The organism is Bacillus cereus group sp. BfR-BA-01382 (assembly GCF_022663475.1).
GTDB lineage: Bacteria > Bacillota > Bacilli > Bacillales > Bacillaceae_G > Bacillus_A > Bacillus_A thuringiensis_S.
The window spans coordinates 1-54,447 of record NZ_JAKUFQ010000031.1 but is presented as its reverse complement, the minus strand read 5'-3'; the positions used below and the strand labels follow the sequence as shown (position 1 = coordinate 54,447).

Sequence of the window (54,447 nt, the reverse complement as noted above, 5' to 3'; positions counted from 1 at the left end):
TCCTGCAAATCGTAATAAGCGAAAAAATGATGCGATGAGCCAATGAATATTATAGTCATCTGGGGTTTGAAAAAATCCAATCAAATTCATAGGAACAACCATTGCACCAGGTGATCTATCCATTAACACTGCTACTTTCCCATCAAGTATATGATTTGAAATGGCGTCTGGGCGTTCGCTTAAATAAGCCTGTGGAAAAGGAGTCCAATTTTGATCTTTTGTATAATTAGATAGCTCTCCAATACTTAATACCGCATCTGTTTTGATTTTACAGATTCTAGTTTCTATTTCTTGGACTACATCTGCGTTTGCTACATCACCTAAGTAAATTAAATAGACTATAGAAGTGGCTCGTTCTCCAATCGTCAGCTTTTTGATTTTTAACTCTGTAGAAGGAATATATCGACGAATAAGACCTATATTTTTTGTGGCATTTTCAATAAATCCATCATGGGATCCTTTAATAGTAACTTCTGAAATTGGCTCTTGAATCGCCCTTTCTGCCCAGCCTTTTGTGTTTATTAGAAGTGACCGCTTTTCTCCCTCCATAAACAGTACACATTGCCCCTCAAGTAACCCTTCTTTAATTTCATTCCATGTATATACTATTTTGGTATGAGTAGCAATAATATTAGAATTAAATATTTGACTGTCTTCATTTACTTCTTGTAATAATGGTGTAACAACATTGGTTTTTAATGCAACACCATCTGTAAGGCCTTCAAAATAATATAGTAAAATATTCGTGTTTGTTTTTAATTGCAAAGGATGTTCAATTAAATCTGCACTAATATCAAAGATATTATCTAGTGTATTTTTAAGTTGTTTTAAGTTACTTGTTTGAATCTTTTCAATGGTTTTATCTGTCTTAGTTTCTAAGGTCTCTTCATTTAAGGACAAAATTGACACCTCTTTAATATATAACGATTAGTTGTATTTATTATTTTTATATGATTGAATTTTATTCACTAATTTAAACTAATTGGAGATAAGAATTAATAAATTTGATGTGCTATATTATTAATTCAATAATTGAGAGCAAAAAGCAGATGTAATTTGTGTGGAAATTTAAGTATTAAGATAGAATTGAAATTTGAATGATTATAATAAAAAGAACCCTTGATAGGTTCTTTTTTAGTTGGTAAATATGTTGTCAACAATAGATGGCGATAAAGGTAGTAATTTAGATGTCTTTATGTTAATCAGCTAAATTTTGTAGGAAGAATTCATTTTTCATTTATTTGGGTGTTCTAGTGTATTTGAATTTTGCGCACTAACAAATTTTGTTTAGGGACAAAATGCATTTTCTTAATTATCAGAAAAAATAGCGCAACAAAATTCCTATTAATTATTTTGGTAGGTATCAAATATTTCTTTGGCCTTATTTTCTTGATATTACCGTACGTTTATATGTTTCTAAGGGAAAGAAATACTTTCATGTTACCATCTATTGTTTGATTAAGATGGTAACATGAAAGTGAAACGTTTACAACCAGAAAATAAAGAAAAAATATTAAAATGCGACTTTTTTCGACAATTATTCTATGTTTATATTTAATTTTATTATAGGAAAAGGCGGAGGGAAGCGGACCTTTTCCTATAAACTGTTTTGTTGGAATTAGAAATAACTAAAAAAGTAATAATAGCTTAAAATTAAAATGAAATTCAATGATAAAGTTATTATTGAATTTTTGAACCTCAGGTGTCTTGAAAGTATGGTCAAATTTTAATCCACTTTGCATTTCTTCCTTTTGTAACTAGCTTAATATGGCCAAACAGTTGCAAGGAATTTAAAGCCTTACTGATTGTACTCTCTGCAATGTCTGGATAAGTGTTACGAATACTTTCTTTAGTAAAGGGTTGTTTTTGTTTAAGTATAAAATCCTGAATTCTCTCAACTTTAGTATGTTTACATATAGAATCTAGAACTGTGTTATGAAGATCTTTGTAAGCCTCTAATATAATGGTTAAAAACGTTTTTAACCAAAAGCTATTATTATGTTCCTCGCAGTACCAATTCACCGAAGATTTATAAATCGAATTGTAATAATCAGATTCATGTTTCTTAATATATTTATCCAAACATACATATTTTACAAATGTATGTCCACTCTTAATTAACAGCAATTGCATTAACATAAATGCCAACCTGTTATTACCTTGATTGAAAGGGACTATGCAATAAAAATTTAATATAAAACGAGCTATTAATAAAAGTGAATGAAGCCCCTTACTAGTATTTAATGAGTTGTATTGATCACATAATTGCTCCATAAACTGTGGAATAAGTTCATGTGGAAGAATGCGGTAACTATTCAAGTGCATTCCATGTTCTGGAATTCCTGGAATAATAAAAGGTTTTTCACGCCATTTGGCACTGTCAGAGGTAATGTAATGTATTAGTTGAAAATGTAATTCCTGTATAGTTGCTGGATTGATTAATAAAGTACAGGAGTTTTTATGTACAAAAGAAAGTGTTTGATAATAGCAAAAAATAGCATCTTCCGAAATATTTTGAGGTACGATATCATCTAAAATAAGTTCTTTTAATCTTTTATTAGGAACTTTTATATCCTCGTAAATAGTTGTGAAATTTTTTATGTAATGTAGTGGTATAGTTTTTTCTAAGCTATTAAATATGTCCTTGTTTTGTTCCTGATAAGCAGCTAATTTTCCTTTGAATTCGCTAATTTCACTTATTAAATTTATTAACCTCCTTTTCAATTCAATATTTTTATACTTATCATCAAAAAAGTCTCTCATTTTTGTTCCCCCTGTAACCCCTTAACACGTTGTTGCATATATCTTTCCATTCTAAAGGTATTCCACGACATCATTGTAAAATAACGACATTTTCGTTCTGATTTTAAATATATATCAGAATCTATATTTTTATTTAACAATTAAAACATGGAGATTATAAAGAAGAATCGTTAGGATTCAATTTTAATAGGCATAATCCTAACATCAAATGTACAAATGTACAATAAAAAAATAAAAAATATAAAACTATCGACTCTTTTGAAAGATTATTTAAAAGGGTTTTAAGAAATTGTAGGTATAGAGTGCTTTAGTTTAGCAGTAAATATTGAAGTGGTAATAAAGTTTTCATAGGTAATCATAAAGTAGATAAACTATTAATTTGTGACAATTATGTGTCTAATCTATTATATACTTTTATGAGAATTCTAAAATTAAATCCTAAAGAGCTGAATTTTCTATATTTATCATAAAGATCAGAAGAGGTGTGTTGATGAAATGTATCATTTTATATAAAAATATGTAACGTTTAATACTCGTATTGTAAAATATTTTGACATACGTTAATTTAAATATTAGGTACAGGAACATTTAATAAAAACTCAGTACTAAAATACCCTTTAAACGTTTCACCCTAAAATCGTTCTCAAGCACACTGAAGTTCATCCTTTGTTTCTGTGCCTTATTAGCTAAAAATAACATAATAAATTGTTAAAATGTGATAATTAAAAATGGGATTTTAAATCTTTTCTCTTTTCTTAAACGTTAACAATCTCTTGATAATTTGTTTAAAGTAAGGAAATACAGGATAGAAAATAGCTATTAATAAAGAAAATACAGTTAAGCTAGATACCTTAAGCTATTTTATGAGTAATTAAGCGTTAGTTTGAATTAGTAGGGGTATTATATGTGTTTTAACCTCAAGTGTATATGTTTAAGGTTAAAGGATTTGTGAGTGGTATAAAAGCAAAAAAGTCTGGAAGAAACGGATATAATCGGTTTCTTCCAGACTTTTTTGCTTTTTGTAATATAAAAAATTTATTTTTCCTATATGAGGAATTTTTTTGTTTTAATATTTGAATTTTTTGTGAAATTAAACGGAGTTTTTATTCTTCTTTTAATACATAATGTTACAAAATTGCGTAATTGTATTTACTTTATTTTTATAGGAGATTAAAAATAATAATAAATGCACCAATTTATGAGAGATATTAATATATTAATTGATGATTTGTTCGTTTATCCTTATATTGCTATTATATTAGCGAAAGCAATATATTGGGGGGACAAAAATGAAATTGAAATTAACATCTAAATTGGAAAGATTAAGAACAAGTAAAAAGGGGATTGGTGCTTGTGTTTTGGCTGCAGGCATGACGGCAATCACAATGGCTCCTCAAAGTGCGTATGCACATGGGTTTGTTGAAAAGCCGAGTAGTCGTGCTGCTTTATGTAGTCAGAATTATGGGGTATTAAATTTAAATTGTGGAAATGTAATGTACGAACCTCAAAGTCTAGAAGCACCTAAAGGATTTCCAGATAGTGGACCGATTGATGGGAAAATCGCTTCGGCAGGAGGGTTGTTTGGAGGTATTCTTGACCAACAAACATCAAATCGTTGGTTCAAAAACACAATTAAAGGTGGAGTAAATACATTTACATGGAAATATACAGCAGCACATTCTACAAGTAAATGGCATTATTACATTACAAAAAAGGGATGGGATCCTAACAAACCATTAACACGTGCTGAATTAGAACCAATCGGAACTGTGAAACATGACGGTTCGGCTGCATCAAATAATTTAACACATACAATTAATGTACCAACTGATCGTAATGGTTATCATGTTATTTTAGCTGTATGGGATGTAGCAGATACGTCAAATGCTTTTTATAATGTAGTTGATGTAAATTTAGTAAATAATGAAACTCCTGATACAGTAGCTCCAAGTCAACCAACTGAATTAAATGCCTCTAAAGTTTCTGCCAATAGTGTTGAAATAACATGGAAGGCTTCCACTGATAATATAGGTGTAAAAGAATATCAAGTGTTACGTAATGGAGAAGTAATTGATACGGTACCAGGTACAACTTTTATTGATAAAAAATTAAAAGCAGATACGGAATATACTTATACAATAAAGGCATTAGACTCTGCTGGAAACATATCAAAAGAAAGTGAAAAACTGAAGGTTAAGACAACACATACAATCCCCGATATAGAGGCTCCAACTCAACCAAAAGGATTACATAGTATGGGTACAACATCGACAACTGTTGATTTAATGTGGAGTCCGTCAGAAGATAATGTAGGTGTTGACCATTATATTGTATATAGAGAAAGCGCTGGGGTTATGAATAAAATTGGAACAGCGGCTAATACATCCTTTATGGATAAAGATTTGAAGGCTAATACATCGTATAATTATGTAGTGACGGCGGTTGATTTAGCTGGAAATGAATCTAGTAGAAGTGATGTTTTGAATGTAACAACAAAGTCAGAGAATTCCGCATATGAAAAATGGGATGCAAGAAAAGCATATACTAAAGGTGATAGAGTAGTACATGAGGGGAAAGTGTACGAAGCGGTTCAAAATCATCAAGGAAATGGCGACTCAAATTGGATTTTTGCTTTATCGCTTTGGAAGCCAGTTTTGAATAAATGATAAGCTGAAAAAGATAGTTTACAATTTTGGATTGCTCTTTAAAAATTAAGGGCTGTTCCAAATATAATTATCTAATGGATTAAATGATATGTTAATAAAGTGAAACTGTAATCAGTGGAGGTTTTGTTCATCCCCGACTGATTATCAGCCCTCACCAATCGGGCTTTTACGGGCGCCCGTTAACGCGGGATAAAATTTAATCGCTATCCTAATGTTTACGAAATGAAATTAAAAAAAGAATCCCAATGGAATTCCATTGGGATTCTTTTTTTCTAATTTGTAATAGCGTAAATTTTCACTGTGAATTTGCTAGTGGCACCAATTGGACTTGCAATATAATATTTAGTATTTGTGTAAGCTTCAGTCTTAGATTCATGTGAAATATTCTTCCAACGAGTGGAATCTATTCCCAGGGAAACATCAATCATTACATTGAAAGAAATAGTAGAAGGATAATCTTTTTCTGAAGGCTCAATAACCCATTTTAATTCTTTTGTACCTACAGGTAAACTATCAATTTTAAAGTTTTGGCTGGATCGATTTTGTTGCCCTGATAAAGGACTAGATTCAGATGCTATTTGCGAAATTAATATTTCTTTTTCATTTGAATGTATACCATTTAATTTAATGATACTATCAATTAAACCTGGACCAGGAAAATCAGCTGCGATGATACCAGAATGTTTAATTGCGCCTTGTTGTAAGAGTTCGGTCCCAAGTATATTCATCCCCCCATAGTATACTTGTCCGTTTCTATCGCGAGGGAAATCACTCCACGCATTAGTGGAATTCGTTTGAATCAATTTAGGACTACTGTCAGTATTTCTGCCTTCTTTTCCGCTTGCAACAAACCAAGGATATACATTATTTAAAAATGCGGCTGCGCCCCCCGTACCACTAAAATGGTTGAGGTGAATTTTTCCATTATTAAAGTTAGTATTTGTATTTTGTAGATGGTTTTTTATCGCAATCCATTTTGTGTATATTTCGTTTGGTCCGCTTCCAATTTCAAATTTATCTTGTATATTCAAACCTTCGTAATCAATCCCGTACAATTGAGTGGATGTAAAGTTTTGTAAGATTACAATTTTCCCGCGGGTATCTCCTAAAGTAGGATTATTTCTATCTGAAGTTTGTACGGAATTAGGATCCCAAAAATATGAAGCATTAACGTTTTTGTATTTTAAAAATATCTCCTCAAATGATAGAGATCCATTTTCAGGAGTAGTTTCTTCTTTTAAGCGCATTAATATTGTTTCTGTTGGATGAGCTTTTAAAAATTGAATGGTCTCTTTCAATACATCTTCAAACACAGCTTTTTGATTTACAACACCATGATACATTGCAAAAGAATCTTTTACACGTTTAACACGCATATCTACATATCGAATTCCGGAATTTAATTGTTGGGATAAACTCATAGTTTGATTTCTTGTCAAATTTTCATCAATAAAACTTGCTCCATGTAAAGCCATTGTACCGTGAGTCCCTGGAATAGATATTTCACTTATTTTTGTTGAATCTTCTATTTTCGCCATCCACGATGGATTTTGATACCCTATATTGGATTCATAGGAGTAACCTGGATGACTATTAGCTAAAATAGTAGATGGTGTACTTAAACTTGCTAGTGTAATACAAGTAAGGATACTAATTTTAAAGAAATTTCTCATTTTTATTTTGTTCATTTTTTCTCTCCTGACCTTTAAACAATTGTTAGATGATTTTTTACTATATTTATTGTTTTTCATTCTTAAGATAATAAATTTTTGTATTTGAAAATAATTAACAATAGGGGGAGTAAGTTATTTGAGACTTTAATAATTTGTTATTATAAATTGTCTCTAATAGCCAAATGGATTATTGAAAAATCGAAGTATAGCCTCCCAAAAAAACAACTGTTTATTGCATTGAATACAAACAAAACAGAAGTCCTAAAAAAGACTTCTATTTTGTGACATATAATGAATAATAAGGTGGTAAACAAATCAAGATAATGTGATTGAGTGGTAAAAATTTATTAATAGCTGTTTTAGAATCTCTTATAACAAGGCTGATTACAAAAAGCGGATCTCTACACTGCTAATAAAAATTGAAAAATTCTACTCATTAAAACTTAGACTAACTACAGTTGCAATTGATTGGGCTGCATGTTCCCAGCTTCCATCTATAACTTTACCAATTTGCTGACCAAGTGTATTTAAATCATTTGGATTAACTGGAATTCCATTATACGCAGCAAGAATTGATAAAAGTGGAGCGGCAAATGGTGTCCAACCACCTCTATCAATATTAAATACAGGTTTATCTAGTACCTTTCCATCTTGTACTGTAAACTCATAATAAAATTGATCATCTGGACGAAAACTTAAATGATGAGAAATTTGCCCCTTAACATATTTTTTTCCTGCACCTAGGTTTACTACTTCTATTTCTTTTACATTAAATTCATGTTCAAATACTTTAATTTTTTTGACTTCTGGACCATTTAAGGCAGCTTGAACGGCTGTTTCCAAATTATTTTGTGCCAAAGGTTGAATACTCGATTGTGCCTCTTTGTGTTGAATAGGAGCCTCTTTTTCTGCAGCAAACACCGAGGTAGTAGGTAGTGCACCTGTAGCTAACGTAGCGGCAAGTGCTGTTGTCATAATGATTTTTCTTTTCATCTTCATAGTTTTTCTTCCTCTCTTAAAGTTATGATATATAATCTTTTAAAGACTGACACGGTGCAATTTTTTTCATAATGCACGTAAAAAATTAGTTTAAGAATTATGTGAAATCTTGTCAGAAAATTAAAGTTAATTATATATGTATTTAAGATGATATCTATCTACACATATTTTTTCAATTTTTAGATAAATGAAATAGTAATGATTTCTTAAGAATTAATTTAGCACCTTGTTTATCTAGAAAAGTCCTATAAACACATTTAATTCATAGTAAAAGTAATATATTTGATATTAAATGTCTTGCATAATGCGATAAAAGTTCACAATTTTTTTATCATTATATACAGAAAAAGGTAACGAAACTTAAGCGATATGTAATACTTGTCATAGTTGTGAATTATGTAAATCTATTTAGTGTAACAGCTAAGATGTTAGATCTTGTTTTTCTTAAAAACATTACTTATTCGGATTCATGAAAAGGATTTTAATGGATTAGTTTGATTTGATATAAAAAGAGGACGCATTTTTATTTGCGTCCTCTTTTTATGATAATTTATTTTACAAGTTAAGAAGAATCTTTGATCATCTAAATAAATTCTATCACCCTATTAGGAGATGCTAGTAGAACAATATGGACTTTTATTTAGTTCATTTTCTAACAGTTCGTTTAATTCAATACTATAGGCAAGCATAGTACTTAGTTCAGAACCTTCTTCTATTGTTTTATTGATAATACTCTTTCTTGGTACTATTCTAAGTATTTTTCAGCTAGGTAAGAGGGGTATGTTGAAATAGGAGGGCCCATCTTAAAGTAGGATAAATTGGTCTTTGAAATCGGTATACAGTTCTTTAATAAATATAGTTTTTGCAATATATCTTTATCTATGGGATGAAGCATATAATCTGTCATGATGAAATAATTGTGATGGTAGATAAATACTTTTCCTTCTGGTAAAACCGCGTGACGAGATAAATTTGGATAAATAGGTGGTCCATCTGAAAATTGATTTAAACTACGTTGTGAAACTTTAATAATTTCTTGAACTGAAAATTTAAATTTGCGAAATGCAATGGTGTCAATAAATGGACGTTTTTGATTATTTTCTATATAAAATAACTCTCCTTTTTCACTTTGCACAACCCGTAGATTTGGAATTGACTCTGTAAGGGTTATGGGGGGCCCTTCTGTATATTTGTAGATAAATGGATCGGGAATTAAGACAATTTCATTTTGATTATATTTGAAGTAAGAAAGCATATCTTTCGAAATAAGCCTGCGTTTAAAGTTATCAATTAAAAATACTTTACCTTGTGAATTACTAAATAAAATACCATTTAAATCTTTTGAAGGGAGGTTAGCATATAGGTTTTGGAAAGAGAATGGTGTTTTAAAAGTAATATCGAGCACTTTGTTAATGGGATAAAAAGGTTGAAATGTATTTAGGCGTTTCCAAAACATTGCATCTCCAGCAAACCAATATAAAGGATTTGTATCCCAATATCCACAGTACTTTTCATAGACTTTTAATAATATTCTTCTAGTATGCATAATTGAACAATGATCTACAACATTAGCAGCTGTATATAAAATTTCCGAAGCTTCTCTCACAAATTCATTTGTAGGTTGTAGGTTATAATCAACATATTTTACGTATTGGGAAGAGTAGACTACATCAATTTCAGGATGTTTTTCTAAGAAAGACAACATTTCAGCTAATCTGTTTGGAAGGTATATAGTATCATCTGTTAAATAGCAAATATAATCCCCACAAGTTAATGGTAGTGCCTCATTGATAAGTGTTGCATATCTTGTAGTTTTATATCGTTCATCATCTTGTATAAAACTATTCGTATAAGTAATTCGAGGATCCTCTAGATAATTTTTTATGACATTTATAGTTTCTGGACAGGAGTTATCATCCATAATAAAAAGTTCCCATTCTTTATAAGTTTGCATTAGAACACTTTCAATAACTTGATTAATTAATGATGGCTTATTATAACTAGTAAGGATAATTGATATTTGGGGTTGCAAAGTCTTCACCTCTATTGAGAATATTGAATGTGTTTTTCTAGTGAAATCTAATAATTAAAGCTTTATCGACACTTTCTTTTTTATACTTAAATAATTTATGACTTTTTCATAGATATGGTATGGACTATAGTGGAGAAAAAAGAGACATGGGTGAATATAAATACTGCTATTAATTTTTTATAGATAAAGAAACCTTTTTTAAAATTATCGGAACGGTTTGTCCTTTCTATTTATATAATAACGTAACTGTTTTTGTATTTATTGATAAGGAGGAGAGAGAGATTTGCCTAAAATTTCAGTTATAATGACAAGTTACAATAAGCCTGCGTTTGTTGAAAAATCTATATTAAGTGTATTAAACCAAACCTTTCAAGATTTCGAGCTTTTTATAATGGATGATGATTCAGATGAAATGACCCAGAAGGTGATTCAACCATTCATAAATAATGAAAATGTACATTTTTATAAAAGTAATGTAGCTCATATTTCTGAAAGGACAAAAAAAGTAAGATATGCCGCTTTAATTAATGAGGCACTTAAGCATGCTAAAGGAGAATATATAACTTATATTACAGATGATAATCAATATGAAGAAGAACGTCTTAAAAAGATGTCTAGTTATCTTGATGAGAATAAAGATGTTCAAATTATTTATTCTGCATCAAAAACGATTCATATAGATGAAACAGAGATGCCTATTAAAACGGTTGAGAGACCTGCAAAAAAAATTACGAATAATGCTCCATGTACAATTGATCATTGTTCTATTATGCATAGAGCATCTGTTTTACCAATTCTTGAAAAAAGGTGGAATTCTTATTGGGATGAAGATCCTCAGTTTTACCGGATAGGAGATGCACGCTTCTTTTGGAGATTAAATCACTATTGGGATTTTTATCCCTTAGATGAAATTTTAGATATCAATTATATTACTCCCCATTCAATACATGCGCAGTTATTTGCAGAAGAAAAAAATGAATTTGTGCAATTATTACCACCACAAAGAACATGCAAAGAATTAAGGGAAGACTTAAGAAGAAAAAGAGGGTGAAAAATTGAGTGACATTTATTTGAAAAATTACTGGCTATTAAATTTAGAGTATATAAATATTTTTTCAAGGTTAAAGCATTATAATATTCCTTTACCATTACTGAGTAATTTTTATCAATATTTAGATGAAGATATAAAAAATAAAATGAAAGATAATAATTTTTACAAGCAATTGTCAATTGAGCCAATAGCAGAAACACAGTTACAGTTAGAGTTTGAAAAAATAATGTCTGTATTTCAATCAAAAATAAAAAGAAAAAACCAAAATGGAGCAATCCTCCTAAATTCAGATTATCTCCGTTTTTCAGTAAGTAACTTTACTCACTTTAATCCAAATCAAACAAAGATATTAACTAGATCAAAAAAGACCGAACTCTATGGTCTTCCTACAGTTTGTGCACCAGATTATATAAAAACATCTGCTAATACCGCACATGTTTTTATAGAAAAAGCTAAAGAAATCTTTTTAAAGTTTAATAAGCACCCACTATTTTCAAACCTCTTTTTTCAAAAAAAATTACTAAGCGACCTTCCTATCATGATTGAGAAACTTAATATGGCTCATTTTATTTTTAAAGAACAAGATATTTCTGGTGTGATTGTCGGTACTACGGAAGATATAACAAGTAGAGCTCTTACTTTTCTTTCTAGTAGTGAGGGTATACCGAGTTATTGTCTGCAGCATGGTGCAGTAATGGGGGAAGAAGCATACTTTCCGGTTTTCGCAACAAAACAGGTCGTATATGGGAAATATGAAGAAGATTGGTACCTTCAAAAAGGGGTCAGTGAATCTCAAATCGAAATACTAGGGCACCCCAGATATGATGAGATCTTTGATAGAGTATATATGGATAAAAAGAATCTTTTTAATAAATTAAAAATAGACCCCTCTACAAAAGTGGTTTTTATTGCAACCCAGCCATTTAAAACTTCATTTTATACTGAATTGACAGAAAAGTTAGTGGAAGACAAAAATATTACGGTTATTATAAAACCACATCCTTGGGAAAAAGGGCGTAATTTAGTGGGAGAATATATTAAGTTAAGTAACTTATATCCTAATGTTAAATATATAACAAATGAAATAAACATATATGATGTTATTTTACATGCAAATCTTGTGGTTATCTCAAATTCAACAGTGGGATTAGAGGCAATGTTATTAGATATACCTGTAGTTGTTTATAAATCTTTATTAGAGGAAAGGGATTATAAATATTACGATACATTAGATTGGCTTGTAAATCATTCTATGGAGGATATGACTAGCACGATTAAAAAGGTTCTAAATAATCCTTTACAATCAAATTTAGCAAAAGAATTAAGAAGAAAATTTATTAATGAAAACTATCCGCAAGAAGCATGCACAAAAAGATTAATAAATTTAATTCAAATTGAAAAAGATTAAAATCGTCACCATTTATAAATATTTGAAGTAAAAGATTATATCCTCAGTTTTCAATGATTAATATGTATTTTAAACTTGCAATAGAAACGTATGTTTCTATATCCGGCAAACTAGTTTATCTCTCAACAAATGGATTGCCTATGGAATTACAAACAAGTTGAAGAGAGTTTTTTTGCTAAAATTATTTTTTAATATGAGGAGGTATATATTTTCATGTTTTTTAAAGATAAAAATGTTTTAATTATTGGTGGAACAGGAACAATTGGAAAAAGCATTCTTTCTAATGTTCTACAGGAAAAGCCAAAAGTGGTAAGAGTTTTTAGTAGAAGTGAATACAATCAATTTTTATTACAAGAAGAATTTAGGGATAAAAATCGAAATATTCGTTATTTAATTGGGGATATTCGTAATTATGATCGAGTATTTAGTGCGATGGAAAATATTGATTATGTATTTCATGTGGCCGCGATGAAGCATGTTTCGTTTTGTGAATATAATCCGTTTGAAGCAGTTTTGACCAATATTTTTGGAACACAAAATGTAATAAAAGCGGCAATTGCTCAGAAAGTAAAAAAGGTAGTTTTTACAAGTTCTGATAAAGCGATTTCACCAACAAATAATTACGGTGCAACAAAATTGACTGCTGAAAGATTGATTACGTCAGCGGAATATTCAAAAGGTTCAAGTGAAACGACATTTACAAGTGTTCGCTTCGGAAATGTGATGGGATCAAGAGGCTCTGTCATTCCTTTATTTGAAAATCAAATTAAAGAAAACCAAAAAATAACTGTAACGGATCTTAGTATGAGTAGATTTATGATGACACTGAACCAAGCAACTATGTTAACAATTGAAGCAATGAAAATAGCAAAGGGTGGTGAAACTTTTATATTAAAAATGCCAGTTATTTTATTAAAAGATTTAAGTGAAGTGATGATAGAAGAAGTTACAAAGTTATATGGGTTGCCCAAGGAGAATATAAAAATTGAAGAAATTGGGTTAAAACCTGGTGAAAAAATGTATGAAGAACTTATGACGCATGATGAATCTTTACAGGCTTTTGAATTACCAGATATGTTTATCATTCCTAGCCCCTTAAAAAAGGGAACTCAATATGAAAATGCAAAAAGGGCGAAGGTTGGGTTTTACCGTTCTGATCATCAAAATGCGATTTCAAAAGAAGAGCTTAGAAATTTAATATTAAACCAGCAACTATTAACAGGAGGGGAGAAACTATGAAAATATTAGTAACTGGTGGTGCAGGTTTTATTGGTAGGTGGGTTGTAAAGAGATTATTGCAGGATAAGCATGAAGTATGGATATTAGACAACTTAGCAAATTCAACTACTGCAAATATCACCGAGTTTGCACACGATCTAAATTTAAAGCAATGCATTCAAGGAGATATTAAAGATAAAAAATTAGTTGCTGAATTATTTAAAAATAATTCATTTGATCTTTGTTATCATTTAGCAGCGAGTATCAATGTTCAAGATAGTATAGATGATGCTAGATCAACTTTTGAAAATGATACAATAGGTACTTTTAATTTGTTAGAACAATGTCTTAAGTATGACGTCAAAATGGTCTTTATGAGTACTTGTATGGTATATGATAAAGCTACTAATATACAAGGAATATCAGAATTAGACCCGATTAAACCAGCTTCTCCATATGCTGGATCAAAAATTGCTGCTGAAAACATGGTTTTATCTTACTATTATGCTTATAAGCTACCTGTAGTGGTTATTCGTCCATTTAATACGTATGGTCCATTCCAGAAAACAGGTGGGGAAGGTGGGGTTGTTGCCATTTTTATAAATAATAAATTAGATAATGTACCATTGAATATATATGGGGATGGAAAACAAACGAGAGACCTTTTATACGTTGAAGATTGTGCAGATTTTGTTGTGGCAGCAGGATACTCTGTAAAAGCAAATGGTCATATTATCAACGCTGGAACAGGACAAGATATATCCATTAATAAATTAGCAGAATTGATTTCGGGAAATAAAGTAAGTATTCAACATGTAACTCATATCCATCCGCAAAGTGAAATCCAAAAATTATTATGTAACTATGAAAAAGCAAAAACAATATTAAACTGGGAACCGAAAGTTTCTTTAGAAGATGGAGTTATTAAAACAGAAGAGTGGATTAAATCTTTAAAAATTAACCCTAAGGAGAAAGAGTAATGGTAAGGGGGATTCTCGGTATTCATGGAGGAAAGCCTGTTAGAAAAACTTATTTACCATATGGTCAGCAACAAATTGATGAATATGACATTCAGGCTGTTGTAGACGTATTAAAAGGGGATTTTTTAACAACAGGACCTATGGTTCAACAATTTGAGGAGGCTATAGCGAAATATGTGGGAGCAAAATACGCTGTTTCCTTTTCAAATGGTACAGCTGCATTGCATGCTGCCTGCTATGCAGCTGGCATAACTGAGGGAGATGAAGTAATTACAACTCCAATGACATTTGTAGCAAGTGCAAATTGTATCTTATACCAGGGTGCAAAGCCGGTATTCGCCGATATTGACAATGAAACATATAACATTAGTCCTAAATCTATAGAGGAAAAGATTACAAACAAAACAAAAGCCATTATTCCCGTACACTTTACTGGACAGCCTGTAGAGTTAGAAGCAATACAAAAAATAGCAAAAAAAAATAATTTGATTATCATTGAAGATGCAGCCCACGCATTAGGAGCCACTTATAAAAATAAAAAGATTGGTTCAATTGGTGATATGACAATGTTTAGCTTTCATCCGGTGAAACATATTACTACCGGAGAGGGCGGAGTAATTACCACAAATAATCCTCTTTTTTATGAAAAACTTGTTCAATTCCGTACACATGGAATTGAAAGGAACCCCAAAAAACTTCTTGAAAATCATGGACCTTGGTATTATGAAATGCAATTCTTAGGTTACAACTATAGAATTACGGATATACAAGCTGCTCTTGGTTTATCACAGTTAAGTAAATTAGACTCTTTTATTAAGATTCGAAAGAAATATGTAGACATCTATAGTAAAGAATTTAGTTGTTTATCTGAAATCATCATACCAAAGCAATTGCCTCAAACCAGTTCGAGCTGGCACCTTTATATTATTCGTTTAAATACTAAGTTATTAAAATGTAATCGAAAAGAATTTTACGAAGCGTTACAAAGAGAAAATATCGGTGTGAATGTGCACTATATACCCGTACATTTGCAACCGTTTTATCAAAAATTAGGTTATGAAAAAGGTATTTGTCCGCAAGCAGAAAACGTATATGAGGAAATTATTACGCTGCCTCTATTTCCTAAAATGACAGAAGCTGATGTGTGGGATGTAATACAAGCTGTGAGAAAAGTTCTTTTGTTTTATAGTGTTGCTAAAAATTAAATGAAAGGGGGGTTAATAAAATTGCAAAATCAGAAATTGTTAAGAGCAGTTACAAAAGTTGACATTAAAAAAGGAGAGATTATTACAGCTAATAAAGTAACAATGGAGTTAAATGTTGTAGAAAATGCGCTGAACAAGCTTGAAGCAGAGGAATTATTACCTCAGGTAGCTGTATATAATTTGTCTGCAGGTACCCCATTAACAAAAGAGGTTATTGAACCTCCTAAGGTAGTAATAATTGTACTTTGCCGCTTAAAATCTACTAGGTTACCTTTAAAAGCCATATTGCCAATACACGGAGTTTCTTCCATTGAACGATGTCTTATAAATACATTAGCTATTCCAGGAAAACATCAGGTCATACTTGCTACTTCAGATATTGCACAAGATGACCCTTTGGAAAAATTTAATTTAGATGGAAAGGTTAAGATTTTTAGAGGTGATCCAGAAAATACCGCTGATCGCATGTTCCAAGCTGCAAAACAAGAAAATGCAAACATTGTCATGCGGATTACAGGAGATTGCCCAGCTGTGTCACCAGAAATTAATAATTTTTTACTAGATGAACATTTGAAAAGTGGTGCAGATTATACACAGGCAGAGTTAAGTACGTTACCTGTCGGAACAGCAGGCGATATTTTTACATTAGAGGCAATTGAACGACTACTACAAACCCCAAAACCTTTAACCTATGCAGAATACCTTCCATTTTATTTTATTAATAATCCACATTTATTTCGTATCAATATAGTGAAACTTCCTCAACCATTTTGTTACCCTACTTGGAGGTTAACATTAGATGAACAACCGGATTTAGATATGTTCAATGAACTTTATAAAGGTCTGAATGTAAAATCTAAACCTTTATTTTTTCATCAAATAAAAGATTACATCCTTCGAAACCCTGAACTTATTGAAATTAATAGTCATGTAAAATTGAAATGGGCAAATCAACAATCATTAGTAGATGAGTTAAATAGAGAAACGATATTATAAATTAATAAATTGTAGTGCTTTTAGTGAGGAGGGAGTATCTTGCTTGAGAAAAAAATTGCCTTTCGCGCCGACGCATCTATTGAAATAGGTACCGGTCATATTATGCGTTGTTTAACACTGGCCCACGAGTTACGGAATAAAGGTGCTCAAGTATATTTCATTTGTCGTAAGCTAGAAGGTGATTTACATCAATATATTTTAAATAAGGGATTTTGTGTGTTTGTATTAGATGGAGATGGTGAAAATACAAATTTCTTAAGTTCAGAACACGGGAGTTATTTAAATTGGCTCAAATATCATTGGTTTGTTGATGCACAGCAGACCAATGATATTTTGTCGCAACTTCCCAAGTGTGATTGGTTAATCGTTGATCATTATGGATTAGATAATAGGTGGGAGTCTGCTTTAAGAAAAACTGTAAGGAAAATCATGGTAATCGATGATCTTGCAAATCGAATGCACGACTGTGATTTGTTACTAGACCAAAATTTATACGATAACCCTAATGATCGCTATAAAGATTTAATACCAGAGCACTCATTAGTAAAATTGGGGCCTAAATATGCTATATTACGGCCAGAGTTTCATGCTGCTAAGAAATTTTCACGAAAAAGAACAGGAGAAATTGAGAGGATTTTTATTTTTTTTGGTGGGCATGATGTAACAAATGAAACATTAAAAACATTAAGAGCCTTACAAAATATAAATCAAGATAACTTAAAAATAGATGTTGTGGTAGGAAGCCAAAATCCGCATAAAGAGGAGATTCAAACTTATTGTAAGAGTGTTTCTAACGCTTCATATTATTGTCAAATAGAAAATATGGAAGAGCTTCTCGTACGAGCGGATTTAGGGATAGGAGCTGGAGGAACAACCACATGGGAACGCTGCTTTCTTGGATTACCTTCTATTACAATTACAACTGCACAAAATCAAATTGAAGTAACCAAGGCTGTAGCAAAGGTTGGAGCTACATGGAATATTGGTACAGCTGAAAGTGTTTCGGATAAAGCAATTATGGAATGTCTAAACAAACTTTTATCAAATTCTAAAATAGTGAAAGAAATGTCTAATAAAGCTCTTTCTATACAGTGTGCCAGTAATTCAAATGAAATAGCAAAAAATATTTTAGGAGGATAGTATGTTAGATATTGAGGATTTTCAATTGGAAAGGTTAGAAAAGAAAGATTTAGAACTTATTTTAAATTGGCGGAATGCAAAAGAAATACGTTCAGTTATGTATGAAGATCATCAAATAACAATAGACGAACATTTAAAGTGGTATGAACAACTCATAATGGATGAAACAAAGGTTGCAAGAATATTAATATATAAAGAAAAACCAATTGGATTTGTTAATTTTACAAAAATAGATGAAATGAATCGAACTTGTTATTGGGGATTTTATATAGGTGAAAAACAAAGTGTAAGACGTGCCGGAACTGTATTAGGTTTATTAGCATTAAATTTTATTTTTGAAATTAAAGACATACACAAAGTATATGCAGAAATAATAGAATCAAACTGTATTAGTTTAAATTTTCATCAGAAACTTGGTTTCCAAGAAGATGGAAGATATGAAGATTATATTTATAGGGACAATGATTATATAGATGTCATTACAATGACCTTGTCCCGTGAACAATGGGAGGAAAGAAAAGAAGCTATAAAAATAGAACTTGAAGGTGAAAAAAATGAGTAATGTATATATCGGAGGTAGAGAGATTGGCAATAGTTTGCCACCATTTATTATTGCAGAAATGTCAGGAAATCATAATCAATCATTAGATAGAGCGTTGAAAATTGTAGAGGCAGCTGCGGAGGCCGGGGCACAAGGATTTAAAATTCAAACATATACACCAGATACAATGACTTTAAATATAGAAAATGGTGATTTTTCAATTCACGATACGAAAAGTTTATGGAAAGGCAAATCACTTTATCATTTATACAAAGAAGCATATACACCATGGGAGTGGCATAAACCAATTTTTGATCGCTGTATAGAGTTAGGGATGATACCATTTAGTACGCCTTTTGATGAAACAGCTGTAGACTTTCTAGAGACATTAAATGTTTCATGTTATAAAATTGCATCTTTTGAAAATACTGATATCCCCCTCATACGTAAAGTAGCCGCAACAGGAAAACCAATAATTATTTCGACAGGTATGGCTTCAATTGCCGAACTAGATGAAACAGTAAGGGCTGCGAGAGAAGAAGGGTGTAAAGAACTAATTCTATTAAAATGTACGAGTACGTATCCTGCGTCTCCAAAATCTACAAATATAGTTACCATACCTCATATGAAAGAGTTATTTAAATGTCAGGTGGGTTTATCTGATCATACACTGGGTGTAGGAGTATCTGTAGCGAGTGTTGCCTTTGGGGCCACAGTAATTGAGAAACATTTAACGCTCTCGAGGTTGGATGGAGGAGTTGACGCTAAATTTTCAATGGAACCAGCTGAATTTAAATTATTAGTAAGCGAAACTGAAAAAGCATGGGAATCTTTGGGGAATGTATATTATGGACCGACTGATATAGAAAAAGATTCTTTAAAATTTAGAAGATCATTATATGTAGTAGAAAACATAAAAGCGGGAGAATTCTTTACAAATAAAAATGTTAAAGCTATTAGACCAGGGAATGGCTTATTACCAAAACACATATCCAAAATTATTGGGAAAAAAGCGAATAAGGATATCGAAAAAGGGACGCCTGTTTCATGGGATTTAATTTGATATCGAGGAAATGAGAGTGTTTATAGAAAGATTTATAACAAAAATACTATTTAAGTAGAGAATAAATTTTAAAGGCCCTGTTTAAAAACAGGGCCTTTAAAAAGGGCATAATATTTAACAACTGAAGGTACCTTCATATTACCATTATTGGAATATCGATACCATATGTTAGGTGTTGAGAAATAAAAAGTTCATTCGGTACAACAAAGTGGCCAGCGAAGCTAGCTAAACACTTGTTGCACAAAAGAAAATTAGGCCCTGAAAGTAATAGATATGTAACCTAAAGTTACATTTATAGTGTTAACAAGCTTGCATATATTATACGAAAAGGTATCTAGTAAAAAATTTATTTTGTAGAAATAAAAAAGAAATTGTCACCGGATCACCTTTTGATAAAACAGCGTACTTTCAAACATAATATATTCAAATCCTTATGATATATGTAAATAAAAGAGCAGCTAGTGAAAGCTAGCTGCTTAATAAAGAAAAGAGAAGAACTACAGGGACGTTTAAATGAGTTCTGGCTTTCGCCTATCTTTAGTATTGACGGAATGTTTAGTTTTATGCTGAAAAACTTAAGAAGAGCATCTATAAAAAGACCTCTTTAAGGAAGAAATGAGATATTGAAAAGTGAATTAGGTTTTTAAAATTCAAGAAAATATATGACTATTTCATTATAATGTGACGATGAAACATAAAATAGTAGTTAACAAACTGGCCAGTATGGAAGCACAAACTTTGCATTTCAGCAAGGTAGGACCTATTTAATTGGTTTTGTACTGTTAATATTAGTTGCAAGTATTGAGTGGGATCAATGGCAAAATTTATCTTGTCCAATGTATATTATTGGATTTGCATCAATTGTTATATTAAAAATACTACCAGAATCAACATTTACTCCCGTTAAATTGGGAGCAAAAAGATGGTTTCAATTTCCTGTTATTGTTCAAATTCAACCATCGGAGTTTTTCAAAATTGCACTAATTATATTTGTCGCAAATTTAGTAATGAATCATAACGCTAAATATATGATTCGGACATATAAAACTGATTTCCTGTTGGTTGGAAAAATTATGTTAGTCTCAATTCCTCCTATTGCTCTGGTATATAGCCAGCCAGATACAGGGATGGTGTTCTTATACGCAGCATCTATTGTATTTATTCATATCAGGGATTCAAAAGAAATTAATTGCATTTTGTACATTCATTCCGGTAACTCTACTATCTACATTAATATTTACATACGTAAGATATCCAGATTTTTTCTTTAAAGAATTAGTTACTAGGTTAAAACCTCACCAACAATCACGCATTATAGGTTGGCTGAATCCAGCTGAAAATACAGATCAAGGGTATCAAACGCAACAATCTCTTTTAGCTGTTGGAAGTGGCGAATTACATGGAAAAGGATTTGGTCAAGGAAGTGTATATATTCCTGAAAAGCATACTGATTTTATTTTTGCTACCATCGCTGAAGAAGGTGGATTTATAATAGCGGCTCTCGTTGTATTGGTCTTGTTACTTCTTATATATCGAGTAACTATAATTGCATATTCAGCAGAGAATCTGTTTGGTACATTACTATGTGCGGGGCAATTAGTGTTCTAACACTTCGAATCTTCGAAAATATTGGTATAATGCCAGTAAAAGGAATTGCACTTCCTTTTTTATCATATGGAGGAAGTTCACTGTTTTCAAATATGATAATGATCGGGCTTATCTTATCGGTGCATAAAAATTATAAAAAATACATGTTTCAAGTGAAATAAAAGTTAAGAATATGTTATAGATTAATTTGAAGAAATCCCCTTGTGCATCTATATGCACAAGGGGATTTCTATTTTAATAAAGCTGTGACTGTAAAATAGTTGTTATAAAGTGGATTCTCTTATGAAAAGTATGCTGTGTTATCACTTTTGTATGAATTTTTTCAACCATTAATCTTTTTGAAATCGTGTCATCCAAATAAAGAGATACTTTATTTAAACAGTCTTCAAAGCTGTTATAGGATATAATTTCATCTTTATTGAAGAACGATAAAAGATCAGACTTTTCTTCAATAATTTGAAAGCCTTGGCAAGCGGCAATATCAAACGTACGATTATTAATAGTATTATTTTTTACTTTATTTTTATTTTTATTTTGTGGAAATAGATGACTACGATGAGGATTTAAAATAAGACTAGCGTTGTTATAATAGAGCGCAACTTCTTGAGGTGGAATCCATTCTTCTATAATTTTAATTCTTCGGTGATTTTTCCATTTTTTTAATAACTTATTTCTCCAATGTCGGCCAATAATAGTATAGTGATAGGGGGTATTTTCTAAAAGGAAATGTATTAATTTTACTCGGTTTGGATAAGGATAGCCAATGAATAATACTTCACTTTTATATTTTATATTTTTTAGACTAGGTTTAAATACGTCTATATTAGTTGCTAATGGTAAGTGATATACATTGGTATATCCTAAAGCTGTGTAATATTTAAGTGCTTCGCTATCAATAGTAAATATAAAATCAAAGTTATTTAATAGAAGAAGAGAAGTATCTATATAAAATGGATCCTCAGTTAACCAGACAGCTAATTTAATGTTCCATTTTTTAAAATATTGAATTGCTTTTTGTGGTAGATGATTACCTAATAAGGTGAATACAATATCGGGATGAAAAGTTGTTGTAATGAAATCCAATTGTTGTATTAATTCACTCGGTTGTATCGCTAACCATTCGAAATTTTGATCTATAAGTGTTCCTTGTATGCTTTGATCTAGATATTGATAAATTTTTGAGTAACCAGAAGTAATGTATAAGAGTTTCATATTTCAACCCCTGCTTTAGGTTTAAAATATATTATGAGATAAACGTAACACTTTCTATTTCTTTACAACTAATTTTAGTAATACTTGTAGTAGGAGGAGTAACTGAATTTTCCTCTTCTAATGTGACGATACAAGTATTAGGGTTAAAATTTGTAAAAATAGCAGGTCCAATAATATTCCCAGATTTACCAGTCACAGTAACGACTTCGCCTGGCTGTAAATTTTTAAAAATACTACATACTCCACCTGAACAACCAAATAAATTGCATAAGAACAAATTTATTCCTCCTTTAAACAATATACTATATCATATGAAGTTTTGTAGAACGATGTGTAGACAAGTAACCTTTAGAAGAGAAAAAATTTAAATTAAAGCAATTTATTGAAATAATAGGTCAATAGAATGTTACATCTCAGGGGATACTGATTAGATTTTTCATGAAAAAAGACATTCATTAGAATGTCTTAAATATGGATTAAGCTAGAAAAATATGAATCATTTTAAAGAGTGGTTAAAGTAACACTTTCTATATCTTCACAACTTATGAATGTAGTATTGGTAGATGAAGGGGTTATCACATCTTCTTCTTCCAATACTACTGCACATATATTCGGAAAGAACAGTGAAAAAGTAGCAGGTCCAATAATTTGACCTGATCTAGTAGTAATTGTAACAACTGTTCCCGTTGGCCACGAAGAGAATAGAAAACAAGCTAAACCTGTACAATCTGCCATAATAAATCCTCCTAACTTTAAATTTTAATTGAAGTAATAAAGTCCAAACATTTTATAGTGTATGTGGGAGTAACATGAAGTGCTTGGACTAATAGAAATCACTTTCTGGTTTTATCTCTTTATGATCAATGAGATAACTATTAAATCCTACAATACAAAGGTTTAATAAATACAATATGGTCAGAAGGTTTAATGAAAAAGATATTCTATGATATAGTAATTAGCTATTCCAAGGTCAAAATACTGTGAATAGGAATTATAAAGTGAGGAATTTTTCAGAGTAACAAATGGAAGTTTTAATAATGTAACAAAAATTGAACATAATCTTCATTAAAAAAAAGAACACAAATCAGTGCTCTTAGAAAGTAGACTATAGGGCTTTCGGATTAGTATATACTATCATATGCTCGTTTTTTTTAAGGGTGTAAACAAAATTAAATAAAAATAATACATATGAGGTTTTTAAAAGAGTAATAGCTCAACAGGATGGATTTGCATACATATAAACTAAATAACCATAATTTCATTTGTAAATTTATATAAACAAAAATATTTGAAAACAAACTTTTCGCGTTGCTAAATTGAATATTCCGGTTCTTATAAGTGACAAAGGATACTTTGAGAGAGTATTGAGACAAGGATAAACTGTAAGGAAAAATTATATAAGTGATTAATTAATATAAAACCATCCTATTATTGTATATGTGGACACTGGATGTTTCTATGTAGTTTGTTTCAAGTGACTTATAATCCAATGTCTATTGGCATGTGATGTAATTAAATGTAGCTAGAATACAGTATAATATTGAAAAATATAAAGTTTGTAGTGTTTGAAACAAATTAAAGAAGTAACATAAGGAATTTACGCATAAAGTAATGTTGATGGTAAAATTAACAGAATTTTCATTTTAATAAGATAAAAATGTGATGTTTTTAACGTATAATAATTTTACTACGATGAAAATACGGCCACAAATTAGTTAATTTAAAAATTAAATTTAGATAGGAAGAGGATAATGAAGACCAGAGATAGTTATAAAATTATTGTCGTTGGTGCTGGGACTGCAGGACTATCTTCTACTGCACATTTATTAAGAAATATCCCCCTATTGAAAGAAAGTATAGCGATTATTGATCCGTCAAAAAAACATTATTTTCAGCCACTATGGAGTTTAGTGGGGGGAGGAATTGTTTCAAAGGAAAGTACAATGCGTGATCAAGAATCGCTTATTCCAAAAGGGGCAACGTGGATCCCTAAAAGTGTTGTTAAGTTATTTCCGGATGAAAATAAGATACTGTTAGATGACGGACTGCTGCTTGAGTATGAAATTCTTATTGTAGCAGCTGGTATACAAATAAATTGGGAAGGTATTAAGGGCTTAAAAGAATCTATTGGGACTAATGGGGTATGTAGCAATTATTCTTATACATATGTTGATTCTACTTGGAGAGAAATCGAAAAATTTAAAGGAGGAAATGCGCTTTTTACCCACCCTAATACTCCTATTAAATGCGGTGGTGCTCCACAAAAAATTATGTATTTAGCAGAGGAGTATTTTTGTAATAGTGGTGTAAGAAACAGAAGTGAAGTAATGTTTTATTCTGCAAACACTGACATATTTCAGGTTCCACGATATGCAAATACTTTAGAACAAGTACTAGAAAGAAAGCAAATTATAACGAATTATAATAAAAACTTAGTAGAAATTATCGCCGAAAAGAGAGAAGCAATTTTTGAAGATACGCAAACGCTGAAAAGAGAAACCATACCATATAGTATGATACATGTTGTTCCACCAATGGGGCCACCAAATTTTATTAAAGAGAGTGAAATAAGTGATTATCAGGGATGGGTAGATATAAACCCTTATACTTTGCAGCATGTAAAGTATAAAAATATTTTCGGACTTGGAGATTGTACTAATTTACCTACTTCTAAAACTGGAGCGGCAATTCGAAAACAAATACCTGTCTTAAAACAAAATATTATGGACGTACTTAGTGGAAGAGATTTGCAGGCTAAATATGATGGGTATACATCTTGTCCAATTATTACAGGATATAAAAGTCTTATACTCGCTGAATTTAACTATAAACATGAGCCTCAAGAAACGTTTCCGTTTAATCAAGCGAAAGAAAGGTATAGTATGTTTTTACTTAAAAGATTTATGTTGCCATATATGTATTGGAATTTTATGTTGAAAGGGATCCTATAGGGGAAGATAGAAAGTGGTTATAAAAATTGAAAAGCAATTTGAAATACCTATTTGGAGGGAATAGCTATGCTTTTAAAATATTTTTATGATGAAAAATTAGCACATGCTTCCTATTTAGTCGGTTGTCAGAAGGAAGGCGTAGCAATTGTAATTGATCCAGGTCGCTATATAGAACAATATATAGAATTTGCTAAGAAAGAGGGAATGGAAGTAATTGCTGCGGCTGAGACTCATATTCATGCTGATTTTCTTTCTGGGTCTAGAGAACTTTCCAATCTTTATCATGCAAATTTATATGTATCTGATGAAGGAGATTGTGATTGGAAATATCAATATCTTAATGAAGGTCGATACAAATTGGTTAGAGAGGGCACAGAGTTTAAAGTAGGTCATATAAAATTTAATGTAATTCACACCCCAGGGCATACGCCTGAAAGTATTTCTTTTTTAGTGACTGATACAAGTCAAAATAATTATACGAATGATAAACCGATAGGGATATTCACAGGTGATTTTATATTTGTAGGAGATATAGGAAGACCGGATTTATTAGAAACTGCAGTCGGTATGAAAGATACTGCAAAAATAGGAGCGAAACAATTATTTGATTCTATACAAAAAATAAAAATACTTCCTGATTATTTGCAAATATGGCCATCACATGGTGCGGGAAGCGCATGTGGAAAAGCATTAGGAGCAATTCCAACTTCTACATTAGGTTATGAAAAGATGTTCAATTGGGCATTTCAGTGTAATGAAGAAAGTGATTTTATATCAACTTTATTGACGGGACAGCCAGAGCCTCCAAAGTATTTTTCATTAATGAAGAATTTAAATAAGTATGGTCCGCCAATTCGTAAGAAGAGAAAAAGTAATGCTATTAATACAGTAGAAGAACTTCAAGAAATTTTGAAGAGCGTTCATCAAATAGTTGATATAAGGGATGTAGAGAGTTTTGCTGCAGGTCATATCGAGAAGTCAATTAACATACCTTATAACAATTCTTTCACAACTTGGTGTGGATGGTTATTAGATTATAAAACAGAAACGTTAATAATTCTAGATGAGGAAAAGGTTAAAGTGGAGGCAATTATTAGAGAATTTGAATCTATTGGGTTAGATAATATTATTGCTTTTGCACCCTTAAAAGTAATACAAAGACTTGATAGATTTGAAAGTTACAAAGAAAAAACATCGATTGAATTATATCCGCATATAAAAGGTGGAAGCGTTAAGGTTATCGATGTGCGTAGTAAAAAAGAGTGGGAGGAAGGACACCTTCATGATGCAATACATATCACTTTAGGTAATCTATTTGAACAACTAGATTATATACCGAAAGATTGTCCAATAGTTTTGCAATGTCGAACCGGATTACGTTCCGCTATAGCAGCTAGTATTTTACAAAGAGCTGGTATAAAGGAAGTAGTGAATTTAAAGGGAGGATTTCTTGCATGGAAAAAAGAAAGGCTTCCTTATACAACAAGCAATCTCAATGTGTAGGAAAATATTATTACAATAGTAAAGAAGGTCGCCATTCACGGCGACCTTCTTTACTATGCGTTATACCCAAATAATTTTAAATCTTCTCCAGACCCTGAAATAATCTTCTCAAATCGTAATCCTACTTTTTCTAAAAGCTTTCCTGAGGCGATGTTATCTATAGAAGTAATTGCTACAATTCGATTCATGCCGAGCTTTTGTACACCGTATTCGATTATTGCAGAAGCTGACTCGTAGCCATATCCTTTTGAACGGAATGTTTCTAAAAAGGCAAATCCGATATCAACGTCTTCTAATGAATCTCTTTTAATAAGGCCACACATACCAAGTGGAGTGAGATCTTCTTTTCGTTCTACTAAGTAAAGGCCAAATCCGAGTTTGTTATACATATCGATGGGACCGTTTACAATATAATTTTTTGCATCTTCTAAGTTTCTAACTCCTTTGTCACCGATAAACTGAATCCATGCAGGATCGTTTACTAACTCAAGAATAAAAGGAGCGTCTTTTATATCGAACCAACGAAGGTTAAGACGTTCTGTTTTAAGAACTATCAATGATTACACCACCTTTAAAAAGTTATAACAATTAGTATGGATTGTGTAAAACAAAAGTGCAACATATTTTAATGGGGCTTTGTTTGTTCACATAAAGTTCGTTTGTTTTGTATAGAGAGATATTTTATAATTAGGATTGATTGTAAAGAGTGAGGTGCTTATACAATGACTCCTAGGTGACTAGGAGTTTTTACTATATAACTATCATTATTACTAAATATGACACACTACACATTCTACTCAAGGAGGTACATAATGAAGAAATTATATAATGCATCGTTTACGTATTTGATTATCGGTTTATTATCAGGGATTTTCGCTAGGGAGTATGGTAAGTATAAAGGGATTTTAGGATCTACTTTGTTAAATCTTTTGCATACACATACACTTGTACTTGGCTTTTTCTTCTTTTTAATTGCTTTAGGATTAGCAAAAGTATTCGCGTTTCATGAAGTGCAAGGGTTTAATAAGTGGTTTGTTTTACATAACATTGCATTAACATTAATGTTAGGTTCGCTAGCAGCGAGAGGGCTTCTTCAGTTAAATGGAGCTGACTTTAAAGGGTTAACTTATATTGTAGGATTTTCTCATTCGTTGATGGCAGTTACTTTAATTTGGTTTATGTTGTTAATAAAGAAATCGTTTAAAATGTAGTGAAAAAGAACTTGTAGCGTGTGCTGCAGGTTCTTTTTTGTATGTTCAGGTTTAATAATCTTATTTTTCTAATTATTTTGTATAAAGATGGTATACTTGTTTTAAAATTAAAAAGGAGAGTTGATTATGGAAATAACAATTGAACATGTAGTAAATGAATTAAAAGGCATACTTCCTGAAGATCGAGTAGTAATAAATATGACAGTACGAGAGTTACATAGTAAAGATGAATCTTATCATACTAGTAGTTTACCTGATGTAGTTGTTTTTCCAAAAACGACCGAAGAAGTTAGCGCGATAATGAAAATAGCGATTCAGCACGGAACAGCTGTCGTTCCATTTGGAGTAGGGTCCAGTTTAGAGGGACATGTAATTCCTTACGAAAAAGGAATTACAATGGACTTTTCTCTTATGAACAAAATACTTGAAATAAGAGAAAAGGATTTTCTTGTGAGAGTACAGCCAGGGGTGACGCGCTCTCAGCTTAATAAAGAATTGAAAAAGTATGGATTATTTTTTAGTGTAGACCCAGGAGCTGATGCAACGTTAGGAGGAATGGCTGCTACAAACGCGAGCGGAACGACAGCAGTAAAGTATGGTGTAATGCGTGATCAAGTTCGAGATTTAGAAGTCGTTCTTGCGGATGGAGGGGTAATACATACCGGGAATTTAGCGGCGAAGTCATCATCAGGTTATCATTTAAATGGTATTTTCGTAGGATCAGAAGGAACACTTGGATGTTTCACGGAGTTAACTTTAAAAGTATACGGTATACCAGAACATGTTATGGCTGCGAGGGCATCGTTTCCAACTATAAATGATGCAGTAGAAGCTGTAATTAACATATTACAAGCAGGTATTCCAATCGCGAGAATTGAACTCGTTGATGAATTATCTATGAAACAAGTAAATCATTACAATGAAACAAGTTACAGAGAAGAACCGACACTATTTTTAGAGTTTCACGGCAATGAAGCAGGGTTAAAGCAAGATATTGAATTTACGAAAGAAATCGTTCTTGATCATAAATGTAAAGAAATTGCGTTTGAGACGGAAACAGCAGCAAGAAATAAACTGTGGGATGCAAGGCATAACTTAGCGTACTCTTACGTGCATAGTTATCCTGGTAAAAAGCTAATGAGTACAGACGTATGTGTGCCAATTTCGGAATTAGCTGGCGCGATTCAACATGCGAAAGAGGTATTAGATAAAGTAGGGCTTATTGGCGGTATTCTAGGTCATGTTGGAGATGGGAATTTCCATGTACTCTTAATGATTGACACAAATGATAAAGAGGAAGTAAAGAAGGCAGACGAAATAAACGAAAGTATCGTTCTGTATGCTCTTAAACGAGGAGGAACATGTACAGGAGAACATGGCGTTGGAATCGGAAAACGAAAGTATCAAGAAGAAGAACATGGGGCGGCATTATGTGTAATGGAGAAAATAAAGAAAGCTCTTGATCCGCAAAATATTTTGAATCCGAATAAGGTGTTTCAATTAAAAGATAGGGGCTGATCGGGTGAAAGTACTAGAAGCGATAAGTAATATAGCTGGAAAGTATTTTGCATTTTGGGTTATTTGTATTGCAGCTATTGCATATTCCATTCCCGCGCCATTTCTCGGGTTAACTAGTTACATAACGATTTTACTTGGGGTTGTCATGTTTGGGATGGGATTAACATTGAAGGCTGTTGATTTCAAAATCATAGCTACAAAACCATTAGCAGTTATTATCGGTGTATGTGCTCAGTTTATTATTATGCCACTTGTCGCATACGTACTAGCCTACGTTATGAATCTGCCAGCGGAATTAGCAGCTGGGTTAGTGTTGCTTGGTTCAGTACCGGGTGGCACTGCATCAAATGTTATGGTTTATTTAGCAAAAGGGAACTTAGCGTTGTCTATTGCAATGACTTCAGTATCAACGTTACTAGCACCAATTGCTACACCGCTCATTCTACTATTACTTGCAGGGCAATGGATGCCAGTAAATGCTATGTCCATGTTTCTTTCTATCGTACAAGTCATTATTGCGCCTATTATTTTAGGACTAGTAGTGAAAAAGTTTTTCCCTCATATCGTTAATAAAGGAATGACTGTTATTCCTTTAATATCAGTTGTAGCAATTATCATAATTGTTTCTGCAGTTGTTTCAGCAAATGTAAGTAGCGTTACTTCTTCAGGACTTCTTATCTTTATTGCGGTGATGCTCCATAATGCTTTCGGTTTTTTGCTCGGATATATAACTGCGTTCGTACTTGGACTAGACGAAGGGACAAGAAGGGCTATTTCAATAGAAGTAGGAATGCAAAATTCAGGTTTAGGTGTTGCACTGGCGACAGCGCATTTTGGACCGGCAGCTGCACTCCCAAGTGTATTAGCGGCAGTATGGCATAACATTGCAGGGCCAATATTAGCAACCATCTGGTCAAAAAATGCAAAAAATGAAAAGAATACTTTTAGCGATGAAAATGTATTAATAAATATAGAAAAATAGGAATGATAAATAATGCAAAAACGTATTGTACATTTTGAAGGAATGGTTGTATTTTTAGCCGCGATTTATATGTATTCGATCTATGAGTTTAGTTGGATTATATTTTTTGTATTCCTTTTAGCGCCGGATCTATCAATGTTAGCATATGGGATTAATAATCACGTTGGTGCGAAAATATATAATGTATGTCACACATATATCATATCCATATTAATTGTTCTAATAGGTGTCTATTTTAAGATAGATACCGTTATAATGATTGGCTTAATATGGACAGCACATATTGGAATGGATCGAATGTTTGGATATGGATTGAAATATGAGACGGATTTTAAGGATACTCATATTCAGAGGTTATAAGAAAAAGTATTCATATTTACAGCGGGTCTATTAAAATATTGAACAAAATTCAGTGAATGAATTTTGTTCAATTGTTGAGAAATATATATATAGATAGATACAAATAATCGAATTATGTTATTTTTATGATAATTAAAAGAAGGAGAGTGGATTTGATGAATATACAAATCACTGGCAATGAATTAATTAATAAGATGCTGAATGATTGGTATCGAGATATTAGAGCTCAACGTATAAGTGAAGCAAAAAAATTAAAAGAAGAGATCGATAAAAAGCTTTATATTATCGAATCAGATGTAAAGGTTTCATTTCACTATTATCTGTTAGAATTTCGATATAAAGTGCTAATAGATGGTTTAGGTAATTTGAAAAAAGCTTTTGATAAAATAGATGCATTGCCTAAACCGAATGATGAATATTCTAATTATTATTATTATTTATTCAAAGCCATTCATTATACAATTCTTACTAATTATAGTGAAGCTAGCAACTATTTTGAAAAAGCTGAAGGGTTATTAGAGCATATTTCAGATGAAATTGAATATGCAGAGTTTAATTATAGAGTTGCTATATTAAAATACCACTTGCATTACGCATATTCAGCTATTGAATACGCTTCAAAGGCAAGAGATATCTTTGTTAAACAAGCAGGGTATGAAGTGAACATAGCGCTGTGCGAAAATATATTAGGATTATCTTTTTCGGAATTAAAGCAGCATGATAAAGGTGAGGAATATATTGCGTCAGCAATAAACATTTTACAAAAAAATGATGCTGAAATGTTAGTATTAAGAATCAGACATAATTTAGGTTTATTGTATGCGAGTCAAAATCTTTCAGTTTTAGCAATTAGACACTTATCTGAGGTTTCTAAAAAAATGCCTACTCATTATAAGGCAATCTTTTTAGAGGCAAGAGAATATTATAAATTAGGTGAAATAGAAAAAGCGAAGGAATTAATTGAAAGTGGATTGAAGGTTTGTGAGGAATTAAAAAATGATGAATATAGATATCACTTTTTAATTCTAAAGGGATTTTGTCAGCATTTAGAGGTAGAAAAAATAGAAAAAATTATTCTTGAAGGTTTTTCTTACTTTGAAAGAAAAAATTTATCGGAGTATATTCACGAATATACCGAAAGTCTGGCATTAGAGTTTCATAAGGTAGGTAATATAGAAAAAGCAGAAAAGTATTTTTTTATGAGTTATGAAATAAAAAAGAGAATATTTGAAAAAGAAGCATTAAAATAAAGAAAAAACTTGGATTATCTATAATGGGAATAGCAGCTGGAGTTATGGGGTTTTATGGTAGAAGGTCTTTGCAATAAATTAGCTCACAGTGGATATGGTAGAATGTTTATAATTATAAAACCTAATGAAAATCCATATGCTGTCTCTGAAGATACAACGATGCCTGCAAAACAAATCTTCTATTGAACGTGGGTAATTAAACAAGTCACAAATTATAATTTGTGACTTGTTTAAGGTTGGATACTAAATGTGTTGCTTTCAATATTGAAAGCAACTTTTAAGTTTGTGATTAATAGTTAACTTAATAAATTTTGGGTTAAAATAAAAACAAATTTTTAATCAAGTCCCACAAAAAGTACGATAAGGGCGATTCGTCGGTGCAGGCGGAATGCAGTATTCTTCTTGATCTGTAGAATACGCATAAGGGTTTGATAAAGCTTCAAGAAGTTTCTCCATTACGCTATAGTCGTCATTTGTAACAGCTGCTTCTAGTGCTTCTTCTACACGGTGGTTCCTTGGGATGATTGATGGGTTATTATTTTTCATCATTTCGTAGGCGTTTTCTTTCGATTGTTCTTGTCTTTTTAATCGAGATTGCCACAGTTTGTACCAATCTTTATATTCAGGACTTTCAAATAGAGCTGTATTTTCAATAGCATCAAGAGTTAATGAACGGAATGTATTTGTATAATCTGCTTTATATTTCTCCATCATTTTTAAAAGTTGCTCAATAAGTGGTTGATCTTGTTCTTCGGTACTAAATAGTCCTAATTTCTTTTTCATTCCAAGGAACCAATGGTTTTCATACTGTACGCTAAATTTCGAAATTTCGTCTTGGGCGATCTTTAATGCTTCTTCTTCATCTTCGTGCAGAATTGGTATTAAAGATTCTGCTAATCGAGCGAGGTCCCATGCGGCCATATATGGTTGATTTCCATATGCATAACGACCTTGTGTGTCAATAGAGCTAAATACGGTTCCTTGATTGTAATTGTCCATAAATGCACAAGGACCGTAATCAATTGTTTCGCCACTAATCGTTATATTGTCAGTGTTCATTACACCGTGGATAAATCCAACAAGTTGCCATTTTGCGATAAGACTGGCTTGTCTTTTAATGACTTCTTGTAGTAATGCAGTATATCGGTTTTCATGAGCTTCAATTTCTGGGTAATGCCTTTTTATCGTATAGTCAGCTAGTGATTTCAGGTCCTCTATTGAACCACGAGCTGCAGCATATTGAAATGTACCGACGCGTATATGGCTACTAGCTACTCTAGTTAAAATTGCTCCAGGTAACTTTGTTTCACGATATGTTGCTTCACCAGTTGTGACAACTGCTAAACTGCGAGTAGTCGGAATATCAAGTGCATACATTGCCTCACTAATGATATATTCACGTAGCATCGGACCGAGTGCAGCACGGCCATCTCCTCGGCGTGAATAGGGAGTAGGGCCAGAACCTTTCAGTTGAATATCGAAACGCTCACCTGAAGGAGTAATTTGTTCGCCAATTAAAAGAGCACGACCGTCGCCTAACATATTAAAATGTCCGAATTGATGGCCAGCATATGCTTGAGCTAATGGATGAGCTCCTTCTGGGAGTGCATTACCAGCGAAAATAGCAATTTCAGCTTCCTTTTTCAGTTCTTCAGGGGTCAAGCCAAGAGATATCGCTAATGAATGGTTTAGTTTAACTAACTCCGGTGAACTTACGGGAGTAGGGGGGATTTCTGTATAAAATGATTGTGGTAAAGTCGTATAACTATTATCTAAATTCCAACCTGTTTCATTATTTTTAGTCATTGTATCTCCTCCTTTTTGTATTTTAAGTTATGTATTTGTACGTATGTATTCTTTGTAAAGTTAACTAAAAGTATAATATAATATTTCCCCTTGCAATCTATTGTAAGGACTTCATTGCACTATGTCTATTTAACAGCAAATTTAAAACCTCCATTTTAAGAAAATGGAGGTTTTATTATTATTTAATTTTTACAATTATTTTTCCTTTTGCTCTTCCAGACTCTGAATATTCCATTGCTTTTTGCGCATCTTCAAAAGGGAAGACTCGATCGATTACCGGTTTGATTTTTCCGGCTTCAATATAGTTTGCAATAGTACGTAATTGATCCCCGCTTGGCTTCATAAATAAAAATGAATATTGAGCATTATGCTTTTTTTCAAGTGCAGTAAGTTTTTTGCTGGCTAATGAAAATAAGAGAGTTTTAAAGAATCCTGAACCAAATTCTTTACCGAAGCGTGCATTCGGCATACCTGAAACGGAAACAATGTTTCCTCTGCTTTTTATAATATTGAATGATTTTTCAAGCGTTGCACCGCCGATTGTATCAAATACCGCATCATAATTTTTTAGTATATCTTCAAATTTTTCTGTTTTGTAATTAATAATTTCATCTGCGCCAAGAGACGTTACTAAATTTGCACCAGCTTCACTAGCAGTCGTTGTAACAGTAGCACCCATTATTTTTGCTAACTGAATTGCGAAAGTACCAACACCACCGGATCCAGCGTGAATTAAAATCTTTTGTCCTTTTTGTAATTGCATGATGTCATGTAATGCTTGATATGATGTTAAGCCAACAAGTGGAATCGAAGCAGCTTCCTCAAAACTTAAATTTTTCGGCTTTAAAGCTATATCATCTTCATGAATGGCTATATACTCCGCGAAAGTACCAATCTTATTTTTTCTTGGACGAGCATATATTGCATCACCAACTTTAAAACGAGTTACTTTTGATCCAACCTTCGTGATGACACCGGCAAAGTCATTACCAAGGATTAGGGGCATTTCATATTTCAGTAACATTTTTACTTTTCCGTCGCGTATTTTAAAATCAATTGGGTTAATACTAGCTGCATGAATTTCTGCGAGCACCTCATACTCTTTTATTTCAGGAGTAGGTACCTCTGCCATACGCATTGGGACTTTTCCATATCTATCAATTATCATTGCTTTCATTTCTTATACCTCCAAGTTTTAATAAAAGTTTTGCAATAGCTTCTCAATATCTAATACAAGATTTTTTAATAAACCTAATTTTGTACGTATATCAATATAATAAAAATTCTTTGTACCTTCTTTTCTCATTAAAATAATGCCAGCTTCTCGTAAAATCTTAAGGTGATGTGATACTGCTGGACGGGAAAGGTGTGTTTGCTTCGTGATTTCTCCTACACGTAATCCTGTTTGACATTCCGTTTCCATTAGCACTAATAAAATAGCTTGACGTGTTTCATCACCAATTGCCAATAATACTTTTTGAGAATCAATAAAATCTTTTTTTATAATATTTAATTGTTCTTGTTTATTCATTTCAATCACTTTGCCTCCTGCTAATTAGTCGAAAGGTTTAAGATAACGAACCATTACTTCGATACGGTAATGCTACATGATTGTTGTATGAGGTGCAATATTGGGAAAGAAAATCGAGACGAATGAATTTTTTATTTTTGAAAATTATAGGGAGATAGAAAAGGGATTGGAAGGACTACATAACACAATAGATGAAGTTTTAAAAACAAAAAATGATGTAACAATAAAATAAGCGGTCGTAACCTTGTATAATCCATAAGGTTACGACCGTTTATAATGTTTTTATTATTTTTGATTTTTACGATAGAACATAGTTCAACGTAAAGTACGTTCTTTTGTTTTACACTTTCATACAGATATAATTCAGGTGGATTATATCTGTATGAAAAGGTAAAAGGGATTTTGGGGCGTAATCTATCTATATGATAATTCAAAATGAAATATAAGTCTATATTTTAATGTTTTTTTTGATTATATTTATGTCACTGAGCTCAGAACAATGATGTGGAGGGTAAATATATGAAATCGAATTATGTACCAGTTTTAATTGTTGGAGGGGGATTATCTGGGTTAGCGTCTGCGTTATTTCTTGCAAAACATAACATTGAGTACTTACTTATTGAAAGGCATCCGTCTACTGCCATTCATCCGAAAGCAGGCGGTCTTACTTTACGTACAATGGAGTTATTTCGAGAATTAGGCTTGGAACAAAGAATTAAATTGGCAGGTAAAGCATTAGAGAACTGCCGAGGAAGAATAGCGGTTCATACAATAGCTGAGGCGAATAAAGAAGAATTGGAACAAATGAGAGCGACGCAATACAGAAACGATGAAGAGTTACTTCAAAAAATAGAAAAGATTAGTCCATCAAAACAAACTGCATGTTATCAAATTATTTTAGAAGAGATGATGTTACAAGAAGCAAAAACGCTAGGCGGGCAACTATCTTTTTATCATGAATTAGTTTCATTTGAACAAAATGAAAACGGGGCAAAAGCAAAGATTCGAAATCGTGAAACAGAAAAAGAAAGTGTCATACATTGTGACTATGTAATTGCAGCGGATGGAGCGAAAAGTAAAATACGTGAGCAGTTAGGGATTAAAACTGAGGGGCGTGGAACCATTGGTGGCTATTATATGAATATTTATTTTGAAGCTGATTTAAGAGAGTTTATACAAGGAGACGCATTCGGTTTTTCGATGGTACTTCATCCGGAGGTTCTTGGTGCACTTATCCCAGTTGATAACGTAAAAAAATGGATTTATCATGTAGCCTACGATCCATTAAAAGGAGAGGGGCTAGAGGACTTCACTATAGAACGTTGTAAACAAATTATTCAAATAGCAATTGGAAGTACAAATGTTGAATCAAAAATATTAAGTGTTTTACCGTGGGAAGCGGCCGAAAGTACAGCGGTGAAATTTCAAGGAAATCGAACCTTTTTAGTTGGAGATTCAGCACATATTATGCCGCCAACAGGAGGATTTGGTTCAAATACAGGAATACAAGATGCGCATAACTTAGCTTGGAAATTAGCGGCTGTTATAAAAGGGAAGGCAAAACCAAAATTGTTAGAAACATATCATGAAGAGAGACACTCTGTTGCAAAATTAACGACAGCTTATGCAAGTAGTTTACTGTTTCGTGCTGCGAATAGAGAGGAAGGCAGTTTGAATAATATGGATGTTTTAGCTGTTACAGTTGGATATCAGTATTGTTCAGAGGCAATTATAGATAATTCAGTCACTCCACATAGAATGGATAGCATAGAGTTGAACGGGAGACCTGGAACACGAGCACAGCATTTATGGGGAACGTATGAAGGAAAGAAAGTTTCTACATTAGACTTATTCGGTAACAGTTTTGTATTACTTACAGGAGTAGAAAATAGTTCTTGGGCTGAGGCAGCACATGCTGTTTCAGCTAAATTAGGAATAAATATAAAAGGGTATCGTGTTGGCTTAAGTGGAGACTTTGTTGTTCCAGAAGATATTTTTAGCAAATTATATGGTATAGAGAATGGAGGTGCTGTATTAATTAGACCAGATGGCTTTATCGGATGGCGTTCGGAAAAAACGGTAGTAAATCCAGATATAGTATTGGAAGAGGTAATGAGAAATTTATTATGTGATTTTTAAGTAACTACAGAAATATTGTTTTATGTGCTTCACTGTACTGAAAAAAATATTCACAAATTTCAATAGGTTTGGTATGATTAAATTCGACAAGTTAATAGAGGCCGGAGATATTTGAGAAAAGCCATAAATTTATTTAGGGATACAGGAGTGTATTCTAAATAATTTATGGCTTTTTTTATTGAATGAATCGTACAAAATAGAGAGTTACATATGAAAAGGAGGACTATAGGAATTAAATAGGATAATACTAGTTTTCTATATTAATAATATAGATAAAGTATATTTGTAAGATTGGAATTTTAATATAGGTCTATAAAAATAATGAAAGTGTGTCTTCTATTTCGTGTAAATCTCATTAGCTTGTTGAAATTTGCAACGTAGGAAGGGTTAGAAGGATGAGAAAGATTATTAGCGTTTTAGTTATTTTCTTTATGACGGGAAGTATCTTTGTTGGGGGAGCTGTTCATGCGAAAGCAGAAGGGAAGCATGAATGGAATACGAATAAGTTTTTAAATATTGCACATCGCGGAGCAAGTGGACATGCACCTGAGCATACTTTTGCTTCTTATGATTTAGTGAAAAAAATGAAAGCGGATTATTTAGAGTTAGATATTCAATTAACAAAGGATGGCCAATTAATTGCAATGCATGATACAGCAGTTGATCGCACTACAAATGGAACAGGCGAAGTACGTGATAAAACGTTAAGCGAAATAAAGAGTTTAGATGCAGGAACGTGGTTTAATAAAGCGTATCCAGAAAAGGCTAAGCAAGAGTATGTTGGGCAAAAAGTTCCGACTCTTGAAGAAATCTTCCAAAAGTATGGAAGAAGCATGAAGTATTACATTGAAACAAAATCACCAGATGTGTATCCAGGAATGGAAGAGAAATTGTTAGCATTGTTAAATAAATATAATTTAGTAGGTCAAAACATGTCATCTAGCCGTGTTATGATTCAATCATTTAGTAAAGATAGTTTGAAAAAGATTCATAGTATGAATGAAAATATTCCGTTAGTTCAATTGCTTTGGTATTATCCAAATGAAAACAATGAAATTGTTGAATGGTCTGGCATTACACATGAACCGAAAAGTGTAACGAATGATGATTTTCAAGAAATTAAAAAGTATGCAGCTGGTATTGGACCAAACTTACGTAATGATAACGGAGAACTAATTATTGATGAATCATATATGAAAATAGCTAGGAAAAATGGACTGTTAATTCATCCTTATACAATTAATGAGAAACCAGATATGAGACTGTTAATCAAATGGGGTGCTACAGGAATGTTTACAAATTATCCGGATCGATTACATAGTGTATTGAAGGGGAAATAAGTGAAAAAGGGTATACCAGTGTTTTAGGTACACCCTTTTTAATTTAACTCCCCGATAAACAGAATCTCTTTTTCGTAGCATTCATCTTCATCATAAATAATTTCTTGAAAGCGAAGCGTTTCGAAGGAATGACAAACTGGAATTTCTAATTTCTCCCAAAAATCAATTTCATTTGAAAGAAGAATCCATTTTTGAAATTCACTATTTCTATTAAAAAAATTATGAAAGTAGTCCTCATTTTTAAATATAATGATTTGCGAACCCCACAAATTATTTATAGAAATTAAAACAACAACTCGATATGTATGTGTATCGCTCGGTTTCATATTTATTAAATGATTTGCTTGATTTAATAAGGTTTGAATACATAATCGCTTTACTTTTCTAGGTGTTTTACGAGAGTCGATAAAAGTTTGCGAAACTGGCAATAGCATATTCCAATATTCATCGTTATAGAAAATAGAAGGGAACGTTTTTGTATGTTCCTCAATTCGCTTTATTAAAGTGTTTGTTTTTCGTTTCATACCACGTATTTTCTTTTCACGCATTGTGAGTCATCTCCATAAATTTTTGTAATGCAGCAGAGTGATATATATCTTTTCTAGTAATAAAAGTAGTAGGAACTTTTTTGAAGCTATTTGGTAAAGGGTTGAATGATATGTCATGTTTATGATCATTTAAAATAGACTTCATCATAATTGCTATGCCCATACCTGATTTTACACATGCGAGTATCGCCTCAATTGTTCCGAACTCTAATACTCGCTTAGGTGAAATTCCTTCTTCTTGAAGCCAATCTTCTAATAAATTTCTATAATAGCACCCGCGACTAAATGCAAGTAAATTCATGTCTCCGATGTCTTTAAAGGAAGATAAAGGATTTTTGCTAATGAGAACTAATTCTTCTTCACGAAATATATTTGTATGAAGTTCAGTATGCTGAGTAGAGCCAGCTATAAACGCTCCGTCCAGTTTTCGTTCTAATACAAGCCTAATCAATTGTTCCGTCGTATTTGATTCTAAAATCAATTCGACTTTTGGGTATTTCTCATAATAGGCTGTTAATATAGATGGAAGTCTTACAGCGGTTGTAGATTCTGTACATCCAATTTTTAAAGTGCCTCTTGGTTCGATCCCATTACTTTGAACTGCTTTAACAGATTGATCTATTAAGTGGATAATTTGTTTGGCGTATGTTAATAAAATCTCACCGTTAGAAGTTAAAGTTACACCTTTTCCGTTTCGGTAAAATAAAGGCACACCTAATTCGTTTTCTAGTTGTTTCATACGCATTGTTACGCCAGACTGTACATAGTTTAAATTTTTCGCTGCGTGAGATATGTTTTTTTCTTTCGCAACTTCGTAAAATACAGTTAAATCTTTTATATCCAAGTATCATCCCTCCATAAAAGGTATCATTTTTTTTGATGGATTACATAATAAATCTTTATTTTATATGATATCAGAACTTTCATACAATGAAAGGGGGATGGAGGGATTATTGTGTTAATGGAAGAAAGGGTGAATAGTACTTATAAGTGGGTTATGTTAATTTTTGCGACAGTTGCTCAAACAACAGCGACACTTATAACGTATGGTGTTGGAGCGTTTGCATTATTTTGGAAAGAAGAATATGCACTTACGAATACGGAGAGTGGATTGCTAGTAAGTGTTGTAAATATAGGACCGCTATTTTGTATGCTTTTTGTCGGGCGGCTACTTGATCAATACAATGAAAAGTTGTTAATTTCGATAAGCTCATTTTTACTAGGAGGTTCATTTTTACTGACTAATATGGTCAATGAATTTAATGGGTTACTCTTTGTACTTTTATTAGTAGGAACGTTTTATAGTGTTTCGCAGCCAGGAGGAAGTAAGGTGATAATAAAGTGGTTCCCAAAAGAAAATCGCGGGTTAGCAATGGGGATTAGACAAGCTGGTATACCGATTGGTGGCACGTTAGCGGGAGTATTGATCCCGTTTCTTACAATAAAATATAATATGGCTTATGCGGTAAATAGTATTGCATGCATTTGTATAATTGGAGGGTTTTTATTTTTTATATTTTATAAGGAACCATATATTCAAGAGAAAGTTAAACAAGAACGTATTAAACTTTCTTTTTGGATGCAGTTAAAAGAAGTGATGTGTAAAAAAGAGTTGTATGCAATTTATATAACTGGCATTTGTATGATTTCATTGCAAATGGTGTTAGTTGCACACTTTATAAAATTTTTAGTATTGGAACAATCAATCACGCCAATTTTAGCTGGAAAAGTATTTTCCGTTATGTTCTTTTCTGGAATGGTTGGTAGGGTTATATTAGCAGCTACTAGTGATTTGTTTTATAAGGGAAATCGGCGCACCCCTTTATTTATAACTGTTTGTATTTCTATTCTCTTCATTCTAATATTAGTAATGAGCATACATACAATAACGAATGTATTGTATGGTGTAAGTGCATTGTTAGGGTTCTTTTCGATTGGATGGTTTAGTCTTTTTATAACTGAAGTTGCAGAATCAGCAAGTGAAGAATCGGTAGGGATGACAGTGAGTTTTGCACTTACATTAAATCAAATTTCCATTATTGTTGCACCTGCTTTATTTGGTTATATTGTAGATAAGAAGGGATATACGTATGCGTGGTTATGCATAGTTGTATTACTAACTATTTCAGCGGTTAGCTTATATAGGAATTATAGAAAATAAAGGAATGTTAGCAATGTAAATTTTTTGTGAAGAAAGTCTAAAGAAATGTTGAATGAGCGACATTTCTTTTTTTATTTGTTGTATAATCAAAATGTAAATGAGATTCGTTTTCAATTTCGTTCATTACCTCTTTTGAAATTACCTGTAATTTTAGCCATAATTAGCTGTTTTTCTTTATCGTTATTTGCATGATTTATTTTATTTAAAAATTTTTCAGCATCATTTCCTTTTAATATCATAATTTGTTTTCCGTAATATTCAATTAATACCATGTTGTTTTTTGTTATCCGATAATGAAACATCTTATCATCTAAACGGTTGCGTTTATCGGTGTTTTTCATATTACATCTCCATTCTTTTTAGTATGTAACAAATGTTACAAAAGAATTTGAAATTATAGTGTAATGCATCCGATTGTATGTTGGAAATTTTGCTAGAAAGAAATACAATAGAGAGTAGTCAAAATTGAAAATGAGAAAAAGGAATCTAGTTTTAACATAGTGAATATTAAATAATATTATAATATACTTGATAATTAAAAGATATAAAATAGAATGGATGTACGTTAAGTGAAACTAGATAAAAGAGGGTTCCTAGTATGTTAAAGAAATGGTTAATCGTTTTCTTTATTTTTGCTGTTTTTTGTGGAAGTGTTGTTACACTAATACATGCAAATAAAGGAAAAAAATATGATGTAAAGGCATTTTTAAATGTAAATAGTAAGCGAAAAGATGTTAAGCAGGAAGTTGATGCGAATGCGAAAAAGCGTTATGAAATTGCAGCTGGAAAACTAGATCAGTACTTAAAAGATAAAGGATTTAATGGGAGTGTTCTTGTAGCAAGTAAAGATCATGTCATTTTACGAAAAGGGTACGGTTATGCGAATGTGAAAGATCAAGTATTAACAACTCCAAGAACGAAATATCGCATTGGGTCTATTACGAAAACAGTTGTTGCAATATCTATTATGCAACTAAAAGAAAAAGGGAAGTTGAACATTGAAGACAATGTAAATAAATATATCCCATCGTTTCCGGCAGATAAAAACATTACGTTACGAAATTTGTTAACACATACGTCTGGATTACCAGAACAGGGACAAGGTAGTGTTGACGCAGCATCACGGTTAAAATTAGTAACGTGGATTGGGGCACAAACGTTACAATTTCCAGCAGGGACAGGATGGAAATATACAGATTATAATTATATGGTGCTTGCATATATTGTAGAAAAAATATCGAATAAACCACTTGCTGAATATGTGAAAGAAAATATTTTGACTCCTGTTGAAATGCATGAATCTGGAATGGGCGCAACACTTCCAGAGGATATTTTCTTAGCAGAAGGGTATACGAAAAAAGATAATAAGTTAATAGCCACGCCTCGCTTAAAAATGAACTGGCTGTATGGTTGTGGTGAAATGTATACGACTGTTGAAGATATGAAAAAGTTAGATGAAGCTATTATGGATGGTAAACTACTTTCTAAACAAAGTGTATCAGATATGTTTTCTGCATCACCTGCAAGAAAATATGGATTTAGTTTCTATATTTACCCAGATTATTATCATAACCACGGTGTATTAGCTGGCTGGAACACTTTTAATAATTTTAACTGGGATAAACGAACGTTTGTCATATTATTTTCTAACGTCCAAAATGGTATGAATGATGCATTTAATCAAGAATTTAGGAAAATGGCGAATGATTTAATAGAAGGAAAATAATTATAAAAAATCGGTATTGATATGTAATTATCAATACCGATTTTTTTATTTTGTAAAGTTTTACTTACTGCCCACAAATAGCGGGATAAATAGGTAAGAAAGGTGATTGGCATTTGAATAAACCAAAATAGGTAGTTAAATGCTAAGTAATGTAAAGAATAATTGGTAATTTTTACATTGATAAAAAAGCTTGAGCTTCACACTATGTGAAGCTTTACATTATTGGAGACAAGAACAGGAGGTTGAAAAAATGAAAAAAGTAATAAAGTTTTGTTTAATAGCTACATTATCTACAACGATTATTAGTGGATGCTCTTTTGAGGGTAACAATGAAAATGTTAAAGGGAAAGAAGGAGAAAAAGTAGAGGTACAGAAAAATGCTGGGAAATATACGATGCCAGATGAAAAAGATAAACATGAAGGTACATGGCTGCAATGGCCACATGAATACACATATGGTGAAGAGTATAAGCAGGAAGTTGAACCTATTTGGGTTAAGATGGCAAGTGCTTTAACTGAGGGAGAGAAAGTCCACATTGTTGCATATGACCAGGAAGAAAAGAAGAGAATCAATAAGCTTTTAACAGATGAAGGGTTAAATATGGAGAAGATTGATTTCTTTATCGCGCCTACTGATGATGTATGGGCAAGAGATAGTGGACCGATTTTTGTTTATGACAATAATAAAAATTTAAAAATATTAGACCCGGCATTTAATGGATGGGGAAAGAAAACGCCTTACAAAAATGATGCTCGAATACGAGAGAATGTCAGTAAACAATCAGGAATTGAAAGAATTGATTGGGGGAAATTTGTCCTTGAAGGTGGTGCAATTGAGTTAGACAGCAATGGAACTGCTTTATTAACTCGAAGTGCAGTAACGAATAAAAATAGAAATCCTAATTTATCAGAAAAGGAAATTGAAAAATATATAAGTGACCTTGGGGTATCAAACTTTATTTGGTTAGACGGAGTACCTAATTTAGATATTACGGACTTTCATATTGATGGATTTGCTAAATTCCATAATAACTCTACCATTGTAACGATGAAAGAAGATGACCTAGCCGAATGGGGTTTATCTAATAAAGATATGAATACATTGTTAGATGCCAAAAATGCTTCAGGACAGAAATATAAGTATGAATACTTGCCGCTTAGTAAAGAAAAAGTTGCTTTAGAAAATGGAAAAACTCTCGATTATAAGGGATCGTATATCAATTATTATATTGGGAATACAGTTGTATTAGTGCCTAATTATAATGATCCGAATGATAAAATCGCAAACGATACGATTCAGAAGTTATACCCGGATCGTAAAGTAGTTGGCATTGATGTGAGAGAGCTTTATAAAAATGGTGGCATGATTCATTGTGTGACACAACAACAACCAATTGCATTGAAGTAATTAATTGTAATTTCGTTGTGCTGCTATATAGACAAAATAGGTGAAATCTTATCTTTACCTATTTTGTCGTTCCTTATTATTTGTAAAAATAAAAATTAAATATAATGATAATTGAATTGTAGTGTATGTTCGCTTTTCGTTTTATATGGTAAAGGAGAAAAATGTTTGTGTTAAAGAATTTTAAAATAGTGTTTTCGTATTTCCCTATCGTTTTACAGTACATTTTAAATGTAGCTTTAATTTGCTTAGGGGTTGTTCTAAGTGTATTTCTTATGAAAGAAGTCATTCAGTTTATACAAGAACTGAAATTGGATGGTAATGAATCTAGTTATCATTTAATTGATAGTATCGTCGTATTCTTTTTGTACTTTGAATTCATCGTAATGATTATAAAGTATTTTCAAATGAATTTTCATTTTCCATTACGATATTTTATATATATAGGTATAACAGCTATTGTGCGTCTCATCATTATAGATCACGATAGTCCGTTAGATTTATTGTTATATGCCTGTGCAATCTTTGTATTAATTAGTGCGTTGTTCATTGCGAATTCTAAAATGATGCGTCGGGATTTAGAATAGTGAACATTTGTTGTTGAATTAAATAAGATATTTTATCTTTTTGCAAAAAAGGAGTAACGGTATTGAAAGAAATAATCTTAACCAGCCTCATAATGATAGGGTTTATGATTCTATTATTTAATTGTATACTTTCGTGATTTAAAAGAATAAAAGGTTAATAGAGAAAGAGGTTTTTGTAAATATGGTTCATTACAATAATCAAAATAGTTTACATTTATAAGTTTTGCATTCATAGGTATTGAAGCAATAGGGGTTGAAATTGAAGATCCCTTTGGTCAGGATCCAAATGATCTTCCGCTAGAAGGAATTTGTATAGGAGTAGAAGCGCATTTAGTGAATTTATATAATCAAAACGATCTATTAGAAGTAATGGGTTTGAATCGTGATAAAAAAATCATTTAATCATTTATTGTTGTTTTAAAATAGGTTATTTAAAAAACTTGTCAAGAGTCAATTTAAGGCTTAACGTCAGCTTTATATTTTTTATATAAATATATAATATTTCTCCATGCTATAATCCATTCATGAAATATACGCGGTTCATGAGTTGTAATGAAAAGAGAAATGAATTGAGGAATAGTTGGCTTTGTGAAATCAGTTATGTAACTACTATTAAAAAGCGAGGTAAATAATATGGAACAAAAACATAATGGGATTATTTTTACTGCAATACCAGACGAATCGAATGAATATTATCAACCATTTTATGAAGACTTGATTTACTTTAATGAATGTTTAAATGAAAAGAAATCAATGGCAGATCAACTTATATCTTTATCTGTTGAAGAACAAGACTTTCATACGAGCTGTTTTGAGTATGATGATATTTGGCTAAGAGATGTTGCACCGGTTGCCACAAATCATCTAGTTAAATTTAAATATCGACCAAATTATTTGCCAGATGATCAAGGGCGATATTTAGATCAACAATTTAATAAATGGTTGAAAAAGAATGACTTTGAATATGTAAAATCTCCATTAATATTAGATGGTGGTAATCTTATTTGGAATAAAAAAGATACTGTAATATTAACAGAACGCATATTTGATGATAACGATGATTGGACAGAAGAGGAAATTATTGAGCAGTTAGAATGGGATTTAGATGTGAGCCGAGTTATTATTATTCCTGCTGAAGAAGGGGATGTACTAGCACACGCAGACGGAATGGTTAAATTTATTGATGAACATACAATGTTTATTAGTGATTTTTTAGGGGATCATGAATTTAGATATAGTGTTCAAGAGATTATTCAAGAACAAATGCCAGAAGCTGCATTTATAGTTGTTCCTTCATCGTATACAGAGAAAGGACAATATGATCAAGAGATAGCATCGGCAAAAGGATTGTATATAAATATGTTAGAATCATGTGATGCTCTGTATGTTCCTAAGTTTGGACTAGCTAAAGACGAGGAAGTTTTACGATATATTCAACAGTATACGGAGAAACAAGTTATTCAAATTCATGTAGGAGAAATATCAACAATGGGAGGCGCGATGAATTGTTTAACGTGGTATTGTCCAAGTCATTTGTTACCTTCGAAAATAAGAAGATTGAAAAATCAGAATGAAGATTTTTCAATGAAGAAGATTTTTGATTGGTTTTAATAAATAAGTAATGAAAAGAAAATGTATTCAAGGAGTATTGATATGTATACCATCGCTGAGTTTTCTCGGATTTGTAAAATGAGTACGCGGATGTTAAGACATTATGACAAAGAGGAGATATTAAAACCGGCATATGTGAATCCGGTTAATGGGTATAGGTATTATGAACAAGGACAGCTGGAAGTAGCGTTGAAAATCAAAAAGCTAAGGGAGTATAAATTTCCTCTTCCAAAAATTAAAATTGTTTTGCAGTCATCGGATCAAGATTCGTTTGTTCAACATATACAATCACAAATTATCGAGTTGTCTCAGGAAGTGAAGCAAAATTTACAGGTTATTTCAGAAATGAATGAAATGGTAAAGGTGAATAGTAGTCTAAATACTGCTCGTCATAGAAATTACGATATATTAATGGGAATGAGGAATGAAGTAACGATAATTATTCAAAGAGTAAAAATAGATATGGATGATATGGATGATTATTTTTATGACTTATATGAAGAGGTACAAAAAAATAATTTTCAAATAGTCGGTTCACCATCTGCAGTCTTTTATGATGAAGAATATATTCCAAGTAACAGTGATATTGAATTAAGAATCCCGGTTATGCAGGGGAATGATGAAGACGTAGCACAAGAGTATGAAATGAAAAAACTAAGTCCACATCAAATCGTTACTACTATGCATTATGGAAGTTACGACTATATTGGTTACGCTTATATAGCGTTAGAAGAATGGGGTGAAAAAAATGGGTGTGTAATAGTTAATTCGCCATATGAGGTTTATATAAAGGGGCCTGAATGTGATTGTTTAGCAGAAGAGTATGTGACACAAATTTGTTTTTTAGTTACGAAAATAGAATGAGAATAAGGATTGACATTAATATTATGTCAATCCTTATTCTATGTACGAAAGCAATTTATCATAATAAAAAGGCGAAATAAAGAGTCACCTTATAAAGTTGCTACAAGTAAATGAAGATATTCCTGTTGACCTTAACACGATGTCAAAGTATAGACTGTACGTACATTCATATAAGGGGTGAACACGTATGAGAAATATAGAAAATAGTTTGTTTTATATGCCTGCGGAATGGGAGAAACATGAAGGTACATGGCTGCAATGGCCTCATGATAAAGCTCATAGAGGTGAAGGTTACAGAGCTAAGCTAGATGATATTTGGGTAACGATGGCAAAGGAGCTTCATTACGGAGAAATTGTGCATATTGTTGTATATGATGAGGAAGAAAAAGTACATGTCCAATCGAAGTTAATGGAAGCGAAAGTGGATATGGATAAAATTGATTTCTTAGTTCAAGAGACGGATGATGTGTGGATAAGAGATAATGGACCGATCTTTGTAAAAGATAAGGAAGGCAATCTCTGCTTAACACACTGGGTTTTTAATGGTTGGGGAGATAAATATCCGTATGAAAATGATGCTGTTATTCCGGCAAAAATAAGTGAGATGTATAGTATTCCAAAAGTTAAATCTAGTGTCTGTCTAGAAGGTGGAGGAATAGAGATAAACGGAAATGGAACCTTAATGGCGGCAAAAACTTCTATTATAAATGAAAATCGAAACCCTACACTAAGTCAGGAAGAGATTGAAATGGAGTTAACGAAGTATTTGGGGGTAACGAATTTTATATGGATAACTGGTATTCGTGGTGAGGATAATTATGATGAAGATACGGATTACCATATTGATGGCGCAGCACGTTTTGTAAATGAAAATACAATTCTTTATGAATATGATCCTTTCGGGGAGAGTGAATCCTACCTTTTGGAGGCGTACGAAAAGCATTATCAAGAATTGAGACAAGCAAGAAATATAGATGGAAAACCATTTCAGCTTATACCAGTACCGGTGACAAGAAAAGCTGTAAAAGAAGCAGATTGTAAGGGCTCATATTTAAACTTTTATATTGGAAATGAGGTTGTATTGGTTCCTATATATGGCGATGAGCATGACAAGTTAGCGCTTCAAATTATTGAAGGGCAGTTTCCGGGAAGAAGAATTGTCGGCATTTATGTAAATGAGCTGTTTGCGTATGGTGGCATGATTCACTGTGTGACGCAGCAACATTTAGCATAAAGTAACCGAAATGAAAAAAGCATGCAGAGTATATACTCTGCATGCTTTTTATAATGCTGAAAACTCCTCAACAAGTTGAGTGAATTGTTTCAATGCACTTTCAATCGGTTCTGGCGTAGTTAAATCAACACCAGCTTTTTTCAATAAGTTTAGTGGATAGTCAGAACTTCCGCCTTTAAGGAATTCAATATAATGTTTTTGAGCATTTGGATCGCCGCTTAATAGTTTATCAGCGATTTGAATGGCAGATGCGAATCCAGTTGCATATTTGTATACGTAAAACGGGCGATAGAAATGAGGGATTCTAGCCCATCCGTATTTTACTTCTTCATCAAATACAAGTGAATCACCGTTATATTCTTTAAATAGCTTTTCATAAATTTCACTGAAGACTTGGGCATTTAATGGTTTACCTTGCTCAGCCATTTCATGTGTGATTTTTTCAAATTCTGCAAACATGATTTGTGTAAAGAAAGTACCTTTAAATTTCTCAATAAAATGGTTAACTAAATGGTTACGCACGTTCGTTTCTTTTGCTTCTTTTAATAAATAGTGAATTAATAACACTTCATTTACTGTAGAAGCGACTTCTGCCACAAAGATAGAATAATGTGCAGAAATTCTTGGTTGGTATCCATGTGAATAGTGCGTATGCATACCGTGCCCGCATTCATGAGTAAGAGTGAACAGGCTATTTAAATCATCGTGATGATTTAAAAGAATGAAAGGATGAACACCGTATACACCAAAGTTATAAGCACCAGAACGTTTTCCTGGTGTTTCTCTTACGTCTATATATCGTTTATCTTTAAAACTTTTTAATGTCTCAATATATTCTTCTCCTAAAGGAGCTAGTGATGCAATCATAATGTCAAATGCTTCACTATATGGGATGTCTTGTTTTGCACCTTCTACTAAATCGATGCCTAAGTCGTATTGTCTTAGTTCATCTACGTTTAATTTTTCTTTTCGAATTTCATTGTATGTATGTAATGTTTGAATGTTTTTTTTCGTTGTATCAATAAGGTTTTCATATACTTCTTTCGGAACCATATCGCCAAATAATGATTTCTCTAGCGCTGATGGATAGTTTCTTAGCTTCGAAACAGTAACATTATTTTTAATAGCAGCGGATAAAGTAGATGCGATGGAATTCTTTAACTGAACATATGGTTTGTAATATGCTTTATAAGCTTCTTTACGCTTTTCACGATTCGTATCTTCTATTAACTTTGCATACATTCCGCGTGTTAAGTTCACTTTTTCTCCATCGTCAGTCGTCACTTCACCAAATAATATATCTGCATTGTTTAACATACCAAATGTGTGCTGTGGAGAAGAAAGAGCTTCACCCATCTGTGATAAAATTGCTTCTTGGTCCTTATTCAATACGTGTTTTTTATAACGATATAATTCAAATAAGTCTTCTTTATAATATTGTAAGCCTTCTGTTTCTTCTATGTAAGAATGTAATGTGCTTTCGTCTATGCTAAGTAAGAAGGGGGAAAAGAAAGATTTAGCTGCACTTACTTTCACGTGTAATTGTGATACTTTATCGACAAGAGATTGCGCGTCAGTATCGCGTGTATCAAGGTCAGATTGTAATCGTGCATAAGCGAACATTAAAGATATTATGCTAGAAATTTCTTCACTCTTCGTTAAATAAGCTAATAAACTATTGCCATCGTGAATATTGCCATTAAACTCGTGTAATTCCTTCGTTAATACTTCAATTTTATGAAAATCACTTTCCCAATCTTCAATTGTATGGTAAATGTCTGTTAAATCCCATTTTTCTATATCAGCTACTTGTAATCGATCTTTAAGTTCTGTCATAATCATTTCCTTTCTAAACATGTAGTTATATTTCTATATAACTATGAAATACAACAAATTGCAAAAAATCCCTGCTGAAAATTGAAAAGCCTTGCTAAAATAACAAGGCTTACATACTTATAGTGTAATTCCAAATTTTGAATGTAAAAGGTTTGTAAATTGCATGTCTGTAACGGTTTCTTTCGTTTTTTTACCATTTTTCGCTACTGTAAGGCTATCTTTCGTTAAAGAGGCATGCCCATCTTCAGTTAGTTTTACAATAAGAGGTAGTTTATTAAAGGGTGACCCTTCATGTTCAACGATAATTTTTTGTGCTGTATTTGCTTTTTCTTCATCCACTTCTTCTATATAAAATGCATAGCCTAACGTCCAATCATCAGCAGAAGATTGATCCAAGAACTCATTGTTTTTCCGCATCTCTAAAATGTAGTTTCCCTTTTCGGTCATTTCTTTACGAATACGATAATCTCCTGTAACAGAGTGAATGACTTCACCTGAGAAAGGGACAGGGGCAAGAGGTAAGTATGATCCGAATCCTACTTCAATTAAATAAAGTTCATTATGATGTGTTAAAACGGTTGCAATATGGCCAGAATCAACAGCCCATATGGAGTTTGTAGCGTTATAAACTGTTCCTGAAACGAGATGAACATCGAATCCAGAATCTTTCAAGAAGTAATACATAGTAGGATTGAGTTCATAACAAAGACCGCCACGGTTATTTACTAAAATTTTCTCTTTCAAATTTTCTTTTGATATTTCTTTAAAATTCTTTTCGAGAATATTTAAGTTTTCAAAAGGAACAGTTTGTGCCATTGCGTACATAATGTTAGATAAATCTTCAAATGAAACTGTGTCTTTTTCTTCTATATATAATCGTACGAAAAATTGTTTTTGAAAGTCTGTCATAGAAATCCCTCCGTTATGTTTTTATAGGTAAATTGTAAACAATCTTGAATAGGATGTGAAATTAAAACTACGTTGAATATTTGAAGTGAGATTAAAAATAATGTGGGAGAGTGAGAGATTGCTACTTTACTAACGGTGGAACGAATATTATAATAATTCTGATAAACTATGCAAACGCTTTCTTAGAAGGGGATGGTGTACAGATGTTTAAAAGAGTAACAATAGTCGGATTGTCAGTTGTTATGTTTTTACCTAGTATATATGAGGGGAGTAAAGCATATGCAGATACAGTTAACAATGGAACGTTAATGCAGTATTTTGAGTGGTATGCTCCGAATGATGGGGATCATTGGAATCGTTTGCGTACTGATGCTGAAAATTTAGCGCAAAAAGGAATTACATCTGTTTGGATACCACCTGCATATAAAGGAACTACGCAAAATGACGTAGGATATGGAGCATATGATTTATATGATTTGGGGGAATTCAATCAAAAGGGAACAGTGCGGACGAAATATGGGACGAAAGCACAATTGAAGTCTGCAATTGACGCTTTACATAAGAAAAACATCGATGTATACGGTGATGTAGTTATGAATCATAAAGGTGGGGCTGATTATACAGAAACTGTCACAGCAGTTGAGGTAGACCCAAGCAATCGAAATGTTGAAGTATCAGGTGATTATGAAATTAGTGCTTGGACAGGATTTAACTTTCCAGGGCGTGGAGATTCTTATTCTAATTTCAAATGGAAATGGTATCATTTTGACGGAACAGATTGGGATGAAGGAAAGAAATTAAACCGAATTTATAAATTTAGGGGCATAGGTAAAGCGTGGGACTGGGAAGTGTCTAGCGAGAATGGGAATTATGATTATTTGATGTACGCGGATCTTGATTTTGATCATCCAGATGTTGCGAATGAAATGAAAAAATGGGGAACGTGGTATGCGAAGGAATTAAATTTAGATGGCTTTCGTTTAGATGCTGTTAAACATATTGATCATGAATATTTGCGCGATTGGGTAAATCATGTTAGACAGCAAACGGGGAAAGAAATGTTTACAGTAGCTGAATATTGGCAAAATGATATCCAGACTTTAAATAATTATTTAGCGAAGGTCAATTATAATCAATCTGTGTTCGATGCACCACTGCATTATAATTTTCAGTATGCTTCAACAGGAAATGGGAATTATGATATGAGAAATATTTTAAAAGGAACGGTAGTTGCGAATCATCCTACACTTGCGGTTACTCTAGTTGAAAATCATGATTCACAGCCTGGTCAGTCATTGGAATCTGTAGTGAGCCCTTGGTTCAAACCGTTGGCATATGCATTTATTTTAACGCGTGCAGAGGGATATCCTTCTGTTTTCTATGGTGATTACTATGGTACAAAAGGAAATAGTAACTATGAAATTCCAGCGTTAAAGGACAAAATTGATCCGATTTTGACGGCACGAAAAAACTTTGCATATGGTACGCAGCGTGATTATTTTGATCATCCAGATGTAATTGGCTGGACAAGAGAAGGTGATAGTGTACATGCTAATTCTGGTTTAGCAACGTTAATCTCTGATGGACCAGGAGGGTCAAAGTGGATGGATGTTGGGAAGAATAACGCAGGGGAAGTATGGTACGATATTACGGGTAATCAAACAAATACTGTAACAATTAATAAGGACGGGTGGGGGCAGTTCCAAGTAAGTGGAGGATCAGTTTCCATATATGTTCAGCAGTAATTTTGTGATGAAAAAGGAGAGGTAGACTGAAATATAAGTTTTCCTCTCCTTTTTATATGGTGCATATTTATTTTTCCTGAATCTTTATTGTAATAAAAGAACTAGTCGACCTTTATAACAACAAGAGATGCATTGGAATAAATAATGTCACCCGTGGCTTCTCTTATTCGTAATCGAAGAACATCTCCTTGGTTTAAAGGTAATAGATCAGTTCTGGCGGATGTGGCTCTTACCCCAGAAGCACCACCAACTCGTGTTTCAATTGCGAATTGAATGGAATCGTTTATTGTAAGATTTAATATGCTAGACGAAATAGCTTGTATTACAAATACGATTGAAAAGGATACAGAGTATACACCAGTGGTATCAATTGTAATGGAGTTGTCTACTGGATTTAGAGTAGTTCCACTAACAGGTCCTGGAATGGTAAAGTTGACATTTGTATTAACTACTGCTGAAAAACCGATTCCTACTTCAGAAGTTATTGTTCCAAATACGGGAAGAATCCCTAAACCAGTTGCGCCAGTGGGACCAGTTATTCCAATTCCGGTAGGGCCTGTAACCCCAGTGGGACCAGTTATTCCGATACCGGCAGGACCTGTAACCCCAGTGGGGCCAGTTATTCCGATTCCGGTAGGACCTGTAACCCCGGTGGGACCAGTTATTCCGATTCCA

Annotated in this window: 48 protein-coding genes and 2 pseudogenes; 32 read left to right on the top strand and 18 right to left on the bottom strand. The window is 32.3% G+C overall.

Going from position 1 to position 54,447, the window contains the following annotated elements:
* Together MR160_RS14970 and MR160_RS14965 are read right to left on the bottom strand one after the other, a co-directional pair.
* Positions 1-900, bottom strand: a 900-nt coding sequence (locus MR160_RS14970; RefSeq protein WP_242297659.1) for a spore germination protein, incomplete at its 3' end; no start/stop codon positions are given.
* Positions 901-1,719: 819 nt separating this feature from the next.
* Positions 1,720-2,763, bottom strand: a complete 1,044-nt coding sequence (locus tag MR160_RS14965) for a Fic family protein (protein ID WP_001204206.1) — start codon at positions 2,761-2,763, stop codon at positions 1,720-1,722.
* Positions 2,764-4,052: 1,289 nt separating this feature from the next.
* Here MR160_RS14965 and MR160_RS14960 point away from each other — a divergent pair.
* Positions 4,053-5,429, top strand: a complete 1,377-nt coding sequence (locus tag MR160_RS14960) for a lytic polysaccharide monooxygenase (RefSeq protein ID WP_000769023.1) — start codon at positions 4,053-4,055, stop codon at positions 5,427-5,429.
* 272 nt (positions 5,430-5,701) lie between these two features.
* Here the strand turns inward: MR160_RS14960 and MR160_RS14955 are convergent, their stop codons facing one another.
* From MR160_RS14955 to MR160_RS14945, 3 genes are all read right to left on the bottom strand, one after another.
* Positions 5,702-7,117 (bottom strand): phosphatidylinositol-specific phospholipase C, encoded by a 1,416-nt coding sequence (locus MR160_RS14955; protein ID WP_001033595.1) that lies wholly within the window; start codon positions 7,115-7,117, stop codon positions 5,702-5,704.
* 414 nt (positions 7,118-7,531) lie between these two features.
* The gene (locus tag MR160_RS14950) at positions 7,532-8,101 is read right to left on the bottom strand and encodes a hypothetical protein (protein ID WP_000782791.1); all 570 of its coding nucleotides are present in this window, start codon (positions 8,099-8,101) and stop codon (positions 7,532-7,534) included.
* A 745-nt stretch (positions 8,102-8,846) separates the two neighbouring features.
* Positions 8,847-10,133 (bottom strand): glycosyltransferase family 2 protein, encoded by a 1,287-nt coding sequence (locus MR160_RS14945; RefSeq protein WP_001183018.1) that lies wholly within the window; start codon positions 10,131-10,133, stop codon positions 8,847-8,849.
* Between the two features lie 283 nt (positions 10,134-10,416).
* Here MR160_RS14945 and MR160_RS14940 point away from each other — a divergent pair, with 283 nt between their 5' ends.
* The 11 genes and pseudogenes from MR160_RS14940 to MR160_RS35325 all read left to right on the top strand — a co-directional run bounded on the left by MR160_RS14940 (position 10,417) and on the right by MR160_RS35325 (position 21,504).
* A complete protein-coding gene (locus MR160_RS14940) occupies positions 10,417-11,184 on the top strand; it encodes a glycosyltransferase family 2 protein (RefSeq protein ID WP_001124407.1) in 768 nt (255 codons plus the stop codon).
* Between the two features lie 4 nt (positions 11,185-11,188).
* Positions 11,189-12,592 carry a CDP-glycerol glycerophosphotransferase family protein gene (locus MR160_RS14935; RefSeq protein WP_242297658.1) on the top strand — a complete coding sequence of 468 codons (1,404 nt, stop codon included), beginning with the start codon at positions 11,189-11,191 and terminating at the stop codon, positions 12,590-12,592.
* A 213-nt stretch (positions 12,593-12,805) separates the two neighbouring features.
* Positions 12,806-13,831, top strand: coding sequence for an SDR family NAD(P)-dependent oxidoreductase (locus MR160_RS14930; protein WP_000465153.1), 1,026 nt, complete (start codon positions 12,806-12,808; stop codon positions 13,829-13,831).
* Positions 13,828-14,790 carry a dTDP-glucose 4,6-dehydratase gene (locus tag MR160_RS14925; RefSeq protein ID WP_000699375.1) on the top strand — a complete coding sequence of 321 codons (963 nt, stop codon included), beginning with the start codon at positions 13,828-13,830 and terminating at the stop codon, positions 14,788-14,790. The genes MR160_RS14930 and MR160_RS14925 overlap by 4 nt, the downstream gene beginning before the upstream one ends.
* Positions 14,790-15,995, top strand: coding sequence for a UDP-4-amino-4,6-dideoxy-N-acetyl-beta-L-altrosamine transaminase (gene pseC / locus MR160_RS14920; protein WP_000251478.1), 1,206 nt, complete (start codon positions 14,790-14,792; stop codon positions 15,993-15,995). The genes MR160_RS14925 and pseC overlap by 1 nt, the downstream gene beginning before the upstream one ends.
* Positions 15,996-16,991, top strand: coding sequence for a cytidylyltransferase domain-containing protein (locus MR160_RS14915; RefSeq protein ID WP_043311326.1), 996 nt, complete (start codon positions 15,996-15,998; stop codon positions 16,989-16,991).
* A 39-nt stretch (positions 16,992-17,030) separates the two neighbouring features.
* Positions 17,031-18,131 (top strand): UDP-2,4-diacetamido-2,4,6-trideoxy-beta-L-altropyranose hydrolase, encoded by a 1,101-nt coding sequence (gene pseG, locus MR160_RS14910; protein ID WP_000890380.1) that lies wholly within the window; start codon positions 17,031-17,033, stop codon positions 18,129-18,131.
* A 1-nt stretch (position 18,132) separates the two neighbouring features.
* Entirely contained in the window at positions 18,133-18,693 is a 561-nt protein-coding gene (pseH, locus tag MR160_RS14905; protein ID WP_098578176.1) for a UDP-4-amino-4,6-dideoxy-N-acetyl-beta-L-altrosamine N-acetyltransferase, read from the top strand.
* On the top strand, positions 18,686-19,735 hold the full coding sequence (pseI, locus tag MR160_RS14900; RefSeq protein WP_000073382.1) for a pseudaminic acid synthase: 1,050 nt from the start codon (positions 18,686-18,688) through the stop codon (positions 19,733-19,735). Before pseH ends, pseI begins: the two co-directional genes overlap by 8 nt.
* 767 nt (positions 19,736-20,502) lie before the next feature.
* Positions 20,503-21,343 (top strand): annotated as a pseudogene (locus MR160_RS14895) (FtsW/RodA/SpoVE family cell cycle protein).
* The gene (locus MR160_RS35325) at positions 21,319-21,504 is read left to right on the top strand and encodes an FtsW/RodA/SpoVE family cell cycle protein (RefSeq protein WP_367399326.1); all 186 of its coding nucleotides are present in this window, start codon (positions 21,319-21,321) and stop codon (positions 21,502-21,504) included. The pseudogene MR160_RS14895 and the gene MR160_RS35325 overlap by 25 nt, the downstream one beginning before the upstream one ends.
* 73 nt (positions 21,505-21,577) lie before the next feature.
* Here MR160_RS35325 and MR160_RS14890 read toward each other — a convergent pair whose 3' ends face one another.
* The 3 genes from MR160_RS14890 to MR160_RS14880 all read right to left on the bottom strand — a co-directional run bounded on the left by MR160_RS14890 (position 21,578) and on the right by MR160_RS14880 (position 23,290).
* On the bottom strand, positions 21,578-22,555 hold the full coding sequence (locus tag MR160_RS14890; RefSeq protein ID WP_000772272.1) for a CgeB family protein: 978 nt from the start codon (positions 22,553-22,555) through the stop codon (positions 21,578-21,580).
* Positions 22,556-22,586: 31 nt separating this feature from the next.
* On the bottom strand, positions 22,587-22,832 hold the full coding sequence (locus MR160_RS14885) for a hypothetical protein (RefSeq protein WP_000477970.1): 246 nt from the start codon (positions 22,830-22,832) through the stop codon (positions 22,587-22,589).
* Between the two features lie 224 nt (positions 22,833-23,056).
* Positions 23,057-23,290: a hypothetical protein gene (locus MR160_RS14880; protein ID WP_000752669.1), complete on the bottom strand. Its 234-nt coding sequence runs from the start codon at positions 23,288-23,290 to the stop codon at positions 23,057-23,059.
* A 1,016-nt stretch (positions 23,291-24,306) separates the two neighbouring features.
* On the opposite strand from MR160_RS14880, the gene MR160_RS14875 reads away from it, so the two are divergent.
* A complete protein-coding gene (locus MR160_RS14875) occupies positions 24,307-25,506 on the top strand; it encodes an FAD/NAD(P)-binding oxidoreductase (protein WP_000857326.1) in 1,200 nt (399 codons plus the stop codon).
* Between the two features lie 66 nt (positions 25,507-25,572).
* Positions 25,573-27,009, top strand: coding sequence for an MBL fold metallo-hydrolase (locus MR160_RS14870; RefSeq protein WP_000925301.1), 1,437 nt, complete (start codon positions 25,573-25,575; stop codon positions 27,007-27,009).
* A 53-nt stretch (positions 27,010-27,062) separates the two neighbouring features.
* On the opposite strand, the gene MR160_RS14865 is transcribed toward MR160_RS14870, so the two are convergent.
* On the bottom strand, positions 27,063-27,566 hold the full coding sequence (locus MR160_RS14865) for a GNAT family N-acetyltransferase (RefSeq protein ID WP_000636433.1): 504 nt from the start codon (positions 27,564-27,566) through the stop codon (positions 27,063-27,065).
* A 255-nt stretch (positions 27,567-27,821) separates the two neighbouring features.
* Here MR160_RS14865 and MR160_RS14860 point away from each other — a divergent pair, with 255 nt between their 5' ends.
* The 6 genes from MR160_RS14860 (at position 27,822) to MR160_RS34855 (ending at position 32,516) form a co-directional block, all read left to right on the top strand.
* Positions 27,822-28,220 carry a DUF2871 family protein gene (locus MR160_RS14860; RefSeq protein WP_000737896.1) on the top strand — a complete coding sequence of 133 codons (399 nt, stop codon included), beginning with the start codon at positions 27,822-27,824 and terminating at the stop codon, positions 28,218-28,220.
* A gap of 126 nt (positions 28,221-28,346) precedes the next feature.
* Positions 28,347-29,738, top strand: a complete 1,392-nt coding sequence (locus tag MR160_RS14855; RefSeq protein WP_000406576.1) for an FAD-binding oxidoreductase — start codon at positions 28,347-28,349, stop codon at positions 29,736-29,738.
* Positions 29,739-29,742: 4 nt separating this feature from the next.
* The gene (locus MR160_RS14850; protein ID WP_242297656.1) at positions 29,743-30,720 is read left to right on the top strand and encodes a bile acid:sodium symporter family protein; all 978 of its coding nucleotides are present in this window, start codon (positions 29,743-29,745) and stop codon (positions 30,718-30,720) included.
* A 12-nt stretch (positions 30,721-30,732) separates the two neighbouring features.
* Positions 30,733-31,080, top strand: a complete 348-nt coding sequence (locus tag MR160_RS14845; protein WP_001172057.1) for a DUF4260 domain-containing protein — start codon at positions 30,733-30,735, stop codon at positions 31,078-31,080.
* Positions 31,081-31,235: 155 nt separating this feature from the next.
* A complete protein-coding gene (locus tag MR160_RS14840) occupies positions 31,236-32,330 on the top strand; it encodes a response regulator aspartate phosphatase (protein ID WP_001025501.1) in 1,095 nt (364 codons plus the stop codon).
* 54 nt (positions 32,331-32,384) lie between these two features.
* Positions 32,385-32,516: a hypothetical protein gene (locus MR160_RS34855; protein WP_000229165.1), complete on the top strand. Its 132-nt coding sequence runs from the start codon at positions 32,385-32,387 to the stop codon at positions 32,514-32,516.
* Positions 32,517-32,669: 153 nt separating this feature from the next.
* On the opposite strand, the gene MR160_RS14835 is transcribed toward MR160_RS34855, so the two are convergent.
* The 3 genes from MR160_RS14835 to MR160_RS14825 form a co-directional block, all read right to left on the bottom strand.
* Positions 32,670-34,136, bottom strand: coding sequence for a protein adenylyltransferase SelO (locus MR160_RS14835; RefSeq protein ID WP_000164912.1), 1,467 nt, complete (start codon positions 34,134-34,136; stop codon positions 32,670-32,672).
* 178 nt (positions 34,137-34,314) lie between these two features.
* Positions 34,315-35,313: an NADP-dependent oxidoreductase gene (locus MR160_RS14830; RefSeq protein ID WP_000646432.1), complete on the bottom strand. Its 999-nt coding sequence runs from the start codon at positions 35,311-35,313 to the stop codon at positions 34,315-34,317.
* An 18-nt stretch (positions 35,314-35,331) separates the two neighbouring features.
* Positions 35,332-35,676 carry an ArsR/SmtB family transcription factor gene (locus MR160_RS14825; protein ID WP_000571870.1) on the bottom strand — a complete coding sequence of 115 codons (345 nt, stop codon included), beginning with the start codon at positions 35,674-35,676 and terminating at the stop codon, positions 35,332-35,334.
* Between the two features lie 91 nt (positions 35,677-35,767).
* Here MR160_RS14825 and MR160_RS34850 point away from each other — a divergent pair, with 91 nt between their 5' ends.
* From MR160_RS34850 to MR160_RS14815, 3 genes are all read left to right on the top strand, one after another.
* Positions 35,768-35,899 carry a hypothetical protein gene (locus tag MR160_RS34850; protein ID WP_000516656.1) on the top strand — a complete coding sequence of 44 codons (132 nt, stop codon included), beginning with the start codon at positions 35,768-35,770 and terminating at the stop codon, positions 35,897-35,899.
* Between the two features lie 287 nt (positions 35,900-36,186).
* On the top strand, positions 36,187-37,806 hold the full coding sequence (locus MR160_RS14820) for an FAD-dependent oxidoreductase (RefSeq protein ID WP_044784019.1): 1,620 nt from the start codon (positions 36,187-36,189) through the stop codon (positions 37,804-37,806).
* 395 nt (positions 37,807-38,201) lie between these two features.
* Positions 38,202-39,146, top strand: a complete 945-nt coding sequence (locus MR160_RS14815; protein WP_001226361.1) for a glycerophosphodiester phosphodiesterase — start codon at positions 38,202-38,204, stop codon at positions 39,144-39,146.
* Positions 39,147-39,184: 38 nt separating this feature from the next.
* Here the strand turns inward: MR160_RS14815 and MR160_RS14810 are convergent, their stop codons facing one another.
* Complete coding sequence (locus MR160_RS14810) at positions 39,185-39,694, bottom strand: DUF3916 domain-containing protein (RefSeq protein WP_001208325.1); 510 nt, start codon at positions 39,692-39,694, stop codon at positions 39,185-39,187.
* Complete coding sequence (locus MR160_RS14805) at positions 39,687-40,538, bottom strand: LysR family transcriptional regulator (RefSeq protein WP_000351677.1); 852 nt, start codon at positions 40,536-40,538, stop codon at positions 39,687-39,689. Before MR160_RS14805 ends, MR160_RS14810 begins: the two co-directional genes overlap by 8 nt.
* 117 nt (positions 40,539-40,655) lie before the next feature.
* Here MR160_RS14805 and MR160_RS14800 point away from each other — a divergent pair, with 117 nt between their 5' ends.
* On the top strand, positions 40,656-41,855 hold the full coding sequence (locus tag MR160_RS14800) for an MFS transporter (protein ID WP_015945864.1): 1,200 nt from the start codon (positions 40,656-40,658) through the stop codon (positions 41,853-41,855).
* Between the two features lie 110 nt (positions 41,856-41,965).
* On the opposite strand, the gene MR160_RS14795 is transcribed toward MR160_RS14800, so the two are convergent.
* The gene (locus MR160_RS14795) at positions 41,966-42,196 is read right to left on the bottom strand and encodes a hypothetical protein (protein ID WP_000798793.1); all 231 of its coding nucleotides are present in this window, start codon (positions 42,194-42,196) and stop codon (positions 41,966-41,968) included.
* Positions 42,197-42,453: 257 nt separating this feature from the next.
* Between MR160_RS14795 and MR160_RS14790 the strand changes: the two genes are divergently transcribed.
* From MR160_RS14790 to MR160_RS14760, 7 genes and pseudogenes are all read left to right on the top strand, one after another.
* A complete protein-coding gene (locus MR160_RS14790; protein WP_242297652.1) occupies positions 42,454-43,581 on the top strand; it encodes a serine hydrolase domain-containing protein in 1,128 nt (375 codons plus the stop codon).
* Between the two features lie 250 nt (positions 43,582-43,831).
* A complete protein-coding gene (locus MR160_RS14785) occupies positions 43,832-44,989 on the top strand; it encodes an agmatine deiminase family protein (RefSeq protein ID WP_000755771.1) in 1,158 nt (385 codons plus the stop codon).
* Positions 44,990-45,156: 167 nt separating this feature from the next.
* A complete protein-coding gene (psiE, locus tag MR160_RS14780) occupies positions 45,157-45,573 on the top strand; it encodes a phosphate-starvation-inducible protein PsiE (protein ID WP_000916570.1) in 417 nt (138 codons plus the stop codon).
* Between the two features lie 210 nt (positions 45,574-45,783).
* A pseudogene (locus MR160_RS14775) lies at positions 45,784-45,975 on the top strand (bestrophin family protein); the annotation flags it as partial.
* A gap of 231 nt (positions 45,976-46,206) precedes the next feature.
* Positions 46,207-47,184, top strand: coding sequence for an agmatine deiminase family protein (locus MR160_RS14770; protein ID WP_000435525.1), 978 nt, complete (start codon positions 46,207-46,209; stop codon positions 47,182-47,184).
* Between the two features lie 42 nt (positions 47,185-47,226).
* Complete coding sequence (locus MR160_RS14765) at positions 47,227-48,048, top strand: MerR family transcriptional regulator (RefSeq protein ID WP_242297649.1); 822 nt, start codon at positions 47,227-47,229, stop codon at positions 48,046-48,048.
* 187 nt (positions 48,049-48,235) lie between these two features.
* The gene (locus tag MR160_RS14760) at positions 48,236-49,282 is read left to right on the top strand and encodes an agmatine deiminase family protein (protein ID WP_001244188.1); all 1,047 of its coding nucleotides are present in this window, start codon (positions 48,236-48,238) and stop codon (positions 49,280-49,282) included.
* 48 nt (positions 49,283-49,330) lie between these two features.
* Here the strand turns inward: MR160_RS14760 and pepF are convergent, their stop codons facing one another.
* Together pepF and MR160_RS14750 are read right to left on the bottom strand one after the other, a co-directional pair.
* A complete protein-coding gene (pepF, locus tag MR160_RS14755) occupies positions 49,331-51,118 on the bottom strand; it encodes an oligoendopeptidase F (protein ID WP_000137532.1) in 1,788 nt (595 codons plus the stop codon).
* A 117-nt stretch (positions 51,119-51,235) separates the two neighbouring features.
* Positions 51,236-52,027, bottom strand: a complete 792-nt coding sequence (locus MR160_RS14750) for an arylamine N-acetyltransferase family protein (RefSeq protein WP_000129232.1) — start codon at positions 52,025-52,027, stop codon at positions 51,236-51,238.
* 203 nt (positions 52,028-52,230) lie between these two features.
* Here MR160_RS14750 and amyS point away from each other — a divergent pair, with 203 nt between their 5' ends.
* Positions 52,231-53,772: an alpha-amylase gene (gene amyS / locus MR160_RS14745; protein ID WP_000476900.1), complete on the top strand. Its 1,542-nt coding sequence runs from the start codon at positions 52,231-52,233 to the stop codon at positions 53,770-53,772.
* Positions 53,773-53,873: 101 nt separating this feature from the next.
* Here amyS and betA read toward each other — a convergent pair.
* A partial coding sequence (gene betA, locus MR160_RS34985) for a collagen-like exosporium glycoprotein BetA (RefSeq protein WP_242297647.1) occupies positions 53,874-54,447 on the bottom strand: 574 nt, incomplete at its 5' end.

Bases quoted from the DNA above. Each gene is read 5' to 3' on its own strand.
- MR160_RS14965 (WP_001204206.1), bottom strand. From the start codon at position 2,763: ATGAGAGACTTTTTTGATGATAAGTATAAAAATATTGAATTGAAAAGG.
- MR160_RS14960 (WP_000769023.1), top strand. From the start codon at position 4,053: ATGAAATTGAAATTAACATCTAAATTGGAAAGATTAAGAACAAGTAAA.
- MR160_RS14955 (WP_001033595.1), bottom strand. From the start codon at position 7,117: ATGAACAAAATAAAAATGAGAAATTTCTTTAAAATTAGTATCCTTACT.
- MR160_RS14950 (WP_000782791.1), bottom strand. From the start codon at position 8,101: ATGAAGATGAAAAGAAAAATCATTATGACAACAGCACTTGCCGCTACG.
- MR160_RS14930 (WP_000465153.1), top strand. From the start codon at position 12,806: ATGTTTTTTAAAGATAAAAATGTTTTAATTATTGGTGGAACAGGAACA.
- MR160_RS14925 (WP_000699375.1), top strand. From the start codon at position 13,828: ATGAAAATATTAGTAACTGGTGGTGCAGGTTTTATTGGTAGGTGGGTT.
- pseC (WP_000251478.1), top strand. From the start codon at position 14,790: ATGGTAAGGGGGATTCTCGGTATTCATGGAGGAAAGCCTGTTAGAAAA.
- MR160_RS14915 (WP_043311326.1), top strand. From the start codon at position 15,996: ATGAAAGGGGGGTTAATAAAATTGCAAAATCAGAAATTGTTAAGAGCA.
- pseH (WP_098578176.1), top strand. From the start codon at position 18,133: ATGTTAGATATTGAGGATTTTCAATTGGAAAGGTTAGAAAAGAAAGAT.
- pseI (WP_000073382.1), top strand. From the start codon at position 18,686: ATGAGTAATGTATATATCGGAGGTAGAGAGATTGGCAATAGTTTGCCA.
- MR160_RS35325 (WP_367399326.1), top strand. From the start codon at position 21,319: ATGTGCGGGGCAATTAGTGTTCTAACACTTCGAATCTTCGAAAATATT.
- MR160_RS14890 (WP_000772272.1), bottom strand. From the start codon at position 22,555: ATGAAACTCTTATACATTACTTCTGGTTACTCAAAAATTTATCAATAT.
- MR160_RS14880 (WP_000752669.1), bottom strand. From the start codon at position 23,290: ATGGCAGATTGTACAGGTTTAGCTTGTTTTCTATTCTCTTCGTGGCCA.
- MR160_RS14875 (WP_000857326.1), top strand. From the start codon at position 24,307: ATGAAGACCAGAGATAGTTATAAAATTATTGTCGTTGGTGCTGGGACT.
- MR160_RS14870 (WP_000925301.1), top strand. From the start codon at position 25,573: ATGCTTTTAAAATATTTTTATGATGAAAAATTAGCACATGCTTCCTAT.
- MR160_RS14860 (WP_000737896.1), top strand. From the start codon at position 27,822: ATGAAGAAATTATATAATGCATCGTTTACGTATTTGATTATCGGTTTA.
- MR160_RS14855 (WP_000406576.1), top strand. From the start codon at position 28,347: ATGGAAATAACAATTGAACATGTAGTAAATGAATTAAAAGGCATACTT.
- MR160_RS14845 (WP_001172057.1), top strand. From the start codon at position 30,733: ATGCAAAAACGTATTGTACATTTTGAAGGAATGGTTGTATTTTTAGCC.
- MR160_RS14840 (WP_001025501.1), top strand. From the start codon at position 31,236: ATGAATATACAAATCACTGGCAATGAATTAATTAATAAGATGCTGAAT.
- MR160_RS34855 (WP_000229165.1), top strand. From the start codon at position 32,385: ATGGTAGAAGGTCTTTGCAATAAATTAGCTCACAGTGGATATGGTAGA.
- MR160_RS14835 (WP_000164912.1), bottom strand. From the start codon at position 34,136: ATGACTAAAAATAATGAAACAGGTTGGAATTTAGATAATAGTTATACG.
- MR160_RS14830 (WP_000646432.1), bottom strand. From the start codon at position 35,313: ATGAAAGCAATGATAATTGATAGATATGGAAAAGTCCCAATGCGTATG.
- MR160_RS14820 (WP_044784019.1), top strand. From the start codon at position 36,187: ATGAAATCGAATTATGTACCAGTTTTAATTGTTGGAGGGGGATTATCT.
- MR160_RS14815 (WP_001226361.1), top strand. From the start codon at position 38,202: ATGAGAAAGATTATTAGCGTTTTAGTTATTTTCTTTATGACGGGAAGT.
- MR160_RS14810 (WP_001208325.1), bottom strand. From the start codon at position 39,694: ATGCGTGAAAAGAAAATACGTGGTATGAAACGAAAAACAAACACTTTA.
- MR160_RS14800 (WP_015945864.1), top strand. From the start codon at position 40,656: ATGGAAGAAAGGGTGAATAGTACTTATAAGTGGGTTATGTTAATTTTT.
- MR160_RS14795 (WP_000798793.1), bottom strand. From the start codon at position 42,196: ATGAAAAACACCGATAAACGCAACCGTTTAGATGATAAGATGTTTCAT.
- MR160_RS14790 (WP_242297652.1), top strand. From the start codon at position 42,454: ATGTTAAAGAAATGGTTAATCGTTTTCTTTATTTTTGCTGTTTTTTGT.
- MR160_RS14785 (WP_000755771.1), top strand. From the start codon at position 43,832: ATGAAAAAAGTAATAAAGTTTTGTTTAATAGCTACATTATCTACAACG.
- MR160_RS14770 (WP_000435525.1), top strand. From the start codon at position 46,207: ATGGAACAAAAACATAATGGGATTATTTTTACTGCAATACCAGACGAA.
- MR160_RS14765 (WP_242297649.1), top strand. From the start codon at position 47,227: ATGTATACCATCGCTGAGTTTTCTCGGATTTGTAAAATGAGTACGCGG.
- MR160_RS14760 (WP_001244188.1), top strand. From the start codon at position 48,236: ATGAGAAATATAGAAAATAGTTTGTTTTATATGCCTGCGGAATGGGAG.
- pepF (WP_000137532.1), bottom strand. From the start codon at position 51,118: ATGACAGAACTTAAAGATCGATTACAAGTAGCTGATATAGAAAAATGG.
- MR160_RS14750 (WP_000129232.1), bottom strand. From the start codon at position 52,027: ATGACAGACTTTCAAAAACAATTTTTCGTACGATTATATATAGAAGAA.
- amyS (WP_000476900.1), top strand. From the start codon at position 52,231: ATGTTTAAAAGAGTAACAATAGTCGGATTGTCAGTTGTTATGTTTTTA.